The sequence below is a fragment of the Paraburkholderia sacchari genome, from assembly GCF_000785435.2.
GTDB classification, from domain to species: domain Bacteria; phylum Pseudomonadota; class Gammaproteobacteria; order Burkholderiales; family Burkholderiaceae; genus Paraburkholderia; species Paraburkholderia sacchari.
Genome location: NZ_JTDB02000004.1, coordinates 513,941 through 571,611, shown reverse-complemented (window position 1 = coordinate 571,611; position 57,671 = coordinate 513,941). Strand labels below are relative to the sequence as shown.

Genomic DNA, 57,671 nt, shown 5'->3' with positions numbered 1-57,671 from the left:
GATCACGGCCAGCGCGCAGAACAAGACCTACGACGCCACCACCACGGCGACGCTCAACGGCCTGAGCGCATCCGGCTTCGTGGCGGGCGAGAGCGGCACCTTCACGGCCGCAGGCGCGAACTTCGTCACGCCGAACGCGGGCAACGGCATCGAGGTCGACGTAACGGGCATCACAGGCACCGGCCGCACGCTCTCGAACTACACGTTCGGCAATACCGCGACCACCACGGCGGACATCTATCCGTACGTGCTGAGCCTGCAAGGTCAGCGCGTCTACGACGGGACCGTTGGCGCCGCGGCAGGCCTGTTCGGCGCCAACGGGACGCTCACGGGCGTGAACGGCGAGACGGTGGCGCTCACGGGTTCCGCCAATCTGCAGGACAAGAACGTGGGCCTGCGCAAGCCGTTCGCGGACCTTGGCACGCTCGCGCTCGGCAACGGCACGGGCCTCGCCAGCAATTACACGCTGGCTGGCGGCAACGACTGGGTGACTGTCACACCGAAGGCGCTCACGATCTCTGCCACGGGTCAGAATAAGGTCTATGACGGCACCACGGCCGCGACGCTCGGCAGCTTCACCGTGCAAGGCCTCACGGGCAACGACAACGCGAATGTCGGCCATGGTCCGGCCAACTTCGCCACGCCGCACGTGGGCCAGAACATTCCAGTTACGGCGAGCCTGTTCGGCATCGGTTCCGATATCGGCAACTACACGTTCGCCAACACCGTGACGACTGCCGCCGACATCACGAAAGCACTCCTGACGATTACGGCCAGCGCGCAGAACAAGGTCTACGACACCACGACCAACGCGACGCTCAATGGCTTGACCGTGACCGGGCTGATTGGCGGCGATACCGCTTCCTTCTCGGCCGGCAGCGCGAACTTCGTTACGCCCAACGCAGGCACCGGCATCACGGTGAACGTGGCGGGCATCACGGGCACGGGCAGCGGCCTCGACAACTACTCGTTCAACACGACCGCGACCACGACCGCCGACATCACGCCGTACATCCTCAATCTCACGGGCTCGCGCGTCTACGACGGCACGAATATCGCCGACGCCCATTTGTTCGGCAGGAACGGTGTGCTAGACGGCCTGAACGGCGAAACGCTGAAGCTGGTCGGCAATGGCACGCTCGCGAGCCGCAACGTGGGCGAGAAGCTTTTGCTCACGGCGGGCGACCTGCACCACGCGCTGATCGGCAACGGCTCGACGCTCGCCAGCAATTACACGCTGGTCGGCGGCATCGACTGGGTCACCATCACGCCGCTCAACGTCACCGTGAATGCAACCGGCGTGAACAAGGTCTACGACGGCACCACGGCCGCTTCGGTCGGCCTCGCGAGCAACGGCATCCTGAGCGGCGACAACGTGAGCTTCGGCGCGCAGTCGTCGAATTTCGCCATGCCAAATGTGGGCAACGGCATCGCGGTGGCCGTGAACGGCATCACGGCGAGCGGCGCGGACGCGGGCAACTACTCGTTCAACACGTCCGCGACCACGGCCGCGAACATCACGCCGTACGTCCTCAGCCTCACCGGCAGCCGCGTGTACGACGCGACCACCGGCGCAGCGGCGAGCCTGTTCGGCAGCAACGGCGTGCTCCAGGGCGTGAACGGCGAAACGCTCACGCTCTCGGGCACCGGCGCGCTCGCGGACAAGAACGTGGGCAACCAGAAGTCCTTCGCGGCGGCCGGGCTCTCGGGCTACACGCTGACCGGCAACGGCGCGGCGCTCGGCAGCAACTACACGCTCGCGGGCGGCGTGGACTGGGTCACGGTCACGCCCGCGCCGCTCACGGTAGTGGGCACGCAGACGACCAACCGCTTCTACGACGGCACCGTGCTCGACCCGCTGTCCGGCGCAACGCTTTCGGGCGTGCTGGGCCAGGACAACGTCGCGCTCGGCAACGACACCGTGGGCTACTTCAACAATCCGGCGATCGGCTTCGGCAAGCCGGTGAGCACGGCGATGACGATCAGCGGCGCGGATGCGGGCAACTACGTGCTCCAGCAGCCGAGTGGCCTCACCGCCAATATCATCGCGCCCGAGTCGCCGATCCCGCTGGGCTCGATCGCGTACGCGCAGTCGACGGCCGGGCCACAGGGCGTCTCCACGCCGTACGGCACGGCCTCGGACAGCGATCAGGGCAACTACACGGGCAACCAGAAGCAGGAAGCGCATCCGAATGAGCGCAATGTGGCGCGCTCGGACTTCCATCCTGGGCTGGCGCTCACGGTCCTGAACGGAGGCGTGCGGATGCCCGCGAACTAAGAGGCCCTCCGGGTGGAGGAGAAGAACGACGCGCGCGCGGCAGCGCGACTCGAAGCAACATAAAGCGATACAAAGCGACCCAAGGCATTAGATACCATGATCGAGACTCGCTCGAACCGCTTGAGAACAACACGAACCTGCCTCGCCATCACGCTCGCCACGACGGCGCTGGCCGCGCACGCACAGGTGCGCGGCAGCGCGCCGCCGAACAGCGGCAGCGGCCAACTGCTCCAGCAAGTGCAGCCGCCCTCGATGCAGCCGCCTCCCTCGAACCTCGGTCTCACTATCGAGCAGCCGAAGGAGGCGCAGGCGGACAACACGAAGACGTTCCCGGTCCAGAAGATCGAGATCACCGGCAACACCGAAATCCCCACCGAGACGCTGCGCGCGGTGGTTGCGCCGAGCGAGGGCAAGAACCTCACGGTGGCGGATCTCAACGCGCTGGCCGACCGCATCAGCGACGTGTATCACCAGCACGGCTTCCCGCTTGCGACCGCCTACGTGCCCGCGCAGAAGGTCGACAACGGCGTGGTGCGCATCGACGTGGCCGAGGCGCGCTACGGCGCCATCACGGTGGATAACCAGAGCAACGTGGCGCCGCGCCCCATCAACAGCACGCTCGCGGCGTTGCAGCCGGGGCAGCCGGTCAGCGAATTCCAGCTCGAACGCACGCTGCTGCTGATGCAGGACATTCCCGGCGCGGAAGTGGCCTCGACGATGCGGCCCGGCCAGCAGGTGGGCACCTCGGACCTGCTCGTGAACGTGACGCCGCAGCAGCGTGTGACTGGCGACGCGGGCGTGGACAACTTCGGCGACCCGTACAGCGGACGCGAGCGCGGCAGCGGCAACCTGAACATCAACGGCGTGTTCAACCAGGGCGACCTGCTGGACTTCAGCGCGTTGACGACGGGCGAGGGCATGACCTATGGGCGCATGGACTACCGCTACCTGCTCAACGGTCAGGGCACGACGCTCGGGGCCACGGTCTCGGCGCTCAACTATCGCCTCGGCAACGACCTCGAAGCCCTCGACTCGCACGGCTCCGCCTTCACTGCGGGTGCGGTGCTTTCGCATCCGTTCATCCGCAATACGCGCGGCAATCTCTACGGGCAGCTCGAGTACGACTTCCGCAGGCTTAACGACAACATCGACATCATCGGACTGCAAAACGATCGCCACACCCATAGCGTGACCCCCACACTCGCGGGCGACGAGCTCGATGCGTACGGCGTGTCGAACGCGCGCCTCTCGATGACGTATGGCGTGCTTTCGGCGAACAACTGGCAAACCGACATCATCGACCAGCTGGGTTCGGACACGGCGGGCCACTACGTGAAGCTGTCACTGTCGATGTCGCGACTGCAGCAGCTCTCGCGCAACGACGCGCTGTACTTCGGCTTCTCGGGCCAGACTTCGAGCAAGAACCTCGATACGTCCGAGCAGTTTTATCTGGGCGGTCCCAGCAGCGTGCGCGGCTACGACGTGGGCGTGCTGTCGGGCTCGCGGGGCTATCTGGCGACGATCGAATACCGCCACGATGCGACGTTCCAGAATATTCCGGGCCTCTGGCAGTTTTCGGCGTTCGTGGATACGGGCTGGGTTCAGCAATACAAGAACACCTTCGTGCCCGGGCCCAACACGGGCCAGTTGAGCAGCGCGGGCTTCGGCGTGCAATGGAACGGGCCGTACAAGCTGCTGGTGAGCGCCAGCGTGGCGTTCCCGTTCGGGCGCGCGCCGGAAATCCTCAGCTCGCGGGCCAATACCTCCGCGCACTGCTGGCTGCAATTGCGCAAGGCGTATTAAAGGCGGCGCTCAGTGGTCGAGCTGCGAGCCAATTTTTTATATTTCCGCACCGGGCGATATGCGAATGTCGGCCGGTGCAATTTTTGTTTGACGCTTTATTTCGTCAAAACCGCTAAAAGGAGCATTCGACGTGCGCAGCATTACCTCTGAATTGTTCGGTCTCGGCATCCTCGTGTTGAGCGTTCCCCTCGCTGCCGTTGCACAACAGGCGGACAATTACTCGTTCACTGCCGAATCCAAGGGCGCGACCAGCTTCACGCGCGACGCGAACAAAGCGGTCTACAACGAACTGGATTTCAACAACAAGACCGCCTTCGAGGATTCCCGCAAGGGCTTGATCGCACCGCTGACCAATAACGGCAACATCGATGGCGGCGTGTTCGACGCCACCGGCATGAACTTCATGCAGGACAAGAAGGCCCCGGACTCCGTCAACCCGAGCCTGTGGCGCCATGCGCAACTGGCCAACTACGGCGGCCTGTTCAAGGTCACGGACCACATCTACCAGGTGCGTGGCCAGGATCTCTCGAACCTCACCATCATCGAAACGAATACCGGCATCGTGCTTTACGACGTCGAGTATTCGCCCAAGGCGCTGGCCAGGTCGATCGCGCTGTACGAACAGCATCGCGGCAAGAAGCCGTTGCGCGGCGTGATCATTTCGCATAGCCATGCCGACCACTTCGGCGGCGTCAACGGCATCTTCGATGCAGGTCTTGCCAAGCCCGAAGACTTCAAGAGCGGCAAGATTCCGCTGATCGCGCCCGAAGGCTTCCTCGAAGAAGCGGTTGCCGAGAACGTGAGCGCTGGCAACATCATGGCGCGCCGCGCCGGCTATCAGTATGGCAACGTGCTGCAGCCGGGCGAGCGCGGCATCATCACCGGCGCGCTGGGACCGGCGCTCGCCAACGACAAGTCGGGGCTGCCGATTCCCAACAAATCGATCACGAAGGACGGCGAGAAGGTCACCATCGACGGCGTGGATTTCGTGTTCTACCTCGCGCCGGCATCCGAAGCGCCTTCGGAAATGGTCATGTACATCCCGCAGTGGAAAGCGCTTTCCATGGCCGAGGATGTCAACCACCTTCAGCACAACATCTACACGCTGCGCGGCGCGCAAACGCGCGATGCGAAGGTTTGGGCCAAGTACATCGGCGACGCTGTGGCGCGCTGGGGCGGCGACGTGCAAGTCCAGTTCGGGCCGCACACCTGGCCGGTGTGGGGCAACCAGAACGTGGTCGAGTACCTGAAGAACCAGCGCGACGTGTATCAGTCGCTCTACGACACCACGCTGCGCTATGCAAACTACGGCTATCGTCCGGACGACATTGCCGAGCACGCGCAATTGCCCAAGGCGGTCTTCAACCAGTGGGACAACCGCCCCTACTACGGCAACACGCGCAACAACCTGAAGTCGACCTACGTGCGCAATCTGGGCTGGTACGACGGCAACGCCGCCGAACTCGCGCGCTACCCGGATGCGGAGCGCGGCAAGCGCTACGTCGAAGCGATGGGTGGCGAGCAGAAGGTGATCGACGCCGCACTGGCGAGCTTCAAGAAGGGCGATTACCGCTTCACCGTCGACCTGCTCAACAACATCGTTGCCTATAACGGCAGCAACAAGGACGCGAACTACCTGATGGCCGATGCGATGGAGCAGTTGGGCTACCAGGAAGAGAACGCCCTGTACCGCAACTGGTATCTGGGCGCGGCAGTTGAGTTGCGCAAGGGCGGCAATGTTCCTAACCAGCTGAGCACCGCTTCGCCGGAAGTGATCGCGGCCCTGCCGCCCGAGCTGTTCATCAACTACCTGGGCATGCTGGTCGACCAGATCAAGGCCGAAAAGGCCGGCAACGCGACGATCAACCTGAAGCTCACGAGCGGCGCGAAGTTCGCACTGGATCTGCATAACGGCGTGTTCAACCGCGTGCCCGATTTCCAGGCGCCGAAGGCCGACGCCACGCTGGAAATTTCGCAGGCGGATCTGCTGGCTTTCGCTTCGGGCAAGTCGTCGCTCGATGAACTGGAAAGCGCCGGCAAGGCGAAGATCACTGGCGACAAGGCGGCGGTAGGCAAGCTCAACGGCATCTTCGCGCTGGATCTGAAGAACAACATGAATCTCGTGTTGCCGCTGCAGCCGGAAAACCGCGTGAAGTAAGAAATTAAACTTTCGCAAGCTGGCATCGCGCCAGCGCTTGCCCGGGCCCGCGCAAAGCGGGCTAATGGTTTGAGGAGACTCGAGGAGTGCGAAACCACCCTCACAAAGCATCATAGATTCCGCGCTGAGCGGCGCATAGCTATCAATATGGACAAGGGGGAATGATCGAGTCCATGTGTGCAGATGCGGGCGGCCGGCGCCCCGGGAATCAGTGGATCGGGCCAAGGAACATCTTCTTGAGCCGCCCTTTGCCGAGCGCCCGCGCGAGTTCCGCGATCACGCAATAGTTGAAGATCAGCGTCAGCAGCAGGATCTGCACGGCCCAGAAGCGCGGCCAGTTCATTTCGGTGAACAGCAGGTGATTGGCGGCGGCAAAGCTGTGCGCTTCTTTCCAGTAGTCGTAGAGCCGTTCCAGATAATGGATCACCAGCGCCACAAGCGTATAGATAACCGTCTTCCACGAGACGTTCCAGACCAGCGGCTTGTCGGGGAAACGATTGATGAACGACAGCATGTCCGCGATCAGCACGGCCTTGCCGAGAATCAGCGAGGCCAGCAGGATCGAAGCCGAGGTGGGTAGTTCGATGCCGGTCCCCTTGACCATCAGCGAGCGGATCAGCGAGACAATATGAAGGATGACGAAGAAAAAGATCGTCGGCGGCAGCACCTTCAGGAATTCTTCTTTTAGCTTTTCGGTCACATGGCTCATAGCGTGCTCCGGTCTGCGTCGATATTCGCAAACGCGCCGTTACGCGAGCCACCACGGCCCGCGCAACGGCGTTCATCCGCGCTCACCTGCGTCCAGCGCGCACGTCTACAGCAAAGTGCGGTCAGTACGGTGCGTTGACCACGATGTACTGCGATCCCTGCGGCTGGTACCAGGTGCTGCCGCATTGCTGGTAGATCATCCCGCCATAGTTCACTGGCACGCAGTTCGATGGCACCGAATGAACGATGGAGCCAACCACGGCCGAGGTGACGGCGACCGTTGCCGTGACGGCGGCAGCGGTGGCAACCGGGTGATAGTCGTTGTCCCAGCCGCCGTGATAGCCGCCATTCGCGTTCACGTTGACGTTGCGATTCACGTTCACGTTGTTCACGCTGGTGTTGCGGACGTTGTTCGTGCGTACGTCGGCGCGGCGCGAGCTGTTGTTGACCTGAGCGCGGCCGCCGCCGTGACCGCCGCCACCACCGCCGCGCGCGACATGTGCGCCGCCGCCGGGCCGCGCGTTGGCCAGCGTCGGAACGGCCAGTGTCATGCAGGCGGCGAGCGCCGTGACGAGGAGACGGGAGGGAATTTGCCTGATAGCGTTCTTCATGGGCTTACCCCTTATTCTTGACGGGAACGAGTTCGATCTTCTTCGCTCCTGCCGGCGGATGGAACGTGAATTCGGCATCCTTGAAGCTCGAATTCGTCGACCAGTCGAGAACGGAAACGGATTGCGGTCGCGCGTCGTCATCACGGCGCGTGATCACGATCTTGTACGGCAACGGCTTCGCGCCCGCGCCGATCCAGACTTGCCAGTCGACGTTCTTCTGGCGGAACGCATAGTGGTCGCACAGTGTGTCGCCGATATAGTCCTGGCCCGCGAACATCGCCGATTCGAACTGGTCGGTCGGCGCATTGGGTGTGCCCCATACGAACAGATCGGAGAGCGGGATCTCCACGCCGTAGTTTTCGCCGAGCTTGTCGATCAGATCGTTGATCGTGCCCTCGAAGGCGACCGTCGAGTAGTACTTCTGCTCGGGCGTATAGAGCGTGACGTCCTTGCCGTTGAAGACGATCTCGCGCTCGTTGCGCGCGCTCGACAGATCGGCGTGAATCTTGTTCGGACGATCGACGTCGATTTCGGCCTTGGCTGTGTGCTGCAGCTTCTGGCCGTCTTCCAGCACGCGCTCGCCGGTGAGGTGGGTCGTGACGCTAAAGCGCTTGAGCGACTGGAGGTACGCGCCCATCTTCTGCAGCGCGGCGACCGAGGCGGGGTCGACCGGACTGGTGGCGGCACTCGCCGCGACCGGCGCGGATGCCTGCGCGAAAACATGTGGCGAGACAAGCGTCGCGGCCAGCATGAGCATGCATGAAACTCTTATCTTCATCGTTTTCTCCCGGCGTCTGAACGAGAAGCTTCACAAGAAAATGTGAAAGCGCCGTTGCAGCACGCACGTAGCGGTATTGAGCATCGCACTTGCAGTGCGTAATGTAATGGCCGTATTTGGGAAAGGGAAGGTGTCTTCCCGATATTGCCCAAAGGGGAAATTCATTTGCCCCGAATCCCTATGGAGTGAAACGCGTATTTGCGTCACTCTGGGCAAGGCGGCTGGGTCTCGCGTTAAATAAAACAATTCAGACGAGGCTGGATCGCAATTAAAAGGGGTGAGTGAATGGGCATGCCCGTATGTTTCCCATTGCCCCTGGGTGACGATAACTTTCCCGGACTCCCTATGGCGCTGCGCATGCATCGGTTTGACACTCGCCAACCAGGCTATGCGGGATCTACGTGGGCAGCGCATGGACGAGCAGCAGCAATTGATCGTGATTGTGGAGGACGATTCCGGCCTGCGTCGCGCTGTCGAACGCCTGCTCCGGTTGTCGGGCTTTCGCACACGCTCCTTCCACAGTGCGGAGGACAGCAATGTATTCGAATTTGCCAGCGAAGCGCGCTGCCTTGTCATCGATGTGCAATTGCCCGGTATTTCCGGGCCCGCGTTTTACGGCACTTTGCATTTGCCGCGTCCGCCTGCCGTTTTCATGACGGCATACGACGGAGTGCGCACGCGCCGCGCCATTGAAGGCGCCGGCGCGCATACGGTGCTCACAAAGCCGTTTCTCGGCGACGCCCTGATCAGGGAGGTTTTGAAAGCAACCGGGGCATCCCACTGAGAATCGGTGCAATGCACGATGCATGTCCCGCGCCGTGAGGGAGTCCGAAATTTTATTCATTCCGCTTCCATGACGTTCGAATTGAAGCGGATAGCAGCCCAAGTTTAATTCGAGCGATACCGAGGGGAAACGTATGAAATCTGATTCACGGCTGTGGCGCTTCGCCACCAAGCGGGCGCCGTTTGCGCTGGCGGCGGCCGGTCTGCTGGCTTTGGCGATAAACGGCAACGCGCAGAAGGAAACGCCGCAAAAGAACGCGTCGCAGAACGCCCCCCGTCCGAACATCGTGCTGATCGTGGCCGACGACGTGGGTTGGGGCGATTTGGGAGTATATGGCGGCGGCGAAGGGCGCGGCGCGGCAACGCCCAATCTCGACCGCCTGGCCGACGAAGGCATGACCTTCTTCGACTTCTACGGTCAGCCGAGCTGCACGCCGGGTCGCGCAGCGATTCAGACGGGCCGCAATCCGAACCGCAGCGGCATGACCACGGTGGCGTTCCAGGGGCAGGGCGGAGGCTTGCCGCATGCCGAATGGACGCTGGCGTCGGTCCTGAAGCAGGCGAATTACAACACGTACTTCACGGGCAAGTGGCACCTCGGCGAATCGGACTACGCGCTGCCCAATGCGCAGGGCTATGACGACATGAAATACGTCGGCCTCTATCACTTGAACGCCTACACGTACACGGATCCAAAGTGGTTCCCGGACATGGACGACAAGACCCGCGCGATGTTCGCCAAGGTCACGCGCGGCATGCTCTCGGGCAAGGCTGGTCAGAAGCCGCATGAAGACTTCAAGGTCAATGGCGAATATGTGAATACGCCCGATAAAGGCGTGGTTGGCATTCCATTCGTAGACCGATACATCGAAAAGGCGGGTCTCGAAGACATCGATGATGCGGCGAAGAAGGGACAGCCTTTCTTCATCAACATCAACTTCATGAAGGTCCACCAGCCCAACATGCCCGATCCGGATTACATCGGCAAGTCGGAGGCGAAGACCAAGTTTGCCGATTCGATGGTCGAACTCGACGCGCGCGTCGGGCGCATCATGGACAAGCTACGCGAGAAAGGGCTCGACAAGAATACGCTCGTGATCTTCACAACCGATAACGGCGCATGGCAGGACGTCTATCCGGACGCGGGCTACACGCCGTTCCGCGGCACCAAGGGCACCGACCGCGAAGGCGGCGCACGCGTGCCGTGCATTGCCTGGTGGCCGGGCAAGATCAAACCGAACCGGCGCAACTACGACATTCTCGGCGGCCTCGATTTCATGGCCACGTTCGCGAAGCTCGGCGGCGTTGCGTTGCCGAAGAACGACCGTGAAGGCAAGCCCATCATCTTCGACAGCTACGACATGACGCCGGTGCTGTTCGGCACGGGCAAGGCCGGCCGCAATTCGTGGTTCTACTTCACGGAGAACGAACTCACGCCGGGCGCGGTGCGCATTGGCCGCTTCAAGGCGGTGTTCAACCTGCGCGGCGACGGCGGCGTGAAGACGGGCGGCCTCGCGGTGGACTCCAACCTCGGCTGGAAGGGGCCGGATAGCTACGTGGCGACGGTGCCGCAGATGTTCGATCTGTATCAGGATCCGCAGGAGCGCTACGACATCTTCATGAACAACTTCACCGAGCACACCTGGACGCTGCCGGCGTTCGGCGACGCAGTCAAGAACCTCATGAAAACCTACGTCCAGTATCCGCCGCGCAAGGCCCAAAGCGAAGGGTACGCCGGTCCGATCACGCTCACGCAGTACGAGCGCTTCCAGTATGTTCGCGATCAGCTTGGCAAGAACGGCTTCAACATTCCGATGCCCACGGGCAACTGATGCACTGAGCCATAGCGAATTGCGCTAAGGTTGCGGACAAGCGGCAGTGCCGCCCAGGCGGCGCGCACCGCTTGTCCGCATTTCCTTTTGGGTAACGCAAAACAATCGGATTCACGATGCACACCAGCCAGCCCTATAAACGTTCGCGCGGCGCGATGCTGCGCCTTGCAGGCATCGCGCTAAGCGCATGTTTCGCGCTCGGCGCTTGCGCCAGTCACGAGCCGCAGGCGTCCTCGCAGCCGGTTGCGGCTATCGCGCCCACGGCTGCGGCCTTGCCTTCGTGGCAGGACAGCGCGGCGCGCGCCGCCGTGCTCAAGTTCGTGGCCGATGTAGCGAAACCGGGCTCGCCCTCCTATGTGCCGCCCGAGGCGCGCATCGCCGTGTTCGACAACGACGGCACGCTGTGGAGCGAGCAGCCCATGCCGTTCCAGGCGCTGTTCATGATCGACCAGCTCAAGGCGGTGGCGCCCCAACATCCGGAGTGGAAGAAAAACCCTGCATTCAAGGCGCTGATGGCGCACGACAATGCCGCGCTCGCCAGGAATCAAAAAGCGCTGCTGCAACTGCTCGAAACGGCAAACAGCGGCATGACCACCGACGAATACGACGAGTCCATCCGCAAATGGCTCGCGAGCGCGAAGCATCCCAAGTTCGGCAGGCACTATACGGATCTCGTCTATCAGCCGCAGCTCGAATTGCTCGATCTGCTGAAAGCAAACGGCTTCACGGTCTGGATCGTGTCGGGCGGCACGGCGGAATTCATGCGCGTCTGGGCGAGCGAAGCCTATGGCATCGCGCCCGAGCACATGGTGGGCACCGAGGAAAAGCTCAAGTACGAAGTGCGCGACGGCAAGCCGGTGCTGGTTCGCCAGCCGGGCTTCGACTTCATCGACGACAAGGCCGGCAAGCCCGTGGGCATTTTCCGCGCGATCGGCCGCCGGCCGATTCTCGCGTTTGGCAATTCCGATGGCGATCGCGAGATGCTCGAATACACGACCGGAGGCACCGACCCTTCGCTCGGCCTGCTGCTCCATCATGATGATGCAGCGCGCGAATTCGCGTACGACCGCAAGGCGGGATCGGCGACGCTCGACAAGGCCTGGGACGAAGCGCAGGCGCGCGGCTGGGTTGTCGTCAGCATGAAGCAGGACTGGAAGACCGTTTATCCCGCGCCGAAATCGAACGGGCAGTAATCGTGAATTGTGCGCTGGGTGTTATGCAATGGCGTTGAATAGCAGGGGACTTGAGATGCGCGAAAATAGTGAAGCGGCGGTTGAGGTCCCTGTGACCTTCTTCGCGGAACGTCCAGCCGGACTCGAACCGGTGGCGCCCGCGCAAAAGGGGCGTTTTCACGCGATGGCCAAGCCGATTGGCTCGACGTGCAATATCGACTGTACGTATTGCTATTATCTCCACAAGGAGCATTTGCTCGAACAGCACCGCGGGCGCCGCATGGGGCCTTCGACACTCGAGCGCTATATCCGGCAATACATCGAAGCGCAAAACGGCGTCGAGGTCATTTTCTCGTGGCAGGGCGGCGAGCCGACCATGCTCGGCCTCGACTTCTTCCGCGACATCGTCGAGATTCAGAAGCGCTATACGCCGCCGGGCCGGCGCATCTCGAACGACCTGCAAACCAACGGCACGCTGCTGGACGATGCATGGTGCGCCTTCCTGAAGGAAAACGACTTTCTGGTGGGTCTGAGCATCGACGGTCCGCGCGAACTGCACGATCCCATGCGCGTGGATCGCAAGGGCCGCCCGACGTTCGATCACGTGATGCGTGGCGCGGCCCTGATGCGCAAGCACGGCGTTCAATTCAACACGTTGACGGTCGTGAACCGGATCAACGCCAAACGGCCTGTCGACGTTTATCGTTTCCTTCGCAACGAACTCGGCTCCACGTATATGCAGTTCATTCCTTGCGTCGAGCCCAAGGATTTTCGCAGCGTGGCGCCGCAGCATTGGCCGGAGAATGGCCAGCCCGTGCTGGGAAGCAGTGCGGCGAAGCCCGGCAACGACGACTCGGTGGTGACCGAGTGGTCGGTCGACCCCGACGACTGGGGCTACTTTCTCTCGCGAACCTTCGACGAGTGGTGCAAAAAGGACGTGGGGCGAGTGCTGGTCAATTTGTTCGAGACCGCTGTGGTGCAGACCATGGGCATGCCGGCGCAAACCTGCATTACCGCCGAATTTTGCGGCAAGGCGCTCGCCATCGAGCACGACGGCGAAGTGTACTCGTGCGATCACTACGTTTACCCCGACTACGCGCTGGGCAACATTCGCGACACGCACCTTGGCGAAATGGCGTTTTCAACCCGTCAGCAGAAGTTTGGTTACGCCAAGCGCGATGCATTGCCGGCGTATTGCCGCCAATGCAAGCATCTGAAACTGTGCTGGGGCGAGTGCCCGAAGAACCGCTTTATTCGGAGTCCGGAAGGCGAGCCCGGACTCAATTATCTGTGCTCTGGCATCCGCCGCTTTCACGATCACGCGGGACCGACGCTCCGTCAACTAGCCGCGCGCCCGGCCTGAGGGGCCACGGGCATAATCCATGCGAGACGCGCAGGGTCTCGCATGGAACGGCCTGCAAGGGCCATAGTGCTTCGCTTCAGACGCGGAAGTCCGCGGCCATGTCTTCGTCGCTGCGGGCTTCGAGCTTGCGCGAGCGGCATGCCTTGATGAAGGTCTCGTAATCCTTCTCGTTTTGCTCGGCGTAGGCGAACGCGTATTCGGTCAGCGCTTCTGCAAAGCGGTCGCCGTTGCCCATATAAGCCGAAATTTCCACCGCCTTGCCGCTCGCCTTCGCGTGGGCGCGGGCGAGCGCCCAGCCGCACAGGCGTGCGTAGCCCTTGAGCAGATTGTTGTCCATGCGCTCGACTTCGGCCGATATCTTCATGTCGCGCAACTGGCGAATATAGAAGTAGCGATTAGCGGGTCCGGTGGTCCAGCCGAGGAATGCGTCGCTGGCCGCCTGGAGCAGCCGCTGCCCGGTCACGACGCGCTGGCCCTGGTGCGCGAGCCCGTCGGCGGTGAAGTGCTGTGCGATCACCGACTCGCGCGCCTGCTTCACCTGCAGGAAGAGCGGTTTGCCGTGACTGTCGATGAGCAGCATCACGAGACAGAAGGTCCCCACGCTGCCGACCCCCACGACCTTGAACGCCACGTCCTGCAGCGCGAATTGCCCGACGAGCGCGCGGCGCTCGGGCGACAGCGTATCGAGGTATGCATCGAACGCGGCAGCGAGCTTGTTTTCCCAGGCCTGCGTGTTCGACCACGCTTCATGCTTGCCGAGCAGCGTATTGGGACCGACGGGGTGAAACAGCGCGGGCGGGGCGTCTTGCAGAACCCACTGACCGTCCATCTGGGCCGCCATTTTCGTCAGCATGCTTTCGCTGGTGCGACCTTCCGCTTTTTCTTTGGCCTTGATGATCGCACGCCGCCCATCCTCGCTTTCGGCGCTTTCGATCATGCGCTCGAACGTGACGATCTCGTGCCAGAGATCGAGCGTGCTGTACTCCGAATATTCGCGCATGCGGTCGCAGTACTCGCGCACGGCGGTGGCTATGAATTCGCTGATCGGCCCGCGCCCGATGCCCATGTGCTGGCCCGCGATGGCGAGACTCGCCGAGAGCCGCTTCACGTCCCATTCCCACGGGCCGACCGCGACTTCGTCGAAGTCGTTGAGGTCGAACACGAGTTGCCGTTCGGGCGTGGCGAACCCGCCGAAATTCATGAGGTGCGCGTCGCCGCAGATCGGAAACACAATGCCAGAATTGACGGTGCCGGACAGATCGTGGGCCTGGAGAATCGCGCTGCCGCGAAAGAAAGTAAAGGGCGAAACCGACATGCGCCCATAGCGCAGCGGAATGAGTGCGTCCACGCGTCCCGCGCTGTTTTGCTGGAGCAATGCAATCGGGTCGCGGTCGACATTGCCGACCTTGGCGTGCATGGATCGCTTGGCATTTTTCCGCGCCGCGCGGCCGGCGGTCTGCCGCGTTTCCAAGTTTGGTATTTCTGCCATGAGGACACCTTTATCTTGTTGATTGCGACGAAGCGCGAGCGGTGTGGTTGTGCCTGGCGGCACACCGTCGGACCCGTGACAGGCTGAGGCCGACGGCAAGAAGTCTAGCATCGAACCCTTTGATCGTATTGCGAGCGTGCGGGCGCTTCATGGGAAACCCCTGTTGACCGATTACGGCACGGCAACTCATGGCGGAGTATCGCAGTGAGCGGTTTTACCAGGTGTTCGGCATGACCGAGACCGGGCCGGGCCAATTGGCCCGGTACTCGTTTTTTTATTCGGCCCTTTTGGCTTTTTTGTGCCTTTTACGCAAAAGCTCCGGGTCTTCGCAATCGGAGTGTACACTTGCGCCCGTGCTTCCCGCCCAGGGTAAGAACGAATACATTATTGGCAGACCCGGTGTGCAGATTTTGAATTGCTGATATAAACGTGCGTGCGGCGGCGAATACCGGGTTGATATGACGTTAGCTTACGACCCGCGTGCTTATCGTCTAAGATTGTGGCGGTACCCGAATGAAATCGGTGCGCCGCACGACATTGGAGAGAGCCGTGATCGAGCATAAAAATACGGTGATTCACGTTGTGGACGACGACGCGTCAATGCGAGTTGCATTAAGGCGCCTTCTCCACGGCGCCGGTTATGACGTGCGCGATTATGCGTCCGCGGGCGAATATCTGGTCAGCGAGCCGGATGCGCGCCAGGGCTGCATCCTGCTCGATCTCGAGTTGGGCGGGCCGAGCGGGCTGGAGCTTCAGCAGGCGCTGTTGCGCCATCCGCGCGCGTTGCCCGTGGTTTTCATGAGCGCCTATAGCGACGTTCCCAGAACGGTCAAGGCCATGAAGGCGGGCGCTATCGACTTCCTGCTCAAGCCGTTCGACCGGCGCGCGTTGTTCGACGCGCTCGATGCGGCGCTACAGGCTCCGCTGCACGACGCGCCTGCGGCAGGCGGAAAGCCCTGCGTCGACCTTGGCGAGCGCGAGAAGGCCGTGCTGCGCGGCATCGTCGGCGGGCTGCGCAACAAGCAGATTGCCGCGCAGCTCGGGCTTTCCGAGCGCACGATCAAAAGCTGCCGGGCCGGGTTGATGCAAAAGTTCGAGGCCACCTCGCTGGCCGAATTGCTGCGCCGCGCCGAATCGATGATAAGCATGCCGCTCATGCAGTAGCGTTTATTTACGTGTGGCAGCGCACGAATCCGCTTGATTTTCCGGAGCGCGAATATTCGCGCCCGATGCGCCGAATGTCTCTCACCGGCGTGCCGCTAATTCCCATGTGGAATAAGCTATTCCGCAATCGCGCAATTGCAGCCGCGCTTCGGTTATTGAAAACAAGGACTGGCGCTACTTATTTCGGGTATTTTTTGTCGCCAGCCGTTGCCGCGCATACAGTCAATTAGACTGTTTCGTCCGTGGATTGAACTGGACAACGGCCAATATCCAATTAACATTACGCAATCGGCGTGATCGATCCCGATCGCCTCATTTCCGCGCTGCCCCGGCATGGGGCATCACGCAGTTCAGTGCAATGGTTGCCAGCAGTAATCGCCATTACCGTTCGAATGGAACAAGCCTCCGGATACCCCGTTAAAGCGTGGCGCTCGCGCATGCCTGGCGTGTGGCGGGCTCTTCATGCATTGGCGCGCGGCGCGGTCGCGCTGCTGGCCAGTGCGGTCCGAATCGGGCTGTTGCTTTGCTGTTTGGGCGCGGCCACTGCCACCGCCTCGATGGCGGCCGAACCCGCTCGCGTGCTGCTATTGACCGGCGCTGACCCCAGCCAGCCGGCCGCGTTCGTGCAGATCCGCGCCATTCGCAACGTGCTCGACGCCGAAATGCCCGGTGGCGCCGAAGTCTATCTCGACTCAATCGATGGATTTCGTTTCGGTGGCGAGGATCTCACGCAGGAATTCCTCGCGCTGATGCAAAAGAAGTACAAGGGACAGCGCGTCGACCTCGTCATTGCGATCGGCACGCATGGTGGCGAATTTGTATTGCAGCATCGCGCGCAACTCTGGCCCGGCACGCCTATTTTGTTTTCGAGCATGGCGGACAACTGGATCGCGCAGCACCCGTTGCCGCCAGGCATCGCGTTGCTGCCGTTCAGCACCGATGTCGGCAAGACGCTCGCGCTCGCGCAGACGCTTCAGCCTCGGGCGCATCGCCTTATCGTCGTGGGCGGCGTGACCGACGTGGATACGGAAATGATCGATCGCGTGATCCGCACGGCGAACCGGGAACCGGGGCGCTGGACGACGGTGGAGCGCTGGGAAGGGCTCGGGCTGGGCGAGCTGGAGAAGCGGCTCGCGGGGCTAGGAAAAGACGACGCGGTGATCTACACGACGGTCTACCGGGACAAGCAAGGCCATCGCTACTTTCCGTATCAGCTTCTGCCGTCCATGGTGCAGGCGAGCCAGGCGCCTATCTATGGCTGGTATTCCACCTATATCGAGGGCGGCATTACCGCCGGTGTCGTCTACGATCTCGCCGACAACGGCACCAACACGGGGAAGGCCGCAGTTGCGATCCTGCGTAACGGCGGGAAATTCATCAACGTCGCGCTGCCGCCCATGCCGGCGCGCTGCGTGGCAAACGTTGCCGAGCTCGAACGTTTTGGCTTGTCGGTCTCGAACCTGCCGCCCGACTGCAAACTCATCAATTTCCCGCCGTCGATCTTTCGCGAGTATCGCGGCACGATGCTGACGCTGCTGGCGGTGTTGATCGCGCAGGCGATCACGATCGTCGCCTTGCTGGCGCAGCGCCGCAAGCGGCGCGATGCCGAAGCCGAGGCGGCCGCGCGCGGCAGCGAGCTTGCGCGCGCGGCACGCTTTGCGGCTGCGGGCGAATTGAGCGCTTCGATCGCGCATGAGGTCGGCCAGCCGCTGGGGGCAATCCTGAGCAACACGGACGCCGCCGAAATGCTTGTGACTTCGCAGCACGCCGACGTGGGCGAACTCCAGGAGATTCTCTCCGACGTCAAGCGCGACGCCTTGCGGGCCAACGACGTCGTGCAGCGCCTGCGCGCGTTGCTGCAAAAGCAGAGCATCGAGTTCGCGCCGATCCCGGCCGACGCCACGCTCGAGGACTCGCTGCCGCTCATCGAGCCCGAAGCACGGCGGCGCGCGATGCGCATCGATGCGCAATTCGCGGCCGGAGATCTCGAAGTCATGGGCGACCATGTTCAGCTTCAGCAGATCCTGCTCAATCTGGCGGTGAACGCGATGGATGCCATGCACGATTCGGCGCCCGCCGACCGCGTGCTGACTCTCGCGACGAGGCAGGTGGGCAAAGGCGTTGAAATCGTGGTTGCGGATCGCGGCAGCGGCTTTCGCGTCTCTCGCCCCGAGCAGTTGTTCGAGCCGTTCTATACGACCAAACCGCACGGCATGGGACTGGGGCTGTCGATCGTGCGCTCCATCGTCGAAGCGCACGGCGGGCACGTGAGCGCCGCGCTGCGCAGCGGTGGCGGCGCCGAAATCGTGGTCTGGCTGCCGCTTGTGGACAGTAACCGGCACACGCCGCCCGAGAGCGATGTGTCAGGCGCCGAGGCCCCGGTGGACGGCGGCGCACGCTAAGGCGGCGCGCAGGCGATCCACGCGGTCAGCGCAATCCATGTAACCAGTCAGGCCTTCGAGCCCGCGCCCGGCGCGCTTTTTCTCGCACTATCAGCTGCGCTATTCGCGACGTACAGCGTCAGCATTTCGGCGAGCGCGTCGGTCATGGCGGTGTCGGCGAGGTGCAGCGGCCCAGGGTCGTTGAGCGCCGCATTGACCATGGTGGCGATCATCGTCTGGAACGCGATGGGCAAGCGTTCGCCTGCGCGCTTGTTGCGCGGCAGTTCGGGCAAGCGCGCCAGATGCGCGCTCACTTCTTTCACGAAGCCGCGCCCGAATTCCTTGATGGGCTGCCAGCCGTCCGACGTGTGATCACGCCGCTGCAGCGACGCGCGTATCACCCCGCAGTGGCGCAAGTGCTACAAACGCACCGCCTCGACCACCGTAAGCGCGCATTCGGCGAACACCACTGGTGCGCCGGCAGCTTCTTCTTCCTGTTCGCGGTGACCGGCATGGCCGGCGGGTTTCTCTCGAACCGCCTGTCCACGCGCTGGCTGCTGCTGGTCATGGCTTTGCTGTGGGCCGTGGTGCAATTGCCGATCGCGTTCGGCTCGTCGCTCGGCATGCTGATTGCGTGCCGGGTGCTGCTGGGCGCGGGCGAGGGCCCGGCTCAACCCATCGCGATTCATGCCTGCTACAAGTGGTTTCCGGACGAGCGCCGTAATCTGCCGGTTTCCGTGTTCCAGCAGGGCGCCGTGCTCGGCATGGTGGTGGCGGGCATCGCCGTGCCGTGGATCGACGCCAAACGGGGCTGGCGCACCAACTTCATTGTGCTTGCCGTGCTCGGGCTCGCGTGGGCGATCCTGTGGCTCGTGGCAGGGCGCGAAGGGCCGCTAGGTGCGCGCGCAACCAAATTGGCAGATGAGAGCGGCGTTGCCGCCAGTGGCCCGCGCATCAGCTATCGTGCGCTGTTGGGGACATGCTTAAAAGAGCAGCACTAGGAAACAAATGCCGCGCGGCAGGGCGCGTCACGGCCGCCGTGGCGCTCAGCGGAGCGGCTGCTGCGGCCCATGCACAATCGTCGGTCACGCTGTATGGCTTGATCGACACGGCGGTGCGTTACACGACGCACGCGAACGCGGCCGGTGACAGCAAGGTCCAGCTTTCCAACGGCGGCCTGAGCGAAAGCAACTGGGGCATGCTGGGCTCCGAAGATCTCGGCGGCGGCAATCGCGCGGTATTGCAGCTCGAAAACCGCTTCTTTCCGAACTCGGGCATGACCGACCCCGGCTATCCGTTCTTCAATACCGCATACGTGGGGCTGGTGTCGTCCACCTTCGGGCGCTTCACGATGGGCCGCCAGACCAACCCGCTCGCCGACGCCGTGCTGAAGACCTTCGTGACGTCGCCGTGGCTGCCGACGGTGTATCAGTTCCGCCCCGAGGTCGCGATGGCCGAAGGCGTGTGGACCAGCAACATGGCCAAGTACGCGGCGCGCTGGAAGGATGTAACGGTCGAACTCTCGTATGCGTTCGGCGGCCAGGCGGGCGCGTTCGGCGCGGGCAGCCAGATCGGTGCGTCGCTCACGTATATTCCGGCATGGCCGCTGAAGCTCGGCGCCGGCTATCTGGATTCGCGCGACGCGGTCAACGGTTCGGCGCACTTCAAGGCCTGGACGGCTGGCGGCGCCTGGTCGTTTGGCGACACGTCGGTCAACTTCGGCTGGGCGATGAACCGCCAGGACCGCGGCTTCGTGGGCAACTTCCCGAATGGCCCGTTCTCGGCGCCGCAGTTGACTGCGCTGAAGTTCAACACGTTCTCGGAGCGCGAGATGTTCTTCGGCGGCATCTCGCATCAGTTCGGCAATAACACGCACGTTGCGGCCAACATGTGGCGCACGCTGCAGGACGGCAAGAACCAGAGCGGCGACGGCAATGCCGCGCAGTTCCAGTTGCTGGCCGACTACAACCTGTCACGCGCCACCGACGTGTATATCGAAGGCGATTACGCCATGTATCGCGGCGGGCTGGTGGGAGCGCAGTTGCAGGGGTTCGTGGGCTTGAGCGCAGCGGCCAAGACCACGCAGCTCGGCTTGATGGCGGGCGTGCGGCACATGTTCTGAGTGCCGGGGTTCTGAGTACAGGGCCCGATGCCGGTTGGCGTGGCCCCGGGCCGCAGTCGTTGTTCCTTGCAGTGGACGCCGCGCAACGCGGCGCGTGATCTCACTGCGCGCCTTGAAGCTCCCACTCCGCACTCGCGCTTCGGCAGTATTGCGGGCGCAGCTTGACCGCATTGTTTCCCGCATGCACGGTCACGGTGACGAACCGGCAAGTTTCGCGGTTCTTGATCGAGGTGCCCTCGGGCGTGATGTCCGCGCTGACTTCGGCGCGATCGGCGGTGGCGGGCCGGACCCATGGCGTGGTCTCGCCGTCGTTTTTCGTGTTCAGCACGACGCGCACCGTGCTGTTGATCGCGGCGATGTCGTTCTTGTCGAGCTGGATCATCGGCGTGCTTTCGAGAATGTCGCCGGGCGCGGACCAGGCGGGCGCCGATGCAAGCGCGAGCAGCAATGCGCCGAGTGCGGCGGCCAGGTGAGTTTCCCGTCCGGCCTGGCCGGTCGAGTCGTGGTTCGACATGATGGATTCCAGTCTTTCAAATCGCGCGGAGGCGACTCCGGCTTGATTGTTTTCCGATTGCCACAGCGTTTCCATTCGGGGTTGGGGAAGGGCAATTGCCCTTTCGGGCAATGGGCTTGCCCCGCACCCCTATGGCATCGCGTGGCGGCGCATACGAAACTCCCGGATAAAGGGTCTGGGCGCAGCGCCTGCGCGTTTGCGTGCGTTTGCGCGGGTTTTGCCTTTCGCTGGCGGATCAGCTGCCCCCAATGACCCGTATGCTGCCAGATTCGCCGCCTTAGCGGCAATTCGGCGATTTGACCCGGACCATCTGGTATTGGAGAAAAAATGCGCGGACGCCTCTTCATGCTGAAGACTTCCATTGCCCTCGGAGTGCTCGGTACCGTGCTTGCCGGCTGCACGACCATGAGCAACCAGCCGTCGACGCAAGCGTCCACGGAAGCGCGCCGCCAGTCCATCGACGCGAGCGTCGACGGCACGCTTTCGCGTCTTTATCAAACGGCGCCCGGCTCACGCGAACTCGTAGGCAAGGCGCGCGGCGTGCTGGTGTTCCCGCAAGTAATCCAGGCGGGCATCGGCATCGGCGGCGAGCATGGCGACGGCGCACTGCGCGCGGGCGGCGGCACGGCCGGCTATTACAGCCTATCGGCCGCTTCGGTGGGCGCGACGCTCGGCGTGCAGTCGAAGGCCGTGGTCTATCTGTTCATGACGCAGGACGCATTCGACAAATTCCGCGCCTCCAAGGGCTGGTCGGCGGGGGGCGACGCATCGGTTGCCGTCGTGAAGATGGGCGCCAATGGCCAGCTCGACACCACGACCACTACCAAGCCGGTCGAAGTCTTCGTGCTGACGAACAGCGGCTTGATGGGCGACCTCTCGGTCTCCGGCACCAAGATCACCCGTCTGGACCTGTAAGGCCGCGATGCGGCGCGGGAGCGGCACCGGCAAAGGACATGGCGCCCGCATTGCGGGCGCCTGCCTGCTATTGAGCGCGCTATGCTTCGCTTGCGCGGCGGCCATGGCGCAAGCGGCGCCGTCGCTGCCGACCTTTACTGGCCCCGACGTGCAAAAGCGCGCCAACGCTGTGCTCGCGCTGCTGAGCTACACGGTCACGCCCGATTTGACCGCGAGCTCGCTGGGCATCAACAACGGCAACACGGGCAACCCGGCGCTGAACATGACCCAGCTCGGCGGCGGCTTCACGCTGAGCCAGAACTTTCCGCTCTATCTGGAGGGCGCGATTGGCGGGTCGCGCTACGATCCGACCTTCCTCGTCTCGGACGGCAAGGAGCAGCGGCAACTGCCGACGCGCTGGACCAACGTGGCCGCGACGGGCGGCATCGGCTGGGATTTTCCGCTCAACGAGAGCAAGAATCTGGTGATTCGGCCGATCTTCAATTTTTCGCTCGGCGAAGTCGTGAGCGATGCATCGGCGGCCCAGTTCCTGATCAACCGCCACATCGACAAGAACATCCAGTTCATCAAGGACGGCTCGCTGAGCGCCTATGGCCTGGGCGGCTCGCTCATGCTCGGCTGGTATCCGCGCAAGGAGCCTTACGAGTTCGATCTCGAACTGCGCTACACGGACATCTATCTGCAGAGCTTCGGCTCGTCGTCTGCCGTGCGCGGCGAGGCCAATGCGCAATCGACCAACCTCTATGCACGCTGGCGCGCGCCGACGGGGCTATTGGTGCTGCATCGGCCCTTACGCTATGTTCTGGAGCTGTCGCATTCGACCTATCTCGGCAGCCAGGCCGATATTCTCGGCTTCAATCATTTGACTTCGCTCGGCGCCGGTCTCGAGATCGATACGGGCGCGGTGACCAAGCTGTTTTCGCGGCTGCGCATCGTGGGGCGCTACGCATTCGGCCAGAATGTGTCGGGCGCTTCGCTTGGGATCGCGCTCAGTTTTTGAGCTCCGCGCTCCAGCGTTGAACGCGATTGCGTCCAGCGTGTTTCGCCGCGTATAGCGCCGCATCGGCGCGTTTGAGCGTGGCTTCAAGGCTGTCTTCCGCTTCGTCGTAGTGCGCAATGCCGATGCTGCAGGTCTGTTTGAGCGTGTCGCCATCGTCGAGTTCGATGGGCGTGTCGTGCAGCGCATGGCGGATGCGTTCGGCCACCATGTGGGCGCGCTCTTCGGGCGTGTCCAGCAAGATCGCGGCGAACTCCTCGCCGCCGATGCGCGCGGCAAGATCGTCTTCGCGCAGCGCGTTCTCGAACACTTGCGAGGCTACCTTGAGCACGCGGTCGCCCATTGCATGGCCCCACGTGTCGTTCACGCGCTTGAAATAATCGAGGTCGAGCGCCAGCACCGATAGCGGGCGATGATGCCGCCGCGCATGCGCCACCGCCTGCCCGGCGGCCTTTTCGAAGTAGCGGCGATTGGCGAGCCCCGTGAGCGGGTCCAAGTCCGCATCGGTCTGCAATTGCTTGAGCAGCAGATGCTGATGGGTGATGTCGGTCAGCACCACGAGCAGGGGATCGCCATCGCCGGGCCCCGCGAGCGCGGGAAGTCTCGTGCAGTGAACCAGCATGTGGCGAATGCCCGAACGCGTCTGAAATGGTTCGGGATCCTTGGTATCTGCGACCCGCATGCGCGCCCAGTTTGTATCGTCGACCAACAGGCGCGCAAACGGCTGGCCTTTGTCGGCCAGGGTGCCGAACATCGCGAGCAACGCGTCGTTGCCGAGCAGAATGCGCTGCGTTCCAGCGTCGACCACGGCGACCGGCGTCGGCATGTTCTCGACGATGGTGGCAACCGTGTCCGCGTAGCGTTGCACACGGGCGACGAGATCTTTTTGCCGGCCCAGCAGAACGAAGCCGCCGGCCAGCATGACGAGCAATAGCGCGGTGCCGCCGAGATCGATGTAGACGCTCGACCAGAGGCCGTTGCGGTACGTGCTGACGGCATAGCCCAGATCGAGCGTCCAGTACGCGGCGTCTGCTCCCAGCCTGATGCGCTGCTCCGCTACGAGGCGCTCGGTGTTATCGCGCCGCCACAGCGAATAGAACGTGCCCTCAATGGGGCCCGCGCGTGAATCGATATCGTCGGCGAGCCGCTGCCCGATGGTGAGCCCTTCCACCGCGGGAACCCGCGCGACGATGCGCTGCTCGTTGTCGCGCAGAAGCAGCGCGGTGCCGGGAATCAGCTTTGTCCCCTCGAACAGATGCTGTTCGAGCGGTATGAGATGGATCGTGACTGCATCCAGTTGACCTGCCGCGTCGAGGTGCTTTTCGGCGACCACCAGTGCGCCCCGGTTGCCCCACACGACAGGCAGCCACAGTCGCGCAGACGGCGCGGCCCGCACCTGCGCGAAGATCGCGTCGAAGCCAGGAATCTCGTTGCGCGCGTTGGGGCGGGAGGCGGCCATCAGGCGGGCGTTTGCATCGAATACCGCAATCAAGGTGTCGCCGAGCGACATCTTCAGCGTTAGTGTGAGGCTGCGCAGTTCGCTGTTGGTGGCCTTGCCCTCTGCGACGAGCGCTTCGGTGGCCGACATCATGCCGTCGAGATCACGCAGGCGGTCCTCGATGAGCCGCGCGACCAGCGAGGTTTGCGCGGTGAGCTGTTGCGCGGCTTGCAGGTTCACAGCGCGAAAGTCGTACCACGACTGCCACCCGGTGATGACGACAATGGCCGCGACCAGCACAGAGAGCAGGGCGAGAAACTCGCGCATCCACGATTTGCGCGTGACCGGCTGCAGCGTCCAGCGATGATTCTTGGGGAGCGGCGAGTGCATGGGTCGTATAAGCGCGCTTCGGTTTTCCGGATGATTAATGGCATGCCGCGAACGCCGGGAGCGCGGCAGTGAAAGTCCTTATAGGGGAATTCGGATTGCCCAAAATCCGGATAGTTGCGCTCTAAATATTGTACGAGACTTCGCTACCGGTGGAGCGTAAGCAGGCTCGCATGATCGTGACGCTCCTGTTCCCCGAAGGCAAGCCGCAGCCCTGAACCTCAAGCGCGGATCGTCAGCGCCATGCGCTGCCGACCTGGATATAGAACGCGTTCTGGCCGGGACCGTGCGCGACGTCGATACCCATCGTGAGGCCGAGCTTGCGCGCAATCAGGTAGCGAAAGCCGGTGCCGATGCCGAAGGCCGTCGGCGCATCGGAAAACGAATGCAGGTTGCCATACGCGCGCCCGACGCCGCCGAAGCCGAGCACCGACCAGCGCGGCGTGAGGTAGTAGCGCAATTCCAGTTCCGCGGTCAACTGATTGCTGTCCTGGAACCTGGCCTGCGAAACGCCGCGCAAATTCACGTATGGTTGCGCGAAGAACGGAATGTCGCCTTGCGAAAAGCCCGTATCGGCGCGCAGCCCTAGCACCCATTTCGACGAAAACGGAATCCAGTGATAGCCCTTCAGGGTTTCCATTTCGAATGAGCGGTCGCTGCCGAGCGCGCCGCGCGCGAGTTCGGCTTCGAGTTCCGCATAGGTGCCGCTGCGCGGATAGAAAATATTGTCGCGCGTGTCGTAGTCGACGACGATTCCGCCCTTGCCGACATTCAGGGTGCGCTCGAAATTGCGGATGCTGTCGGGAACGGCCCCGTCGAAGCGTGCTGTCGCGTTGAAAAAGGTGTAGCGCGGCCCGACGTACCACGGGCTGTCGCCGAGCCGGAACAGCAGTTGCTGGATCGTGCCGATGCCGCTCAGCTGGTAAGCGTTCGCGTTCTCGCGCGGCCCATAGTAGTGCAGGTGCAAATCGATCTTGCCCAGCACGCCTAGATAGCGGATATGGTCGTCATCCCACGTGTGAAAGTGCAGGAGACCCGCGGCCCAGCTTTGCGTGTTCGTGACCATGCCGCCCACGCCGGTGATGTTGGGCGGTTTCATCTTGCCGGGCTGCGAGGCGTCCGCGCTGTCCGCGTTGCTGGTGTCAGCGGCGCTATCCGCGTTGCTGGTCTTCCGGGCCTCCGCTTTGGCTGCCGCCGAAGTGAAATAGAGCAGCCCGAGCCCGAAACCATAGCCGATTGCGGGCTCCGTGATGATGGTCGGAACCGGCAGCACGCCCTTGTGGTGCAGCAGCATTTCGCTGAGGTCGAACTGGCCGTCTTCGGGGTCGAAGAACCTGGAGCGCGGCGTGTCGTCCGCGCCGTGCGCGAGCGTGGCGATGGCGAGCAGCAGCGGCGTTAGCCGTCGCAGCTTGCGGGAAAAGCGCGGATTCCCGGCGGTCGATTTCTGTGTGTTCTTGTCCGGATGCATATTTCGCGCGCCATCGCCATGGACGCAAATAGTCAGGAAGTTTAGAACAGGTGTGCGCCGCAACGCCATTGATATTTGGGGCAATGCATTTACCCGATAGGGCAATGCCTGCTTGTATCGTCCATGCGGCGAGCGTTCACGTGTCGCCGAGCCAGGACATCTTCGATGGCTTTGCGGGCGTGCGCGGGCAAGTCTCGCTGACGAGCGACGGCCGCTGGATCGTGCCGTACTACCTCGACATCGGCGCCGGCACTTCGCGGTTCACGTGGCAGGCATCGGGCGGGGTTGGCTACGCCTGGAAGTGGGGCGACGCGAGCCTGACCTACCGGTATCTGGCCTTCTATGGCTCGGGCGATCAATTAGTGCAGACGCTGCGCTTTAACGGGCCAAGCGCCAACGTAACGTTCAGGTTCTGAGCGCCGTGTCATGCGGCACGCAGACCGATCGCGATGTCGTCACGGATTGAGCAGAAAAAAGCCCGCTCGAAGCGGGCAGAAGTACGAGGAGACCGTATAAGGGCGTCGGGGTAGGCCCTTGAGACATACTGTAGCGCACGACGCGCGAGCGAAACACCTATCTGAATGAACAGGGGCGCGAGGCACGTTTCCCGTGACCTGTTACCCAGCGCGCATCGCGCGATTGCACAATCGGCTCAACTGGCCGGCTGACCCTTGATCGTCAGCCGGCAAACAGTCGCGAGCGCAAGCAGATTCGGGTCGCGCTCGCGCCGCCTCAGGAAACTCAAGCCGATGGTCTGCCGCATGTCGTACCGGGCGGAAAGCGGGATCAGCATGATCTTGTGCGCGAAGAGGTCGCGCACGCGGCCCGGCAGCAGTGTATAGCCCACGCCGCCGCTGACGAGGTTGATCAGCGAAAAGATGTCGCTCACTTTCATCACGACGTTCGGCGTGAAGTCCGCAATGCGGAACGCTTCCAGAAAATCCTCGGACGTCGCGAATCCCTCGCTTAACGAAACGAATGGCTCGTCGCGGCACTGGCGCAAGTCGATCGCATCGCATTGGCCGTACGCGGAGCCAATGGGCGCGGCGAAGAAAATTTCGTCCTCGAACAGCTCGATCGATTCGATCTCCGAATCATGAGAAGGAACCGCCATGAGCGAGGCGTCGATTGTGCCGCGCTTGAGCTTGTCGAGCAGGTCGGCGTTCGAGCCGAGAATCAGTTCCGCCTGCAGATCGGGGCGCCGGCTCTTGATGACGGTGACGATTTCAGGCACGGCGCGGATCGTCAGCGAGTACAGCGAGCCGATTTTCAGGTGTTCCGAGCCGTAGCCTGCGGCTTCGCGCGTCGCGCGGATCCCGTCGATCATTGTCTTGATGACTTCGGCGGCCACTTCGGCGAGCACCTGGGCCGCGTCGGTCGGGGTCAGGCTGCGCCCTTCGTGACGGAACAGCGTGCAGCGCAGGCCTTTCTCGAGCGAATGCAGCGCGCGATGGACGCTGACCGTGCTGATGTCGAGCGTCTCGGCCGCCTTCGCCAGATTGCCGCATTGCATGAACGCGAGCAGCACTTCGAGCTTGCGGAAAGTGATCTCTTCGTCGACGCGGGGGAGCATGGTGGGGCGGCTGATCGGGAGGCGGCAGCAAATTTTGCACCAGAACCGGAGCCGTCGCAATTCGGGGCGGACCGGCTTGCAAGCGTATGCGCGACCATCGGCGGTCCTCCGCGATCATTAGCCGGAGAGTAACGTTCCGGACGCCAGCGTGATTGATGGAGGCTTTCCGCGTATCTAATATCGTTCGCAATCGAGCCTTTTCGTACGAGCAAGGTCGCTCTCCACCGGCAACTGCCGGAAAGCGCAGATCGTGCCGCCCCGTGAGACAGAAGGAAAGAGGAGCACCATGCAGATCGATTCACGCGGCACGTCCCGCACCCGACAGGTCGCCGCCGCCGTTGTCGGCAATGCGCTCGAATGGTATGACTTTATCGTTTATGGTTTCTTTGCCGGCATCATCGCGCGGCTCTTCTTTCCTGCAGACAGCGCTTATGCATCGTTGCTGATGTCGCTCGCGACGTTCGGCGTGGGCTTCTTCATGCGGCCGGTCGGCGGCGTGCTTATCGGTCTTTACGCGGACCGTAAGGGTCGTAAGGCGGCGCTGCAGTTGATCATCATGCTGATGACACTGTCCATCGCGCTGATCACCTGCGCACCGACCTACCAGACGATCGGCCCGGCCGCGCCGCTGCTGATCCTGGGCGCGCGTCTGCTGCAGGGCTTCGCGACCGGCGGCGAATACGCGAGCTCGACCGCGTTCCTTGTCGAAACCGCGCCGCTGCGCAAGCGCGGGCTGTATGGTTCGTGGCAGATGATCGGCCAGTGTCTCGCCGTGTTCGGCGGCGCCGGGATGGGCGCGCTGGTCACGCAGAGCCTGCCGGCAGCCGCCGTCGATAGCTGGGGCTGGCGCGTGCCGTTTGCGATCGGCTTGCTGATCGGCCCGGTCGGATTGTGGATTCGCCGCCATATGGAGGAAACCGAAGCATTCCGCGATGCGGCCCAGCAGACCGGGCAAGCTCCGGTCAGCCTCGTGCAGGCGTTGCGCGACAATGGCCGCGCCGTGCTCGTGACGATTGGCATGACCATCATCGGCACCGCGTCGTTCTACGTGATGCTCGTGAATATGCCGACCTTCGCGCACAAGGAGTTCGGGCTGCCGCTCGATAAAGTCTTTACCGTGCAGATGCTCGCGGTGGGGTTGATGACGCTGATGGTGCCGGTCTCGGCGGCGCTGTCCGATCGCATCGGCCGCAAGCCGGTGCTGATCGGCAGCATGATGGTGCTGCTTCTGACGATCTACCCGACCTTCTCGTGGTTCGCGGCCGCGCCGAGCGTGTCGCGTCTGCTCGCCATGCAACTGGGCATCTGTGCGATCATCGGCGCTATCTATGGTCCGTTGCCCACCGCCGCCGCCGAGCAGTTCGTGACGCGCACGCGTTCGACCGGCCTTGCGCTCGCGTACAACCTCGCGGTGATGCTGTTCGGCGGCTTCGCGCCGTTTATCGTGACGTGGCTGATCCGCGCGACCGGTTCACCGGTGGCGCCGGCCGCTTATGTCGTATTCGCTTCGGTGATCGGATTATTCGCCGTGGTGGTGATGCACGAGGGCGCGCCCGCCGTGGTCGAGCGCCGGCGTGGTGCGCAAGTGCTGGGCGCGTAACGGCGCGAGCAACCACGAAGCGCATCGATCTCCATCCACAACCATTCATTCAAGAAAGTCACGCATGAATCAGGCATCGCCTTCTTCCGCCCAGCCCTCGCATGGTGAAATCGTCGCCGCGGGCGCGCTCGAACTCTCACAATGGATCCGCCTGCGCAAGATCTCCTGCCGCGAAGTGATGAGCGCTTTTCTCGACCACATCGAGCGCGTGAACACGCCGGCCAACGCCATCGTCTCGCTGCGCGAGCGCGCCACGCTGCTGGCCGAGGCCGACGAGCGCGACGCGCAACTCGCGCGCGGCGAATACCTCGGCTGGCTGCACGGCATTCCGCAGGCGCCCAAGGACCTCACCGCGACGGCGGGCATTCCCTCCACGCAGTGCTCGCCGATCTTCCGCCACGAAGTGCCGAAGGCCGACGCGCTGGTGGCCGCACGCATGCGCGCGCAAGGCGCGATCTTCATCGGCAAGACCAATTCGCCGGAGTTCGGTCTGGGCTCGCACACCTACAACCAGGTATTCGGCACCACGCTCAACGCTTACGATCCCACGCGCAGCGCGGGCGGCAGCAGCGGCGGCACGGCGGTTGCGCTCGCGCTGCGCATGCTGCCGGTGGCGGACGGCAGCGACATGATGGGCTCGCTGCGCAACCCGGCGGGCTGGAACAACATCTTCGGCTTCCGGCCTTCGCAGGGGCGCGTTCCGTCGGTGCCTGCCGTCGACGCGTTTTACAACCAGCTTGGCTGCGCGGGGCCGATGGGCCGCAGCGTGCCCGATGTGGCCATGCTGCTCGCCACGCAGGCCGGTTACGACGCGCGCGCGCCGCTCTCGATTGCAGAAGATCCGGCGCAATTCACCGGGCCGCTCGCGCGTGAGTTCGGTGGCGCGAAAATCGGCTGGCTCGGCAATTACGGCGGTTATCTGCCGATGGAAGACGGCGTGCTCGCGCTCTGCGAAACCGCTCTCAAGGACTTCGAAGCAATCGGCTGCAAGGTCGAGGCCACGCGCCCCGATTATGCGATGGACAAGCTCTGGGACTGCTGGCTCACGCTGCGCCACTTTTCCGTGGCGGGCACGCTGGGCGCGCTGTATCGCGATCCCGCGAAGCGCGCGCTGCTCAAGCCCGAGGCGCAATGGGAAGTGGAGGGCGGCTTGAAGCTCTCGGGCGAGGACGTGTGGAATGCCACGGTCGCGCGCACGCAGTGGTATAACGCGCTGCTCGCGCTGTTCGAGCGCTACGACTACCTCGTGCTGCCGAGCGCGCAGATCTTCCCGTTCGACGCGAAGGAGCATTGGCCGAAGTCCATCGCGGGCCGCACGATGGATACCTATCATCGCTGGATGGAAGTGGTGATTGGCGGCACGCTCGCGGGCTTGCCGGTGATGTGCGTGCCGGCCGGCTTCAACGCGCAGGGGCTGCCGATGGGCTTGCAGGTGATCGGAAAGCCTCATGCGGACCTCTCCGTGCTGCAATTGGCGCATGCCTACGATCAGGCCACGCAGTGGGTGACGCGGCGTTTGCCTGAGGTGCTCGCTGCCTGAGCGCATGCCCGTGCCGAGGGGGCATGGGCGGCTTGCATCAACGCAAACCCATCTGCCTGTCCGCAAGACTCACCAGCTGCACCAGTTCCGGGCCTAGCGTGTCGTGCAGGTCCTTCTCGCTCATGCGCAGGCCAGGAACCGCGCAATTGAACAATAGCCTTCTCGGCCCGTAATGGATTCGGGACGCCACGCCCACCGCGAGCACGCCAAGGCCAGAGTCGCCCATGTTGATCGCATATCCGCGCTGGGCGTAGCCCGCCACGGCGTCCATCGCACGCTTGTGTGTTCGGGCATAGCTTTCGGGGCGAAGCTGGCGGGCGCGCTTGAGGAACTCCTGCCGTTCGGACGCGGGCAGTTGCGCTAGCCACGAGCGCCCCATGGCCGTCTCCAGCACGTCGTTCACCGCGCCCACGCCGGGGCGCTTGAGCGTGCCTTCCTCGTAGGAGCAGGTTTCCAGATACACCACATCCAGATCCATCGTTACGCCAACCGAAACGGCGCCCTCCACGCGATCGGCGAGCGCCTGCATGGCCGGGCGCACGAGCGCCAGCATCGGCGTCTTGATCAGATACGGATACGCGAGCGTAACGGCGGCGGGCCCGATGAAGTAGCGATCCAGCCGTTCGTCGTGGTCGAGAAAGCCCAGCGCATGCAGGGTTCGGCATAACCGCGAAACCGTCGGGCGCGACAGCCCCAGCCGGGCCGCAAGCTCGCTGTTGGCATGGGCGCGCGGCTCGCTCACGAAGCACTTCATGATAAGCAGGCCCTTGGCCAGGGTGCCGGAAAAATAAGGATCGTCTTCCTTTACGCGGCGCAGATCGGTTTCGTCCTGCATCGAATAAGCGTTTAACGATTTGCGCATACGAATCTCTCGAAATGGCCGCCAATGGCCTTGTTGCAACCGGATTTCAATATTTGAAATTCTAGTTCATTCCTCGTGCTGCTCACGCGTAGAGTCGCGGCAATGGTCGGGCGCGTCACAGCTGACGCATTCCCATCACCTGCCAAGACTGGTGAAACCCGTCCCCATGAAGGAGACATCGTTGAACATCGCCAAACTCGTCGCCGCAACGGACGATACCCACACGCCCGCCGACGTCGACGCCACCTATCGAAAGATCCTGTTCCGGCTCTTGCCGCTCCTGATTGTCTGCTACGTCTGCGCGTACCTCGATCGCGTGAACATCAGCTTCGCCAAGCTGCAGTTCATGAGCGACCTCGGTTTCAGCGAGGCGGCGTATGGATTGGGCGCCGGATTGTTTTTCCTCGGTTACGTACTGTTCGAAGTCCCAAGCAATTTACTGATGCAGCGCATTGGCGCACGCCGCACCCTGCTGCGCATCATGGTGACGTGGGGCGTGATCTCCAGCGCGACGATGTTCGTGAAGACGCCCATGCAGTTCTATGTCCTGCGCGTGCTGCTCGGCGTGGCCGAAGCGGGCTTCTTCCCCGGCGTGCTGTTCTATCTGACGATCTGGTTTCCCTCCGCGCGGCGCGGGCGCGTGACCGGCTATCTGATGGCCTCCACGGCGCTCGCCGGCATTATCGGCGGCCCGGTGTCCGCGTGGATCATGGTGCACATGGCGGGCCTGCTCGGCCTGAAGGGCTGGCAATGGCTGCTGCTGGCCGAGGGGCTGCCGTCGCTGTTGCTGGGGGCGCTGGCCTTCCTGATCCTCAGCGACCGTCCGGCCGACGCGCGCTGGCTCAGCGACAAGGAAAAGGCCATCGTCCTCGGCCAGTTGCGCGCCGACGAGGGCAGCAGCGCGCGCGGGCACGCAGCGGGGCATGCGATCCTCAAGGTGCTTGGACAACCGAGGATCTATGTCGCGATAGTCGCCTATTTTTGCGTGATCATGCCGTTCAATGCGATCGGCTTCTGGACGCCGACCATCCTCAAGGACATGGGCATCAAGAACCTGATCCATGTGGGCTGGCTGTCGAGCCTGGTGTTCATTGCCGCTGCAATGGGAACCTGGATCCTGGGCGCGAGTTCGGACCACTTCAAGGAGCGGCGCTGGCACCTGCTGATCAGCAGCGCCGTCATGGCGGTCTGCTTTGGCATGCTGCCGCTGGCGCTGCATAGCCAGGGCATCGCCATCGCCATGCTCGGCGTGGCCGCGGCGGCGTCGTACGGAGCGTTCGTGGTGTTCTGGACGATTCCGCCGTCGTTCCTCGATGGCGACGCCAAGGCCGGCGGGATTGCCCTGATCACCAGCATCGGCGGCACGGGCGCCTTCGTGAGCCCGACGCTCGTGGGCTGGATCAAAACCAGCACGGGCAGTCTTTATCCGGCGCTGACCGCGCTGGGGGTGATCGCAGTTGCCGGCGCCATTCTCATGATGATGACGGTACGTCCCGCATCGCCGGGCGCGCGAACCTGATTTCGCTTTGACGTCTCAATCCATATCCACGCTTTTCTGGAGTTCGATTCGTGATCCGAAATGATGCAAACCTTGAAGCCCTGATTGCCGACGTGCGCGCCTTTGTGCGCGAGCAGTGGCACCCCATCGAAGAACAGGTCGCCCGCGACGACTTGGTGCCGCCGGAGGTGGTCCAAACGCTGCGCCGCAAGGGCTATTTCGGCTGGAGCATTCCGGAGGCCTATGGCGGTCTGGGTTTGACCACGGAAGAACTGGTGCTGTGCGCGATAGAGTTGTCGCAAGCCTCCGTGGCCCTGCGCGCGCGCGTGGGCACCAATACCGGAATCGGCGCAGAGGCGCTGGTGGCCGATGGAACCGATGAGCAGAAACAACGCTGGCTGCCGCGCATGGCGACGGGCGAACTCACGGGCTGCCTCGCCTTGACCGAGCCGGAAGCCGGCTCCGAAGCAAGCAACGTGCAGACCACGGCGCGAAAGGACGGCGAACATTACGTGCTGAACGGCACCAAATGTTTCATCACGAATGCCCCCGTGGCGGATGTGTTTACGGTAATCGCCCGCACCGAAGAAGGCACGCTGGGCAGCACGGGTCTCTCGGCGTTTCTGGTCGAACGCAGCGAGGGCCTCACCACGGGCGAGCCGTATCGCAAGATGGGCCAGGCCGGCTCGCCGGTGTCCGACGTGTATTTCAGTAATTGCCGCGTGCATGCCAATCAGTTGATTGGCGGGCGCGAAGGCATGGGTTTCCAGACCGTGATGAAGGTGCTGAACAAGCAGCGCCTGCATCTCGCGGCATTGTGCACGGGTCCCGCGATGCGCATGCTCGACCTCGCCATCGAATACGTCACGCACCGAACGCAATTCGGCCAGCCCGTGGCGAACTTCCAGCTGATTCAGGCGATGATCGCGGACAGCCGCACCGAAATCTTCGCCGCGCGCTCGATGATCGTTGAAGCCGCGCGCGCCCGTGACCGGGGCGAGGACGTCGCGCTCCAGGCATCGATGTGCAAATACTTCGCGTCCGAAATGTGCGGGCGGGTTGCCGACCGCGCGGTCCAGATGTTCGGCGGCTCCGGCTATGTGGCCGATTTCAGCCCGATCGAGCGCTACTACCGCGACGTGCGCCTGTTCCGCCTCTACGAAGGCACCAGCCAGATTCACCAGTTGAATATCGCCAAGCTCGTGTTGCGCGGCGAGGGAAAGTAGGCAGATGGAGACCGCACATTACCCACTGCACGGCGTGCGCATCCTGGATATGGCAACGGTATTCGCCGGTCCGTTTTCGGCGACGCTTTGCGGCGACCTGGGCGCGGAAGTCGTCAAGCTCGAATTGCCGGGGGGCGGCGATTCGCTGCGCACGCTGGCGCCGGTGCACGACGGCATTCCGCTTTTCTGGAAGACCGCGAATCGTGGCAAGAAAGGCATTTCGCTCGACGTGCGCAAGCTCGAGGGACGCGCGCTTTTTTTACGCCTGATCCGCGATTTCGACGTGCTGGTGGAAAATTTTCGCACCGGCACGATGGACAAGTGGGGGCTCGATCTCGCGACCTTGCATGAGCACAACCCGCGCTTGATTGTGCTGCGCATTACGGGCTTCGGCCAAACCGGACCGTATGCGCGCCGCCCTGGCTTCGCACGTATTTTCGAATCGATGAGCGGCTTTGCGAACCTGACGGGAGAACCCGATGGTCCCCCGCAGCACATGAACTATCCGTTAGGCGATGCGGTTGCGGGGCTGTTTGGCGCGTTCGCCATCTCTGCCGCGCTGGCCGAGCGCAACGCGTTGCCGGCCGGGCAGCAGAAGGGCGTGGAGATCGACCTGTCCGCCACCGAGGCGATGCTGCGTCTGCTCGATCCGCTGGCCGCCGAATACCGTTACACCGGAGAGGCGCGGATGCGCACCGGGTCGCGCGCGACCTATACCGCGCCGTCGAACGTCTACAAGACGGCAGATGGTCAATGGGTCACGCTGGTGGGAACCGGCGACGCCATTTTCGCGCGCGTGTGCCGGGCTATGGGCCAGCCTGAATTGATACAGGATCCGCGCTTCCTGACCAACGCGAATCGGGTTGCGAATCTGGTCGAACTGGATCGCTGCCTGGAAACGTGGTTCAGGTCCTTGCCATATACGGAGATCGCGAAGCGGCTCGAAGAATGCGAAGTGCCGTTCAGCAAGATCTATACGATGGCCGATGTGGAGGCAGATCCGCATTTTCAGGCGCGTGGCGTACTGGTCGAATTGCAGGACGCGGAATTGGGTACGGTGCCCGCGCCAGCGCCCGTGCCGCGTTACGTGGGAAGAACCCCGGCCGCGATGACGACGGGACCGCACACCGGGCAGCATAACCGGGAGATCTATGCGCGCCTCGGAATGGACGAGGCTCAGCTCGAAGCGCTTCGCGCGGCTGAAATTATTTAAGCCGTGTGACGAGTATGGCGCGTTACTCGAATTCGATTAAAAAAAAGCCCGCGCAAGCGGGCAAATTCGCCACTCAGGGATACCGGACCGTGCCAATTGCCCGGCACGAATATCGTAACCTGCTCAGACGCATTGCAGCGCTGCCCCAAACCCTGAGATGCGGCAACCGGCGGCGCTGCACAGCGTGGCCAGATATGTCACTAGAGCGGCAGATTTGGCCAGGCTGGCCATTCGCCCGCGATGCTAGGATCGCCGCGTAATAGTACGCAATAGCAAAGCGCGACCGTGCGCGCAGGAGAAACTTGCGATGAAAATCGAAACACTGGGCGTCATCGGCGCTGGAACAATGGGCGCCGGCATTGCCCAGGTTGCCGCTGTCGCGGGCCTCAAGGTCATCATGATCGACGTGGCCGACGCTGCACTGACCAAAGGCATCGCCGCGCTCAGCAACAGCCTCGGACGTCTCGTGGCGAAGGGCAAGCTGGAAGCGGCCGCGCAAGACGCCGCGCTCGGCCGTATCGAAACGTCCACCGACTACCAGCGTCTCGCGGGCGCGGACCTCGTGATCGAAGCGGCCACCGAAAACCTCGATCTGAAGATTCGCATTCTCAAGCAGATCGAATCGGTCGTGGCGCCCACGGCCATTATTGCGTCCAATACCTCGTCCATTTCGATCACGACGCTGGGCGCGGCGCTCTCCGACCCGGCGCGTTTCGTGGGGATGCACTTTTTCAACCCGGTTCCGCTCATGCCGCTGGTCGAAATCATTCGTGGCTTGCAGACCAGCGCTGCCACGGCGGAAGCGATTCGCGAATTGACCACGCGGCTTGGCAAGTCGCCCATCAGCGTCAAGAATTCGCCGGGTTTCGTCGTCAACCGCATTCTCGTGCCGATGATCAACGAAGCCTTTTTCCTGCTGGCCGAAGGAGCCGCGACCGCCGAGGAAATCGACGCCGGCATGTGCCTGGGTGCGAATCATCCCATCGGGCCGCTCGCGCTGGCGGATCTCGTGGGTCTCGACGTTTGCCTTTCGGTGATGGACGTTTATCTCAAGGACTTTGGCGATCCTAAGTATCGTGCGTGCCCGCTCCTGCGCGAGCTGGTGTCCGCGGGCCGGCTGGGACGCAAGACCGGCCAGGGTGTTTACAGCTACGCGTGATAGCGTTGCCAGGACACTTCACGCTGCTGATTTCATGCGTGGAGTGCCTGCATTTGCTCGCGAGCGCTCGCGAATCCCGCTTCGACGCCATGGGGCTTGATGTCGAGCCCCTCGGCATAAACGAACTTCACGTCGGTAATGCCCATCAGGCCAAGCACGGCCCGCAGGTACGGCGTAACGGCATCGGTGTCCTGGCCCACATGCACGCCGCCGCGCGAGCTGAACACGATGGCCTTCACGCCCTCGACGAGTCCTCTGGGGTAGGTGGCCGTATATTCGAAGGTCACGCGTGCACGCGCGACCAGGTCGAACCAGTTCTTCAACTGGGTCGGCACATTGAGGTTGTACATGGGCGCGCCAATCAGCAGCAGGTCGCTGCCCTTGAGCTCCGCTACGAGCGCGTCGGACAACGCCACCACCTTGCCTGCCCGCTCGCCCGGGTTTTCAGCTCCCCGCAAAGCATGAAACAGCTCGCTGTCGAGAACCGGCAGATCGAGACTCGCGAGATCGCGCACGACGATTTCGTCGCGATGGCCCAGCGCCTGGCGCTGCGCGAGGAAGTCGTCGATTAGCGCGCCGGTTTGCGACTTGCCGCTCATGATGCTGGATTTGAGTACGAGAATTCGGGTCATTTCGAGCCTTGGTGCATTGCCATATCGATGAAGTGATTCGATCGTAGCACCCGCCATTTTTCGCGGACAGCGATAAAATCGACCGGTAATGTGGAATTTAATTCCCGAATGAGCGGACTCGGGCGGGAGCAATCGACTATGCGAAATCCCCTGAAGGGCATTGACGTCTTTGTGGCCGCGGTGGAAGCGGGCAACTTCACTCAGGCTGCGGAGCGGCTCCATATCACGCGCTCAGCCGTGGGCAAAAGCATTGCTCGCCTGGAAGAGCGGCTGGGCGTGATGCTGTTCCAGCGCACGACGCGCAGCCAAAGCCTGACTGAAGAGGGCGCGCTCTTTTATGAGCACTGCTTGCGCGCTGTCGAGGAGATTCAAACGGGCGAGACGCTGCTCGAAAGCGGAAAATGGCAGATGAGAGGGCGCTTGAAGGTGTCGATGCCGGCGCTCTTCGGCCATTTGTGCGTGGCGCCGATCCTGGTCGATCTGGCCGAAGCGAACCCCGACTTGAATCTTGAGCTGTCGTTCAGCGACCGGACGGTTGACCTCGTGGAAGAGGGCTTCGACCTCGCGATTCGCATTGGCCTTTTGCCGAACAGCAGTGCGCTCGTGGCCCGGCCGCTGGGTGAGCACAAGATGGCCTTCTGCGCCTCGCCGGCCTATCTGAAACGCTTCGGTATCCCGACGACAATCGATGAAATGGATCGGCACAAGGCACTGGCCTACACGCGTTTTGGCCAGGTTCACCATTGGCAATTCCTCGTCGACGGCCAGCGCGAAGCGCGGCTGCCCGAAGTGCGGCTAGTCTCCGACGACTTGCGCGCGCTGATGGACGCCGCCGTTGCGGGGCTGGGCGTGGCCTGGTTGCCGTACTGGCTGGTTCGCGATCTGCTGCGCCGGGGCAAGCTGAAAGCGTTGCTGGCCGATCGACCCGGGGTGAGCTATGCGATTAACGCCGTGTGGCCATACAACCAGCATCTGCCGTTGAAGGTCCGGGTAGCCGTGGATGCGCTGGTGGAAAAGCTTCCCGCGCGATTGGCCGCGGTCGAGGCGCGCGCTTGACGCGGGGGCAGGCAACCGCGAGCGGTTAAAGCATAAAGATGGAAAGGGGAAAGGTTGCTTCTCCTTGCATCCAGAAATCAGCCGCGCCTTCGAGTTTCATTTGAACCAGTGCCGCATGGAGGAAATTGGTGTCCCGGAATTTCGAGTCGAGGCATGGCGGCTTGAACTGAGGGTGGGGAGGATGCCACTCATAGCAATCGCGAAACCAGATCTTGACCGTGTTAGCCACGAAGTCGGCCTGAACATCCAGATAATCTATCGTGCCGAATGCGAACCGATAATCCTGATTTCCGAACATTTCCTGATCGAACTCCATCGTGAATCTGATCATGGCGCCGGCTGTCTTTCTTCGCCTCCTTTCGGTGATCTCGTCCGCAATGTAGCGGCGCGCCACACTATCGCCGGTTAGCCAGGCTTTCAGGTGATGATCCTCGTTGAATTCCTGCCCGTGGCGGTTCAGATACCAATAGAGGTGGACGAGGGCAATGGGCTTATCGGAAAACGCCTGCTTGATGGCTTCATCCACGACGGTTTTGGGGCGCGCATGGGCTTTCGCCAGGACCCACAAGTATCCTGATGCAAGGTTGAATGGTCTATTGCAGTCGTCGTTGCAAATCGCATCCCAGCAGTTATGGCACGGCTGGTGATTGTGGGCGTGAGTGAGGGTGTAAACGGTTGCCCGTGAGTCTTTGATTGTGACTCGGAGACTTTCCGTATCGAGCAGACCCGTAGATCCTTTTCGATGAACGACGACCATAGTGGAGCCCCAATTTCGGCCCCGTACTGCGAACACCTGCGGGTCGCGATCCACCTCGAATTGACCGTCGTGGGCATTAGGTTGATCGGGCCGAAATATGGTGGCGATGTAATGATCGGTGGTGTCGACAACACAACCGATTCCACCTTCAACCTCAATGGTCCCAATCTGGTTGGTGGCAAGCTCAATGCCTTCGATGGGTTTGATTCGAGGCGAGCGAGCGCCGGCAAATGCCGTGAACTGCATTTTGCCCTTTACGTCTTGAGCCACAATCTGGGCAAAGGGCACAATTGGAGCGCTGCGCGGCCCCGGTGAAATCGGCCGAAGGGCAAGGGGCTTCCGGATGGTTTTTTCGTAGGCCGCAAACTCATCGTCGAGCCGGGTGACAGTCATTTTGCCGACGATATTGTCGGGCTTCGTTTGATACGAACGGTTGATGATGACGCGTGAGCTTTTGAATGCCAGAACCGCGAAGGCCGTTGATGGCCCGTAACTCGCCGAGGACATTTCGTCTGCGTCGATTTGCGCGCTGTCCACGGCGATCAGTGCGATTTGTATCTTCTTGACATGCTGACCCGAGGCGCCTGGCATGATGTGGGCGTTGTCGGACACCGCGGCGGCTTCAAGCGCCGCATCGCCACCAAAGAGTTTTGACTGTAGCGCCATTGCTCCGCCTCCGAACAGTATCGTTGAGTAAAGACGAAGCGCAGGTGCGTGTCAAGATAACGTAAGGAATGGTTTGGGACTGAGGCAGCACGCCATGCGGCGTGCCCGCCAAAACCCAATACTCAAAACCCAATACTCAATTGCACCAAATGGCGTCAGGCGGCGCGGTTTAAGTTAGCCAACATCCGCAAGCGCGTGCCGCAGTTCCTGATAGCTGCGCAGGCCGGCCAGGCCGAGCTCGCGCCCGATGCCGCTGAGCCCCAACCCGCCCCAGCAAATCTGCGGAAAGATCAGTTGCGGCGTGTTGATCCACACCAGTCCCGCACGCAACTGCGTTTTGTAGCGGCGCGCCGCTTCCCGGTCGGCGGTCACGACGGTCGCGACAAGTCCATAGCGCGTGTCGTTGGCGAGCGCGATGGCTTCGTCGTCGCTGCGGAAGGACTTCACGCACGCCACCGGGCCGAATACCTCGTCGGTCCACAGCAGGTTGTCGGCCGGCGGTTCGGCAATCACCACGGGGGCCATGAAGAAGCCGTCCGCGCACGCTCGATCGAGGCTGCCCGAGAACGCGATGGACGCACCGGCCGCTACGCCTTGGTCCACGAGCGACTGCACGCGCGCGCGCTGCGCCGCGCACACGAGCGGTCCCATCGCGACGTTCGACGCCTGCGGCGGTCCGACCACGATGGCGCGCACCGCGGTTTCGAACGCGGCCATGAACTTGCGGTACACGTCGTCGTGCACGAGGATGCGCGCGGTGGCCGAGCACATCTGGCCCGCGTTCGTGAACGCGCCGCTCACGGCGAGCGTCACGGCGTGCTCCACGTCGGCATCGGCGCGCACGATGAGCGCGGACTTGCCGCCGAGCTCCAGCGTGACGCGCTTCATGTCCTGCGCGGCCGTCTGCATCACCTTTTTGCCCGAGGCCGTGCTGCCCGTGAACGAGATCTTGTCGACGAGCGGATGCGCGGTGAGCAGCGCGCCCACTTCGCCGCCGCCGTTCACGAGATTGACGACGCCGTCGGGCACGCCCGCCTCGTTGATGATGGCGGCGATCATGTGCTCGACCGGCGAGGTGATCTCGGACGGCTTGAGCACCACCGTGCAGCCGGCAGCCAGCGCGGGCGCGATCTTCCACGCGGTGGTGACCATCGGAAAATTCCACGGCACGATCAGTGCCGCCACGCCAACCGATTCATAGAAGCGTTCGCCGGTCACGCTGTCGTCGGGCAGCGCGAGCGATTCGGGCGCGAAGGTCTTTTCGTTGAGGCACAGATCGGCGTAATAGTTGAACGTGGCAGCGGCGTCGCACACGTCGATGTCGGCTTCGGCGGGCGGCTTGCCGCTCACCTGCATCTGCATCGCGCTCAGGCGCACGCGGTCCGATTCGATCAGTTCTGCGATCTTTTTAAGCAGCTTGCCGCGCGCGACGGGCGTGGTGGCGCGCCATGACGCGAGCGCGGCGTGGGCCGTGCGCACCGCCTTGTCGACGAGTGCAGCATCGGCCTGTTCCTGCCAGCCGATGGTGGCGCCCGTCGAGGCGTTGAAAACAGGCATCGCGTGATGCACGCCGTTTTGTGCGCCGTTGGTCACAGGCTCGCCGGCGATGGTCGCGGCCGGCCAGACGAAGGCGTCTTGCTGTTCTGCAGGCGTCGCAATCGAAGGTATCGTTGCCATCGTAAAGTTCCGTTGGATCAGCGGTACGCCACGCCCGGCATGACGCAGAGCATTTCGAACGCGAGGTTCGCTCCCACGAGCGCGGTCGTGCCGGCCTGGTCGTACGGCGGCGAGACTTCGACGAGGTCGGCGCCCACGACGTTGAGGCCCTTCATGCCGCGAATGATTTCGAGGCCCTGCTGCACCGTGAGGCCGCCGATTTCGGGCGTGCCCGTGCCAGGCGCGAACGAGGGATCGAGACCGTCGATGTCGAAGCTCAGGTAGACGGGGGTGTCGCCCACACGTGCGCGCACTTCTTCCATGAGCGGCGCGAGCGACTTGTTCCAGCAGGCTTCGGCCTGCACCACCGTGAAACCCTGCTTGCGGCACCAGTCGAAGTCGTCGGCGTGATAGCCGGTGCCGCGCAGGCCGATCTGCGTGACCTTATCGCACTGGAGCAGGCCGTCTTCCACCGCGCGGCGGAACGGCGTGCCGTGCGCGATCTTCTCGCCGAACATGGTGTCGTTCACGTCCGCGTGCGCGTCCACGTGAACCACGGCCACCTTGCCGTACTTCTTGTGCAGCGAGCGCAGGATCGGCCATGCGATCGTGTGGTCGCCGCCGAGCGTGATCGGGCGGCAGCCATTGGCGACGATCTCGTCGTAGGCCGCTTCGATCAGGCGGATCGAGTCCTTGAGGTCGTACGGATTGGTCGCGACGTCGCCGATATCGGCCACTTGCAGCGAGTCGAACGGCGCGGCGCGCGTCGCCATGTTGTAGGGGCGCAGCAGCACCGATTCCGAGCGGATCTGGCGCGGGCCGAAGCGCGCGCCCGAACGGTTCGAGGTGCCAATGTCGAGCGGCACGCCCACGAAGCAGGCGTCGAGGCCGGCGGTGGAGGTGGCTTGCGGCAGGCGCATCATGGTGGCGATGCCGCCAAAGCGCGGCATCTCGTTGCCGCCGAGCGGCTGGTTGAATTCGCTTTGCATGGACCGTGACTCCGTTTGGTTGATGCGGGTTGATGCGGTTGATTCGATTGCGCTGATAGCAGGTGACGCGCTGATAGTAGATGACGCGCTGCGTGTGCAAATAACGAAGTTGGGATGTTTACATCGATGAGAATCGATGTTGGCGGGGCGTTACGCCGGCGATGAGGAAGGGTATCAGGGTTTAACCCGAGGAAATAAGCCAGGGGAACGACCGGGCCGCGCAGCGGTAACGGAGACGCAGCCGATGTTACGTCGCTTGCAGCCGAGCCGGCGCATGCCCCCACGCAACCAGTTCGCGCTTGGTGCGCACGCCGAGCTTCGCGAATGCGCGCTTCACATAAGTTTCGGCCGTGGCCGCCCGCACGCCGACGATTTCCGCCGCCTCGGGCACCGTTTTGCCCTCGATGAGGTGCGCGCAGATTTCGTACTCGCGTTTCGAAAGGCGCACGTTATCGGCCGCGATGCGCGCGTCGAATTGCGCGAGCGGGTGCAGATACGAGGTGGGATGGGCCACGCGCCTGGCTGCGCTGGTCGACGCATGCAATTCGAGCAGCGGAAACAGGAAATCGCTCACGTTGCGAAACAGGTTCATTTCCGCGAGCGAAAACGGCGGTTCATGGAGCGCGCGCTCGATGGCGATGGAGTGCTGGGCGTGGCGCGTGCCGCGCGCGAGCACGCATTCATGGGCGATGAAGGCCTCGTCGAAAAGCCGCTGGCGGAATTCGCCGGGCGGGATCGCGCCGATGTCGCGCACCACGAGCAGGGTGCCGATCTTGCCGCGAATGCCCGCGAACAGCGGATCGATTTCGTGGAACCGGTCGTAGTAGAGCGTCATGACCTCGGAGATCGCACCGGTGTCCATGCCCACGCCGCTGCTGCCTATCCATTCGCACAGAAAGCCGTTGGGCATGGTGCTGTCAACGCGCGAGCGCTCGAGATGCACGACGTTCAGCGGAATGATTTCGTTGAGCAGCAACGTGAGGCGCCGCACGAAATCGGGCGTGCCGACGGCCTCGATAACGTTGCCGAGGGTCTTGAACGAGAGCGGAAAATTCGACGGATCGCTGGTTGGGGAGGGGACGGAAATCTGCATGGCGTGCCCCAATTGAAAGGCGAACTCATTATAGCCGAAGCCTTGAACGCCTCTGAAAGCCGATCAAAACGCATCTTGTCCCCCCTGAGGGAGGGCATACCGGGACGTCGTGAATCGGTAACTTTGCCGTCACTGATTTCATTAAACAAAACAGGACATATTCATGAGCAAGCTGATTCAGGACATCGAGCAACTGGGCGCGGGTCTGGGCGAATTCACCAAACTCGATTTCGGCATGGACGAAAGCGACTGGCGTGCGGCTGAGGGACAGAGCGGCAAATATGTGATCGGCTGGTGGGAAGGCAAGGTTGGCTCGGTGGAATTCCCCGAGACGGCCGCCGACGAAGCCGTTTGGCTCGTCGAAGGCAAGATCGCCCTCACCGACGTGAACGGCGGCCGTAAGGAATTCAAGGCAGGCGAAGGCTATCTGCTGCCGGCGGGCTTTGCAGGCCGCTGGGAAACGATTGAAGACGCCAAGAAGTTCTATGTCCTGCTCGAAAAGCAATAAGCCATAAACCTGGAATTAAGCCAGGAATTAAGCCAGGATTTAAATCCGGAACCGCGTCAAGCCGTGCCGTCCTCTCGAAGGCGGCATTGTTTCCTCACGCCACAAGCAGTGAAGTCCATCATGAGTAAAAGCGCGCAACTCTACGAAGCCGGCATGCCGGCCCCCGCCGCCGCGCGTCAGGCGGCCCGCAAGCCCAACGCATTGAGCGTCGAAGATGCGCTCTCGCGCACCAAGCTCTCGCCGTACTGGCTTGACAACCCTGACCAGCCGCCGGCCGAGCCCAAGCTCACGCGCGACACCAGGGCGGACCTCTTGATCGTGGGCGGCGGCTTCACGGGGCTGTGGGCCGCTGTGCAGGCCAAGGAGCAGATGCCCGAGCTCGACGTGGTGGTGATCGAAGCGGGCCGCGTCGCGCACGGCGCATCGGGCCGTGCGGGCGGCATCATCTCCACTTCGGTGATGCACGGCTTGCCCAACGCGGTGCGGGTGTTTCCGAACGATATCGCGCAGCTCGAGGAATTCGGCCATCGCAATCTGGACGGCTTCGAAGAAACGCTCAAGCGTTATGGCATCGACGCCGATATCGAATGGAACGGCGAAATGACGGTGGCGGTGGACCCCGACCACGTCGAGCATCTGCGCGCCGACTACGACCTGCACAAGCAGCATGGCCACGATGTGGTGCTGCTGGGCGAGCAGGCCACGCGCGAGCAACTGGATTCGCCGCTGTTCGCGGGCGCGCTGTGGTCGCGCAACCGCAGCGGCATCGTGCATCCGGCCAAGCTTGCGTGGGGCCTCAAGCGCGCGGCGCTCACGCTCGGTGTGCGGCTTTACGAGCACTCGCCGCTCACGAGCGTGAAGGACGAGGGCGAGACCGTCTTCGTCAAGACGCTCGATGGCAGCGTGCGCGCGCCGCGCGTGCTGTTCGGCAGCGGCACGGCGAAGGTGGGCATCCCCGATATCAACAGGCGCGTGCTCCAGGTGCGCGATCACGTGCTCGCCACCGAGCCGCTCACCGAAGAACAGCTTGCGCGCATTGGCTGGAAAAACCGCCAGGGCATTTACGACACGCGCACGCAACTCAATTATTTCCGCCTCACCAAGAACAACAACATCATCTTCGGCGGCCTCGTGAGCTATCACTTCGACGGCGATCCGAATCCGCCGCAGGACGGCCAGCGCGAAACGTACTACCGGCTCGCGGAGGCGTTCTACAAGACCTTCCCGCAACTCTGCGACGTGCGCTTCTCGCACGCATGGGGCGGCCCGATCGACTATTGCTCGCGCGGCTCGGTGTTCGCCAAGCGTTACTTGGGCGGCAAGGGCGTGTTCGTGGCGGGCTACACGGGTTTTGGCGTGGCCGCGAGCCGCTTCGGCGCGTTCATGGGCCTCAATATCCTGTTCGGCCGCAACAGCCCGGAACAGGAACTCGATATCGCCAGGCTGAGCCCGACCTATATTCCGCCCGAGCCGGTGCGCTGGCTGGCGGCGAAGGTCACGTTCCATGCGTTCGATGGCGCGGATGCCGAGGGCGGCTGGAAACGCGCGTGGATCAAGGGCATCAAGGCCATGGGTTTTCCGATGTGAGTCGCGGTGTGAGTCGGCATGTTTTCCAATACCTCTGATCTCGACCTGCGCCTCGTGCGGGTCTTTCTCGCGGTGGTGGACGCGCGCGGCATCACCGCCGCGGAAGCCACGCTCGGCGTGCGCCAGTCGACCATCAGCTCGCAGCTTTCCGCGCTCGAAGCGCGCGTGGGCTTCACGTTATGCGAGCGCGGGCGCGGCGGCTTTCGCCTGACGTCGAAGGGCGAGCGCTTCGTGGCTTCGGCGCGCGCGCTGCTGGCGGCGACTTCGCAATTCGTCGCGCAGGTGCGCGACATCGATCGCAAGCTCGTGGGCACGCTGTCGATCGGCTTGATCGGGCAGGCCTCGCAGGTGGAGAACGCCCGGCTTGCCGAGGCCATTGGCGCATTTCGCAAGCGCGACCAGGCCGTGCGCTTCGCGATGCGGGTCGCGCCGCCGCAGGAGCTTGAAGAAAGCCTCGTGAATCAGCAGCTCGATCTCGCGATTGGCTACTTCTGGCACCGCGTGGCCGGGCTCGACTATACCGAGCTATTCAGCGAGCGCCAGGTGATCTGCTGCGGGCGCGGGCATCCGCTCTTTCACGCGGAGCCGCACGTCACGCTAGACGACCTGCGCGCGCACGACTGGATCTGGCGCAGCTACCCCGTGCCCGAAGAACTCGCGAGCATTGGCGAGCGCCAGGTGACCGCCATCGCGGACAGCATCGACGCCGCCACCGTGCTGATTCTCTCGGGCAGCCATATCGGCTATCTGCCCGAGCATCACGCGCAGAGCTTCGAGCAGCGCGGGCTGATTCGCGTGCTCGGGCGCTCGGCGTTCGGTTTCGACGTGCCGCTGCACCTCGCGATCAAACGCGGCGCGGCGGACAAGCCGATCGTGCGCGCCTTCTGCGACGACCTGCTCAACGTGTACGGCGCGCGCGTGCCGGCGCAAGAGGAACCTGCGTGCGCCTGAAGCGTTCGGCGCGTTCGGCAATACATCGCGCACGCACGAAGTGAACATTCCAAATACGCAATATGGCGCGCACTCGACTGATTTAGAGTGACCGCCTGAGACTTGCACCGGCCAGCCTCGAGCGATCCTCGGGGCGGCACCGTGCCGGTGCTGCAAGGAGCGAGACATCATGGCTGAAAACACCAGCGCAAACACCAGTATTACGCAGATCGAAGCATTCGGCTTCGAACGCATTCCCGATGCTTCGCGCTATGCGCGCCCCATCGATCTCTTCCGGCTGCTATTCGGCGGCTGCAATACCTTCTCCACTTCGGTGCTCGGCAGTTTTCCCGTGCTGGTCGGCCTCTCGTTCAAGGCGAGCGTCTATGCGATCGTGCTGGGCGTGCTCGTGGGCACCTGCATTCTCGCGCCCATGAGTTTGTTCGGGCCGCGCAACGGCACCAGCGACCCGGTTTCCTCGGGCGCGCACTTCGGCATTCATGGGCGCATCGTCGGTTCGTTTCTCGCGCTGCTGACTTCGATTGCGTTCTTCTCGCTCGCGGTGTGGAGTTCGGGCGATGCGCTCGTGGGCGGCGCGCATAACCTCGCGGGCGTGCCGGTGAACCATTGGACGCTCGGCACCGCGTACATGATCTTCGCGGTGCTCGTGCTGGTCGTGTGCATCTACGGGTTTCGCTTCATGCTATGGGTGAACAAGATTGCCGTGTGGGCCGCGAGCCTCATGTTCATCGTCGGCGCTTTTGCCTTCGCGGGTACGTTCGACATCAACTACGCCGGCACGCTGCAAGAGGGCGGCGCGGGCTTCTGGGCCGCGTTCGTGGGCTCCGTGCTCGTGGCGCTGAGCAACCCGGTCTCGTTCGCTTCGACGCTCGGCGACTGGGCGCGCTACATTCCCGAAACCACGCCGCGCCATCGCGTGATGGGCGCCGTGTTGGCCGCGCAGATCGCCACCTTCGTGCCATTCTTCTTCGGACTCGCCACGGCCACCATCATCGCCACGCATGCGCCCAGCTATATCGCTTCGAACGATTACGTGGGCGGGCTGCTCGCGGTCTCGCCGCGCTGGTTCCTGCTGCCGATGTGCCTGATCGCGATCATCGGCGGGATGTCGACGGGCACCACCGCGCTGTACGGCACAGGCCTCGACATGTCGAGCATGTTCCCCAAGCTGCTCGACCGCGTGCGTGCGACGCTGCTGATCGGCACGCTTGCCATCGGCTTTATCTTCGCGGGCCGCTTCGCGTTCAATCTGGTGGAAAGCGTCTCGACGTTCTCGACGCTCATCGACACTTTCAGCTGCCCGTGGATGGCGATCATGGTGATCGGCTTTTTGCAGCGCCGCGGCTTCTATCTCGCCGACGACCTGCAGATCTTCAATCGCGGCGGACGCGGCGGTCATTACTGGTTCACGCGCGGCTGGAATCTGCGCGCGATGGGCGCATGGCTGCCGGCTGCGTTTACCGGGCTGTCGTTCGTGAATCTGCCGGGGCAGTTCGTCGGGCCGCTGGGCAACCTCGCGGGCGGCTGCGACCTGAGCGTGCCGGTTTCGCTGATTGTGGGCGGTGCGCTGTATCTGGCGCTGCTGGGGATGTTCCCGGAACCCGATGCGGTGTACGGACCCAAGGGACGCCGCTTCGTGCGCGGCATGCGGGGTCAGGCGTATGCGGTTACGCCGGTTGCGGTTAAAGCGGCGGACGAGCGCGACGCGCGTCGTGTGCCGGAATACGCGGGCAATCGCGAGTACGTTGAGGAATTTGCCGAGTAATCTGTTGTACTGAGCTGTTGTACTGAGCCGCAGTGCTGCGTGGCAGCACTGCGTGATGGAGAATTCCGCATTTGCGCACTCGATTCGCCACGATGGGGAATCGAGTGCGTTTTCACATCAATAGCGCGAAAGCTGGCTGCCGTTCACCTGGACGCGGTCGCCGGGGCGCAGGTCGCCCGGCGTGGGCACGTCGAACGAGCGCATCGAGCCGTCGCCCAGTTGAACGTCGACGCGATAACCCGCGGGCTGGCCCATGCTCTGGCCGACCTGGTTGCCCGCGTAGGCGCCGCCGAGCGCGCCGATCACCGTCGCGACGTCGCGGCCATGGCCGCCGCCGAACTGATTGCCCACTACGCCGCCCACCAGCGCGCCCACCACGGTGCCCGCGATGCCCGAAGCGCCCGTGGCGTTGCTGATTGGGCGAATGTTCGTGATGGTGCCGTACTGCGTGCCGTATTGATTGCCGTACTGGCCGCCGTTCTGATTGCCATACTGCGAACCGTACTGGCCGTTGTTTTGCGTGTCGTACGGTTGTTGATATTGCGGCTGCTGATAGGGCTGCTGCTGATAGGGCTGCTGCACGGTGCCCGGTTGCGCGTAGACCGGCTGGCCCTGATAGCCCTGCTGCGCGCCGTACGGCGTATAGCCCTGCGGATAGCCGGGCGCGACGCATGCCGAAAGCGAAAGGCTGGCGGCGGCAAGGGCGACGATCAGGGTGGACTGGGTAGAGAACATGGTCATGGTCTTGGTTTGCGTCGCATTGGGCGCGGCGAGCGTGATCGGAGAGGCGGATGCGCGGGAGTATAAGGAATGCCCGGCGGCCCGTCCGCTGCCTGCGTGTAACGACGTGTAAAGTCTGTTGCCGCGTGATTGACGATGCCGGCGCGCATGGCTCCTTATCCGAATGGTCCTCGCGAGAAAACTCAGAACCGGTTGCCGAGCTGGAAATAGACGTTATAGGTGCCGCCCGGCGCCACGGCCAAACCCAGATACACGGGGCCGATCACGGTCGTGGAGCCGGCAAACACGCTCGCGCTGGTAAGCCAGGGTCCGCGCGCAAAGTGCCGGGCCGAATTCCAGACGTTGCCGGCCTCCAGGCTTGCGCCCGCGAACACGCCGCGCAACGGCCCGGAATCGAACCTGGAGAGCTGTGCGAAGCCGGTGACGCGCCCATAGAGGATATAGCCGCCGCTGAACTGGTCGGGTGCGTATGCGGAGAGCCGCTGGAAGCCGCCCAGATTGAACAGGTAGGCCGGGGCATCGCGATTGCCGCCGAACTGCCCGCCTGCTTCGAGCGCCGCGTTCACGCTGTAGATGCCGTGGCTCGCCGCCCACAGGCCGCGCGCCTGCGCGAGGTTGTAGCTGTCGTCGTTCTGGCTCAGGCTGAGCTGCGCGTTACTGTCGAGGTAGAAGCCGTGGCGCGGAAAGAGCGAGTCGTCGAGTTGATCGATCGTCAGGCCGAGCGCGGCCACGGTCTGGCTCGTCGACCCCACGGCCAGTGCGTTGGCCTGAAACGACCAGTCGCCGTTGCCATTGTCGGTCGCCAAAATGATGGACGAGCGCGGATGATACGCAGTCCATACTTGTGCGACGCCCGCGCGCGCGGCGCCCCAGTTTCCGAGCGGCACGCCGAGGTTGAGCCCGGCGCGAAGTTCCTGCTGCATGTAGGAGGCGAGCGGGCGGCTGTTTTCCTTGGCGTCGGTGTTGTCGTCGGGGTAGAAGTTGATGACGTTGCGCCGGATCGATGCGTAAGGGGCGACATACACGTCGCTGTGAAAGAGCGGCTGACGCAGTTCCGTGCTCCAGCCCAGATCGCGGCTGCCGAGCACGATGTCGTTGCGCCACGAGAGCCCGCTCTCCGTGATCCAGGGCAGGCGATGCCCGATTTGCAGCGTGAAAGCGCCGTCGCCGTTGAAGTTGGTCGACACGCCAAGCCCGAACAGCAGCAGATTCGGCCCCCAGCTTTTCGTGGTGGCGTCCACGTGCAGCACGCGATCGCCCGGCGGCCCGCTCAACGACTGCGAGACGCTTTCGAGGTCGGCGGTGTTGACCAGCGTGCCTAGATGTTTATCGATGGCGGCGGCGTCGTACACGTCCCCCGGCCTGGTCTGCAGCGCCGCTTGCACGTAGCTCGCCGGCACGTTGCCTTGCGTGGCGACTTCGATGCGGTCGATGCGCGTGCCGGGCGGCAGGAACGCATCACGGGGGAGGCTGTCGCGATACGACGCGTACCGGGCGTCGCCGATCGACAGCGCGGCCAGCCGCGTGGTGTGCGCCAGCGCGGACGCGGTGCCGGCGGCCACGCCTTGCTGCATCGCGCCGAAGTCGCTGAACGAGAGTTCGCCCAGATCCGGTTCGAGCAGTATGTCGGACGGGTGCAGCGTGGCCTTTTGCTCGAGCACGTTGCGCGTCATCAGCAGGCGGATCATTTGCGACGTGACGCCCGCCATCGACATGATCTGGTCGGCCCGTTTCAGCGGCGTGCCGATGTCGACGGCAATCACGATATCGGCGCCCATCTGCCGCGCGATGTCGATCGGCAGATTCGACGCCAACCCGCCGTCGACCAGCGTGCGGCCGTGGATCTTCACGGGCGCGAACAGGCCTGGCACCGCCATGCTCGCGCGAATGGCCTGCGGGAGCGAGCCGTTGCGCAACACGATCCGCTCGCCGGTTTCGAGATCGGTCGCCACGGCGCGGTACGGAATCGGCAGACGGTCGAAGTCCACGTCGGCGGGTATTTGCGCGGTGTTGTCGCGCAGCAGCGCCGTGAGCTTGTTGCCCTGCACGAGACCGTTGGGCATCTTCAACTGGCCGTTGCCGAAACCCACCGGCATGCCTACCGGGTAGGCCAGGTTGTCTTCGCGCATGGACTGCGGCCAATCCGCGCGGGCGTCGCGATCGAACGCCACGTCGGTCAGGTTCAGCCCGGTGAGCGCGTGTTCGATCTGGTCGGCGGACAGGCCGCTCGCGTAGAGCCCGCCTATCACGGCACCCATGCTGGTGCCGGCGATGCAGTCCACCGGCACATGCAGCCTTTCGAGTTCGCGCAGCACGCCGATATGCGCATAACCCCGGGCGCCGCCTCCCGACAGCGCGAGACAGATGCGCGGCCGGTGCGGCGCGGTCGCGGCGGGCGCGAGCGGTGCGTCAGGAGCGGTGGGTCCCGCTGACGCGATGGGCGCGATGAACGCAAGCAGGACGCCCGACAATACGGCACAGGCGATGCGAAGGGAGATCGAGGTGGCGGTCACGGATTCGTAAGCTGGCTGGCCGCACGGCGGGAATGCCAGTGCGGGGCCAAAAGCTTACGAATCGGACGCTGGATGGACTATCAGCGCGGGCTGAAATCGCGGCGTCTTTAATTTGTGTCAAATTTCATCGCAGAAAGCAATTTGTATGTAAAGGCCAGTAACATAGCCGCCGGTGGAGGGATTCATCATATTTTTTTGATATTCCGGTGTCGGCCATCGCCACGTGCCCCGCCTTCCCGCCCTCGTTACAACGCGTCAACAACGCAGCGCCCGCCGCCGTTGCTTGCGCCATCGACCTGCGTCGGCCTGTCTGAATGCCGGCGCATTGAAGCAAACATGAAAGTCCGCAATGCCCGCAACTGGGCACCCCGAGGCCCGCGCCGCTGGTGGCTGGCCGCTGCCGCGCTCGCTGTTGCGAGCGCCATCCGCATCGCCCTGCACCCCATGCTTGGGCCGATGATGCCGGCAACGCTGTTCTGCATTGCCGCCGCGCTGGTCGAATACTATCTGGGCCTGGCGCCGGCCACGGTCGTCATGGTGCTCGGGCTCGCCATCGCCGACTATCTGTTCGTCCCCCCTTACGGGAACCTCAGCTACCTCGATCGTCATGATGTGGTTCTGCTGCTGTCCTATCCGCTGCTCACGATAATCGTGATGACCTTGATCGAGCGTTTGCGGCGCGAACAGTTTCGCGCGCAACTGCTTGCCCAGGTGGCCCAGTCGCGCTACGAGATGCTGCTGCGGCACGATAACGAGCGCGCGCTGGCGCGCCGCGCCGTCGACGAGACGCATCGCCTGCTGCGTCATCTCGCGCAGCACCACGACGGCTTCATCCTCATCAAGGCGCTCGAGCGCGATGCCGCGCAGCGCGCGAGCGTGGGTCAGAGCATCGCTGGGTTGCCCGCCGCGAGCGAAGTCGCGCCGGGCCCGCTATTCGACGCCGTGCATCCCGAGGACATCCAGCGCGTGAGCAAAGCGCTGTGGCCGGGGCAGCATCGCGTGCGGCTGCGGCGCGCGTCGAACGGGCGCGAGTTCCGCATGACAAATTGCAGTTGCGAACGCTTCACCACGCACGCGGGCGATTTTCTCGTGCTGCGCACGGAGAGCTGAGATGGCGACGGTCGAAACGGAGCGTAACGTGCGAGAAGCGCCCGCCGAGCAGCCCGAGGGCATCTTCAGCGAAGGCGACGGCCACGCGGTCTTGCTGCTGCATGGGCTGTCGAGCTCGCCGATCGAGCTTCGCTACCTCGCACGCTATCTGCAGAACGAAGGATTCACGGTTCGTGCGCCGCTCATCGAAGGGTTTAGCGCGGGCTCGCGCGAGCAGGCCATGGAGCGCTGGGTCGAGGGCGCGGTCCGCGAATTCGATGCGCTCGCCGCGCGCTACGAGCGCGTGTCCGTATGCGGCCTTTCGATTGGCGGCGCGCTCGCGCTGCGGCTCGTGCGCGAGCGGCCCGCCGCGCAGTCGCTGGTGCTGCTTTCGCTCACGCTCGCCTACGACGGATGGGCGATACCGTGGTACCGCTTTCTGCTCGACTGGGCGTATTACACGCCGCTGCGCCACCGTTACCGGTATCGCGAAGCGGAGCCATTCGGCGTGCGCAACGAGGCGTTGCGCAAGAAGATCGCCCGCGCCATGCAGCGAAATTCGTTCAGCGAGGTGGGGCCGTCGACGATCACTTTGCCCGCGCTGCACCAGGCGTTGCGCCTCTCGCGCGCCGCGCGCAAGGACGTCGCGAGCATCGAGACCGACACGCTCGTGATTCACGCCATCGACGACGAGACCTCGAGCCCGCGCAACCCGCGCTATGTGATCGACCATATCGGCGCGAATTTTCTGCGCACGCTGTGGCTCGACGACTCATATCACATGATCACCTCGGACAACGAGCGCGAGATCGTGGCGCGCGAAACCGCGCTGTTTCTGCGCGAGAGCGAAGTGGCGCGCGGCTCGAACGACGCGTCCAATCAACCGGTTGTTTCGAAGGCGCTCGCGCGGCGTTTGCGCCAGTTGGCCGCTGTGGGAAGGAAGAAAGCGTGAAGCCGTTCATATCGACGACAACCTCGGCGTGCGCCGCCGTGATGACGCTCGCGTTCGCGCTGGCGCGGCCGGCATGGGCCGACGAAGCGGCGTCGCCCGCGCAGAGCGCTTCCACCGCGCAGGCCGGGTCACAACGCGACTCACCCTGGAAGATTGCGATCGGTCCAGGCGCGTACTTCGCGCCGCAGTATCCAGGTGCGAAGCACATGAAGGTGTATCCGTTCCCGGCGCTCGACATCTCGTACCGCGACCGCATTTTTTCGCAGGGGCCGGACGTGCTCGGCATCAACGTGCTGACTGCGGAGAACTATCACTTGGGCGCGTCGCTGAGCTTCGATTTCCAGTCGCGCAACGTGGCGGATGATCCGCACCTGCACGGCCTCGGCAATGTCGACGAAGGCCCGAAGCTGCGCCTGTTCGCCGATTACACCGTATGGGCCTTCACCGGCGCAGTGGCCATGTATCAGGACATCAGCGGCAACGGCCAGGGCACGACGGCCAGCGCCGATTTGTACGCGTCGTTGCCGCTGCAGGGCTGGCTCTTTTCGGTTGGCCCCGGGCTCACATGGGCCAACGCCGTTTATACGCGCACGCTGTTCGGCGTGTCGGCGGCGCAGAGCGCGGCGTCGGGCTTGCCGCAGTACGCAACGGGTTCAGGCGTGCGCGATCTGCACATGACGTTCTACGCGTCGCACGATTTTTCGAAGCACTGGGTAGGCTCCGTGAATGCGACGCTCGGGCGTTTGCAGCACTACGCCGCCGGCAGCCCGATCACCGAAAGCCGCCGCGAATTGACCACGTTCGCGGCGCTCGACTACCGGTTTTGACGGACGGGACTTCCACGCCCGCTCCCCGGCCCGATCCGGCCCGAAAAAGCTTTTACAGACGATTACATGTCTGACGCGTGCAGGCGATATCGGCGCTCATACAATTCGTCATCGAAGCGTTTTTTTGGGGAGAAGATGATGGCAAAAGTACGAGCAATCGTTGCGATGTCCGCCTTTCTGATGGCTTGCGCCAGCGCGTCGGCGTTCGCGGGTGCCGGCGGCGGCGGTGGCGGCAATGGCGGGGGTAGTGGCGGCGGCAACGGTGGAGGCAATGGCGGCGTGGGCGGCGGAATGGGTGGCGGAATGAGCGGCGGCCACGCAGCGGGCGGCATGTCGGGCGGTCATATGAGCGGCAAGGGCGAGGCCAACACGAACGGCCATTTGTCCGCCGATCGCGATACGGGCCATCAGCGCGCCGCCGATCGCGCGAGCATGCATGCGGTCTCGCATCCGGGCAAGCACGATGGCAAGCATGTCAGCAAGCCGGGCAAGCGCGGGGAGAACGGCGAGCATCTCGCCGTTGGCCAGAAGATCTGACGTAGTGCAAGAACGAGGCCGCGCGCCATCGAGGGCGCGCGGCCTCGCGCCTGTACCCGTGCGCATTCTCCTGCTCAAAGAAAGGGCGTGGCCGCTTTCTGTTCTATCGCACGATAATCCGTATTCCTGATGGAATGCGCCGTGCCGCTCACTGCACGACCTTCACGTCGTGAACCTTGACCTTCGGCGAGCCGAACAATTCTTTGTCGTACTTGCCTGTGAGTTCGACCGTGGTGGTGTCGCTCACCGGCTGACCCGACGGCCAGCGTTTGGCGTCGATCTTGACCGGAATCTCGCCGGTGCTGTCCTTGAACGTGTATTTCTCGTCGCCGAGCGATTTCACTACGTGACCGCGCAGCATCACGCGCTGATCGTCCTTGCCCGTGCTGGTCAGCTGCTGGACCGTCGTGGCCGCGGGCTGCTCGCCCGGACCCGTGTACTGGGCATGCGCAGCGGCAGCGAAGGTTGCGATCAGGCCGGCGATAATGAGCTTTTTCATCGGTTTTCCTCGTTCAAAGGTGCGACCCCCGAGGCCGCGACAGGAAGCAGTCTACGAAAGCGAGGCTGAAGCCCGCATGAAGCGGGGGCAGCGGCGCGGTCCGTCGCGTTAATGCTCTCTTAATCTGCGCAAAGGTAAGCTCGTGGGCCTTTCCCGGAGAACCGGCCAGAACCGGAGATGACGACAGCATGCGAATACTGCTTGTTGAGGACGATCCGCTGATCGGCAATGGGCTGCGCATCGGCCTGCGCCGCGAAGGCTTTGCCGTGGATTGGGTGCAGGACGGCGACGCCGGCGCGCTGGCGCTGCGCACCACGGTCTATGGGCTCGTGCTGCTCGATCTGGGCCTGCCGAACCAGGACGGCATGACGCTGCTTACCGCATTGCGCAAGCGCGACGATTCGACTCCCGTGATCGTCATTACTGCGCGCGACAGCATACCGGACCGCGTCGCGGGGCTCGATGGCGGCGCCGACGATTATCTCGTCAAGCCGTTCGCGCTGGAGGAACTGCTCGCGCGTATCCGCGTCGCGAACCGCCGCCAGGCCGGGCGCGCCCAGGCCATGCTGGTGGCGGGCGCGTTGCGGCTGGATCCGGCGCGGCGCCGCTGCTGGCTGCACGATCAGGAGATCTCCATCACGGCGCGTGAATTTGCTCTGCTCGAAGAGCTGATGCGCGATCCGGGCGCCATCGTCACGCGCGAGCAGCTCGAAGAGCGCCTGTACGGCTGGAACGAGGAAATCGAGAGCAACGCCATCCAGGTGCACGTCTACAACCTGCGCCGCAAGCTGGGCTCGGACGCCATCCGCAATGTGCGCGGCGTGGGCTACGGCATCGGGAAGATCGAATGACTACGCTGCGTGCGCGGTCCGCGCGCTGGTTCATGTCGTCGCTGCGCCGGCGTCTGCTGTTGTGGCTGTTGCCGTCCATGCTGCTGGCCGGCGTGCTGGCGAGCGCGGCCACCTGGTGGGGCTCGCTTGGCGAGATCGACGAAATCCTCAACGACCAGATGAAGGCGATCGCGCGCCACGTGGTGGTGGACGCCGATGGCCGGCTCTCGCTCACCGGCGCGGACCGCAAGGGCCGGCTCTCCGGCAAGCAGTCGCACGGCGTGCTGCTGCAAGTGTGGGAAGACCGCAAGCTCGTGTTCAGCAGCGACCCCGACGCCAGGCTGCCCGCGCCACAAGGCCCGGGCTACGCCGACATTACCGTCGACGGCCAGGTCTGGCACACCTGGGCGAGCCCGAGCGGAACCATGCTCGTGCGCGTGGCGCAGGCGCGTCTCGCGCGCTGGGAAGCGCTGGCCGAGGTCTCGATGCATCTGTTCTGGCCGGTGCTCTCGCTGGTGCCGGTGGTCGCGCTGCTGCTGTGGTTCGGGATCGGCTACGGCTTGCGGCCCCTGCGCGAGGTGGCTTCGGGGCTCAAGCGCCGCGACGCCAACAACATGCAGACGATAGAAACCTCGCAGATGCCCAACGAAGTGAAGCCGCTCGTGGACGCGCTCAACGACCTGCTCGTGCGGCTCGATCACGCCTTTACCTTGCAGAAGCATTTCATCGCGGACGCCGCGCACGAATTGCGCACGCCGATTATGGGGCTTGGTTTGCAGGCCGAACTATTGCCAAAGGCGGAGAGCGCGCAGGAGCGCGACGAAATTGTCATGCAGATCCGCTCGGGCACGGAGCGGCTCGCGCACCTGGTCGCGCAGTTGCTCACGCTCGCGCGGCTCGATCCCGATACGGGTCGCGAAGCGCGCCAGGAAGTGGATCTGACCGCGCTCGCGCGCTCCGTGGTGGCCGAGCGCGTGCGGCTTGCCGAGGC

49 protein-coding genes (2 of these 49 running past the window's edge) are annotated in these 57,671 nt (G+C 63.5%); 31 read left to right on the top strand and 18 right to left on the bottom strand.

Features of this window, described 5'->3' with window-relative positions:
• The 3 genes from NH14_RS18165 to NH14_RS18155 form a co-directional block, all read left to right on the top strand.
• Window positions 1-2,278: the 3' portion of a YDG domain-containing protein gene (locus tag NH14_RS18165; protein WP_152617226.1), read on the top strand. 8,048 nt of this gene lie to the left of the window's left edge; only the last 2,278 of its 10,326 coding nucleotides appear in the window; its start codon lies off the left edge, out of view; the stop codon is at window positions 2,276-2,278.
• A gap of 96 nt (window positions 2,279-2,374) precedes the next feature.
• Window positions 2,375-4,081: a ShlB/FhaC/HecB family hemolysin secretion/activation protein gene (locus NH14_RS18160; RefSeq protein WP_035530505.1), complete on the top strand. Its 1,707-nt coding sequence runs from the start codon at window positions 2,375-2,377 to the stop codon at window positions 4,079-4,081.
• A gap of 130 nt (window positions 4,082-4,211) precedes the next feature.
• Window positions 4,212-6,239 (top strand): alkyl/aryl-sulfatase, encoded by a 2,028-nt coding sequence (locus NH14_RS18155; RefSeq protein ID WP_052148314.1) that lies wholly within the window; start codon window positions 4,212-4,214, stop codon window positions 6,237-6,239.
• A gap of 208 nt (window positions 6,240-6,447) precedes the next feature.
• Here NH14_RS18155 and NH14_RS18150 read toward each other — a convergent pair whose 3' ends face one another.
• From NH14_RS18150 to NH14_RS18140, 3 genes are all read right to left on the bottom strand, one after another.
• Window positions 6,448-6,948: a hypothetical protein gene (locus tag NH14_RS18150; RefSeq protein WP_035530503.1), complete on the bottom strand. Its 501-nt coding sequence runs from the start codon at window positions 6,946-6,948 to the stop codon at window positions 6,448-6,450.
• A 121-nt stretch (window positions 6,949-7,069) separates the two neighbouring features.
• Complete coding sequence (locus tag NH14_RS18145; protein ID WP_035530501.1) at window positions 7,070-7,558, bottom strand: hypothetical protein; 489 nt, start codon at window positions 7,556-7,558, stop codon at window positions 7,070-7,072.
• Window positions 7,559-7,562: 4 nt separating this feature from the next.
• On the bottom strand, window positions 7,563-8,336 hold the full coding sequence (locus NH14_RS18140) for a DUF2092 domain-containing protein (protein WP_035530499.1): 774 nt from the start codon (window positions 8,334-8,336) through the stop codon (window positions 7,563-7,565).
• Between the two features lie 412 nt (window positions 8,337-8,748).
• Between NH14_RS18140 and NH14_RS18135 the strand changes: the two genes are divergently transcribed.
• From NH14_RS18135 to NH14_RS18120, 4 genes are all read left to right on the top strand, one after another.
• Window positions 8,749-9,120, top strand: coding sequence for a response regulator (locus NH14_RS18135; protein ID WP_052148313.1), 372 nt, complete (start codon window positions 8,749-8,751; stop codon window positions 9,118-9,120).
• Window positions 9,121-9,253: 133 nt separating this feature from the next.
• Entirely contained in the window at window positions 9,254-10,951 is a 1,698-nt protein-coding gene (locus NH14_RS18130; RefSeq protein ID WP_035530497.1) for an arylsulfatase, read from the top strand.
• 116 nt (window positions 10,952-11,067) lie between these two features.
• Window positions 11,068-12,144: an HAD family hydrolase gene (locus NH14_RS18125; protein WP_035530495.1), complete on the top strand. Its 1,077-nt coding sequence runs from the start codon at window positions 11,068-11,070 to the stop codon at window positions 12,142-12,144.
• Window positions 12,145-12,199: 55 nt separating this feature from the next.
• Window positions 12,200-13,486, top strand: coding sequence for an anaerobic sulfatase maturase (locus NH14_RS18120; protein ID WP_035530493.1), 1,287 nt, complete (start codon window positions 12,200-12,202; stop codon window positions 13,484-13,486).
• A gap of 76 nt (window positions 13,487-13,562) precedes the next feature.
• Here NH14_RS18120 and NH14_RS18115 read toward each other — a convergent pair whose 3' ends face one another.
• A complete protein-coding gene (locus NH14_RS18115; RefSeq protein WP_035530490.1) occupies window positions 13,563-14,975 on the bottom strand; it encodes a DUF2252 domain-containing protein in 1,413 nt (470 codons plus the stop codon).
• A 549-nt stretch (window positions 14,976-15,524) separates the two neighbouring features.
• On the opposite strand from NH14_RS18115, the gene NH14_RS18110 reads away from it, so the two are divergent.
• Together NH14_RS18110 and NH14_RS18105 are read left to right on the top strand one after the other, a co-directional pair.
• Window positions 15,525-16,139 (top strand): response regulator transcription factor, encoded by a 615-nt coding sequence (locus NH14_RS18110; protein WP_244143486.1) that lies wholly within the window; start codon window positions 15,525-15,527, stop codon window positions 16,137-16,139.
• Between the two features lie 557 nt (window positions 16,140-16,696).
• Window positions 16,697-18,541: a sensor histidine kinase gene (locus NH14_RS18105; RefSeq protein ID WP_161790869.1), complete on the top strand. Its 1,845-nt coding sequence runs from the start codon at window positions 16,697-16,699 to the stop codon at window positions 18,539-18,541.
• Between the two features lie 47 nt (window positions 18,542-18,588).
• Here the strand turns inward: NH14_RS18105 and NH14_RS18100 are convergent, their stop codons facing one another.
• Window positions 18,589-18,921: a hypothetical protein gene (locus NH14_RS18100; RefSeq protein WP_052148311.1), complete on the bottom strand. Its 333-nt coding sequence runs from the start codon at window positions 18,919-18,921 to the stop codon at window positions 18,589-18,591.
• Between the two features lie 15 nt (window positions 18,922-18,936).
• Here NH14_RS18100 and NH14_RS18095 point away from each other — a divergent pair, with 15 nt between their 5' ends.
• Together NH14_RS18095 and NH14_RS18090 are read left to right on the top strand one after the other, a co-directional pair.
• Window positions 18,937-19,521 carry an MFS transporter gene (locus NH14_RS18095; protein WP_244143485.1) on the top strand — a complete coding sequence of 195 codons (585 nt, stop codon included), beginning with the start codon at window positions 18,937-18,939 and terminating at the stop codon, window positions 19,519-19,521.
• Window positions 19,500-20,642, top strand: a complete 1,143-nt coding sequence (locus NH14_RS18090; RefSeq protein ID WP_084225769.1) for a porin — start codon at window positions 19,500-19,502, stop codon at window positions 20,640-20,642. The genes NH14_RS18095 and NH14_RS18090 overlap by 22 nt, the downstream gene beginning before the upstream one ends.
• Before the next feature lie 100 nt (window positions 20,643-20,742).
• Here NH14_RS18090 and NH14_RS18085 read toward each other — a convergent pair whose 3' ends face one another.
• Entirely contained in the window at window positions 20,743-21,156 is a 414-nt protein-coding gene (locus tag NH14_RS18085; RefSeq protein ID WP_152617223.1) for an RT0821/Lpp0805 family surface protein, read from the bottom strand.
• 327 nt (window positions 21,157-21,483) lie between these two features.
• On the opposite strand from NH14_RS18085, the gene NH14_RS18080 reads away from it, so the two are divergent.
• Together NH14_RS18080 and NH14_RS18075 are read left to right on the top strand one after the other, a co-directional pair.
• Window positions 21,484-22,071, top strand: coding sequence for a BPSL1445 family SYLF domain-containing lipoprotein (locus NH14_RS18080; RefSeq protein WP_035530482.1), 588 nt, complete (start codon window positions 21,484-21,486; stop codon window positions 22,069-22,071).
• 103 nt (window positions 22,072-22,174) lie between these two features.
• Window positions 22,175-23,071, top strand: coding sequence for a hypothetical protein (locus NH14_RS18075; RefSeq protein ID WP_237179666.1), 897 nt, complete (start codon window positions 22,175-22,177; stop codon window positions 23,069-23,071).
• On the opposite strand, the gene NH14_RS18070 is transcribed toward NH14_RS18075, so the two are convergent.
• Both NH14_RS18070 and NH14_RS18065 read right to left on the bottom strand, forming a co-directional pair.
• Window positions 23,061-24,896 carry a sensor domain-containing diguanylate cyclase gene (locus tag NH14_RS18070; protein WP_035530481.1) on the bottom strand — a complete coding sequence of 612 codons (1,836 nt, stop codon included), beginning with the start codon at window positions 24,894-24,896 and terminating at the stop codon, window positions 23,061-23,063. The genes NH14_RS18075 and NH14_RS18070 overlap by 11 nt on opposite strands.
• Window positions 24,897-25,128: 232 nt before the next feature.
• Window positions 25,129-26,361, bottom strand: a complete 1,233-nt coding sequence (locus NH14_RS18065; protein ID WP_052148308.1) for a BamA/TamA family outer membrane protein — start codon at window positions 26,359-26,361, stop codon at window positions 25,129-25,131.
• Between the two features lie 104 nt (window positions 26,362-26,465).
• On the opposite strand from NH14_RS18065, the gene NH14_RS18060 reads away from it, so the two are divergent.
• Window positions 26,466-26,777: a hypothetical protein gene (locus tag NH14_RS18060; protein WP_052148307.1), complete on the top strand. Its 312-nt coding sequence runs from the start codon at window positions 26,466-26,468 to the stop codon at window positions 26,775-26,777.
• A gap of 236 nt (window positions 26,778-27,013) precedes the next feature.
• Here NH14_RS18060 and NH14_RS18055 read toward each other — a convergent pair whose 3' ends face one another.
• On the bottom strand, window positions 27,014-27,934 hold the full coding sequence (locus NH14_RS18055) for a LysR family transcriptional regulator (RefSeq protein WP_035530478.1): 921 nt from the start codon (window positions 27,932-27,934) through the stop codon (window positions 27,014-27,016).
• A 286-nt stretch (window positions 27,935-28,220) separates the two neighbouring features.
• On the opposite strand from NH14_RS18055, the gene NH14_RS18050 reads away from it, so the two are divergent.
• Both NH14_RS18050 and NH14_RS18045 read left to right on the top strand, forming a co-directional pair.
• Window positions 28,221-29,534: an MFS transporter gene (locus NH14_RS18050; protein WP_035530475.1), complete on the top strand. Its 1,314-nt coding sequence runs from the start codon at window positions 28,221-28,223 to the stop codon at window positions 29,532-29,534.
• 64 nt (window positions 29,535-29,598) lie between these two features.
• On the top strand, window positions 29,599-31,074 hold the full coding sequence (locus NH14_RS18045; RefSeq protein ID WP_052148306.1) for an amidase: 1,476 nt from the start codon (window positions 29,599-29,601) through the stop codon (window positions 31,072-31,074).
• Between the two features lie 37 nt (window positions 31,075-31,111).
• Here NH14_RS18045 and NH14_RS18040 read toward each other — a convergent pair whose 3' ends face one another.
• On the bottom strand, window positions 31,112-31,936 hold the full coding sequence (locus NH14_RS18040) for an IclR family transcriptional regulator (protein ID WP_052148305.1): 825 nt from the start codon (window positions 31,934-31,936) through the stop codon (window positions 31,112-31,114).
• A gap of 181 nt (window positions 31,937-32,117) precedes the next feature.
• On the opposite strand from NH14_RS18040, the gene NH14_RS18035 reads away from it, so the two are divergent.
• The 4 genes from NH14_RS18035 to NH14_RS18020 all read left to right on the top strand — a co-directional run bounded on the left by NH14_RS18035 (window position 32,118) and on the right by NH14_RS18020 (window position 37,032).
• The gene (locus NH14_RS18035; protein WP_052148304.1) at window positions 32,118-33,455 is read left to right on the top strand and encodes an MFS transporter; all 1,338 of its coding nucleotides are present in this window, start codon (window positions 32,118-32,120) and stop codon (window positions 33,453-33,455) included.
• A gap of 50 nt (window positions 33,456-33,505) precedes the next feature.
• Complete coding sequence (locus tag NH14_RS18030; RefSeq protein WP_035530474.1) at window positions 33,506-34,660, top strand: acyl-CoA dehydrogenase family protein; 1,155 nt, start codon at window positions 33,506-33,508, stop codon at window positions 34,658-34,660.
• A gap of 4 nt (window positions 34,661-34,664) precedes the next feature.
• On the top strand, window positions 34,665-35,873 hold the full coding sequence (locus NH14_RS18025) for a CaiB/BaiF CoA transferase family protein (protein WP_035530472.1): 1,209 nt from the start codon (window positions 34,665-34,667) through the stop codon (window positions 35,871-35,873).
• A 307-nt stretch (window positions 35,874-36,180) separates the two neighbouring features.
• On the top strand, window positions 36,181-37,032 hold the full coding sequence (locus NH14_RS18020) for a 3-hydroxybutyryl-CoA dehydrogenase (RefSeq protein WP_035530470.1): 852 nt from the start codon (window positions 36,181-36,183) through the stop codon (window positions 37,030-37,032).
• A gap of 32 nt (window positions 37,033-37,064) precedes the next feature.
• Here NH14_RS18020 and NH14_RS18015 read toward each other — a convergent pair whose 3' ends face one another.
• On the bottom strand, window positions 37,065-37,664 hold the full coding sequence (locus NH14_RS18015) for an FMN-dependent NADH-azoreductase (RefSeq protein WP_035530468.1): 600 nt from the start codon (window positions 37,662-37,664) through the stop codon (window positions 37,065-37,067).
• 108 nt (window positions 37,665-37,772) lie between these two features.
• On the opposite strand from NH14_RS18015, the gene NH14_RS18010 reads away from it, so the two are divergent.
• Entirely contained in the window at window positions 37,773-38,720 is a 948-nt protein-coding gene (locus NH14_RS18010) for a LysR family transcriptional regulator (RefSeq protein ID WP_237179665.1), read from the top strand.
• Window positions 38,721-38,745: 25 nt separating this feature from the next.
• On the opposite strand, the gene NH14_RS18005 is transcribed toward NH14_RS18010, so the two are convergent.
• The 4 genes from NH14_RS18005 to NH14_RS17990 form a co-directional block, all read right to left on the bottom strand.
• Entirely contained in the window at window positions 38,746-40,143 is a 1,398-nt protein-coding gene (locus NH14_RS18005; RefSeq protein WP_035530465.1) for a hypothetical protein, read from the bottom strand.
• A gap of 174 nt (window positions 40,144-40,317) precedes the next feature.
• A complete protein-coding gene (locus NH14_RS18000; RefSeq protein ID WP_035530462.1) occupies window positions 40,318-41,820 on the bottom strand; it encodes an aldehyde dehydrogenase family protein in 1,503 nt (500 codons plus the stop codon).
• Between the two features lie 17 nt (window positions 41,821-41,837).
• A complete protein-coding gene (gene speB, locus NH14_RS17995; protein ID WP_035530461.1) occupies window positions 41,838-42,788 on the bottom strand; it encodes an agmatinase in 951 nt (316 codons plus the stop codon).
• Between the two features lie 247 nt (window positions 42,789-43,035).
• On the bottom strand, window positions 43,036-43,881 hold the full coding sequence (locus NH14_RS17990; RefSeq protein WP_035530459.1) for a helix-turn-helix transcriptional regulator: 846 nt from the start codon (window positions 43,879-43,881) through the stop codon (window positions 43,036-43,038).
• A gap of 163 nt (window positions 43,882-44,044) precedes the next feature.
• Between NH14_RS17990 and NH14_RS17985 the strand changes: the two genes are divergently transcribed.
• From NH14_RS17985 to NH14_RS17970, 4 genes are all read left to right on the top strand, one after another.
• Window positions 44,045-44,389 (top strand): cupin domain-containing protein, encoded by a 345-nt coding sequence (locus NH14_RS17985; RefSeq protein WP_035530457.1) that lies wholly within the window; start codon window positions 44,045-44,047, stop codon window positions 44,387-44,389.
• Window positions 44,390-44,542: 153 nt separating this feature from the next.
• Window positions 44,543-45,976 carry an NAD(P)/FAD-dependent oxidoreductase gene (locus NH14_RS17980; protein ID WP_052148322.1) on the top strand — a complete coding sequence of 478 codons (1,434 nt, stop codon included), beginning with the start codon at window positions 44,543-44,545 and terminating at the stop codon, window positions 45,974-45,976.
• Between the two features lie 18 nt (window positions 45,977-45,994).
• On the top strand, window positions 45,995-46,927 hold the full coding sequence (locus NH14_RS17975; protein ID WP_035530455.1) for a LysR family transcriptional regulator: 933 nt from the start codon (window positions 45,995-45,997) through the stop codon (window positions 46,925-46,927).
• A 169-nt stretch (window positions 46,928-47,096) separates the two neighbouring features.
• Window positions 47,097-48,692, top strand: a complete 1,596-nt coding sequence (locus tag NH14_RS17970; protein WP_052148303.1) for a purine-cytosine permease family protein — start codon at window positions 47,097-47,099, stop codon at window positions 48,690-48,692.
• Between the two features lie 117 nt (window positions 48,693-48,809).
• Here NH14_RS17970 and NH14_RS17965 read toward each other — a convergent pair whose 3' ends face one another.
• Window positions 48,810-49,433 carry an outer membrane lipoprotein gene (locus NH14_RS17965; RefSeq protein ID WP_035530453.1) on the bottom strand — a complete coding sequence of 208 codons (624 nt, stop codon included), beginning with the start codon at window positions 49,431-49,433 and terminating at the stop codon, window positions 48,810-48,812.
• 182 nt (window positions 49,434-49,615) lie between these two features.
• Window positions 49,616-51,946: a patatin-like phospholipase family protein gene (locus tag NH14_RS17960; protein WP_035530451.1), complete on the bottom strand. Its 2,331-nt coding sequence runs from the start codon at window positions 51,944-51,946 to the stop codon at window positions 49,616-49,618.
• Window positions 51,947-52,282: 336 nt separating this feature from the next.
• On the opposite strand from NH14_RS17960, the gene NH14_RS17955 reads away from it, so the two are divergent.
• The 4 genes from NH14_RS17955 (at window position 52,283) to NH14_RS33205 (ending at window position 55,351) form a co-directional block, all read left to right on the top strand.
• Window positions 52,283-53,056 (top strand): DUF4118 domain-containing protein, encoded by a 774-nt coding sequence (locus tag NH14_RS17955; protein ID WP_035530450.1) that lies wholly within the window; start codon window positions 52,283-52,285, stop codon window positions 53,054-53,056.
• Window position 53,057: 1 nt separating this feature from the next.
• On the top strand, window positions 53,058-53,987 hold the full coding sequence (locus NH14_RS17950) for an alpha/beta hydrolase (RefSeq protein WP_035530448.1): 930 nt from the start codon (window positions 53,058-53,060) through the stop codon (window positions 53,985-53,987).
• A gap of 41 nt (window positions 53,988-54,028) precedes the next feature.
• Complete coding sequence (locus NH14_RS17945) at window positions 54,029-54,814, top strand: MipA/OmpV family protein (protein WP_035530623.1); 786 nt, start codon at window positions 54,029-54,031, stop codon at window positions 54,812-54,814.
• 138 nt (window positions 54,815-54,952) lie between these two features.
• Window positions 54,953-55,351, top strand: coding sequence for a hypothetical protein (locus tag NH14_RS33205; protein ID WP_035530621.1), 399 nt, complete (start codon window positions 54,953-54,955; stop codon window positions 55,349-55,351).
• A 148-nt stretch (window positions 55,352-55,499) separates the two neighbouring features.
• Here the strand turns inward: NH14_RS33205 and NH14_RS17930 are convergent, their stop codons facing one another.
• Window positions 55,500-55,850 carry a YgiW/YdeI family stress tolerance OB fold protein gene (locus NH14_RS17930; protein ID WP_035530447.1) on the bottom strand — a complete coding sequence of 117 codons (351 nt, stop codon included), beginning with the start codon at window positions 55,848-55,850 and terminating at the stop codon, window positions 55,500-55,502.
• A gap of 188 nt (window positions 55,851-56,038) precedes the next feature.
• On the opposite strand from NH14_RS17930, the gene NH14_RS17925 reads away from it, so the two are divergent.
• On the top strand, window positions 56,039-56,701 hold the full coding sequence (locus tag NH14_RS17925; protein ID WP_035530445.1) for a response regulator: 663 nt from the start codon (window positions 56,039-56,041) through the stop codon (window positions 56,699-56,701).
• A protein-coding gene (locus NH14_RS17920) for an ATP-binding protein (RefSeq protein ID WP_052148302.1) crosses the window boundary here: on the top strand, window positions 56,698-57,671 show its 5' portion. Its footprint extends 439 nt past the window's final position; only the first 974 of its 1,413 coding nucleotides appear in the window; its start codon is at window positions 56,698-56,700; the stop codon falls past the right edge of the window. The genes NH14_RS17925 and NH14_RS17920 overlap by 4 nt, the downstream gene beginning before the upstream one ends.

Excerpts from the sequence above, each read along its gene's own strand:
- NH14_RS17930 (WP_035530447.1), bottom strand. The coding sequence starts at position 55,850 with ATGAAAAAGCTCATTATCGCCGGCCTGATCGCAACCTTCGCTGCCGCT.
- NH14_RS18010 (WP_237179665.1), top strand. The coding sequence starts at position 37,773 with ATGAGCGGACTCGGGCGGGAGCAATCGACTATGCGAAATCCCCTGAAG.
- NH14_RS18055 (WP_035530478.1), bottom strand. The coding sequence starts at position 27,934 with ATGCTCCCCCGCGTCGACGAAGAGATCACTTTCCGCAAGCTCGAAGTG.
- NH14_RS18045 (WP_052148306.1), top strand. The coding sequence starts at position 29,599 with ATGAATCAGGCATCGCCTTCTTCCGCCCAGCCCTCGCATGGTGAAATC.
- NH14_RS18160 (WP_035530505.1), top strand. The coding sequence starts at position 2,375 with ATGATCGAGACTCGCTCGAACCGCTTGAGAACAACACGAACCTGCCTC.
- NH14_RS18085 (WP_152617223.1), bottom strand. The coding sequence starts at position 21,156 with ATGTCGAACCACGACTCGACCGGCCAGGCCGGACGGGAAACTCACCTG.
- NH14_RS18145 (WP_035530501.1), bottom strand. The coding sequence starts at position 7,558 with ATGAAGAACGCTATCAGGCAAATTCCCTCCCGTCTCCTCGTCACGGCG.
- NH14_RS18070 (WP_035530481.1), bottom strand. The coding sequence starts at position 24,896 with ATGCACTCGCCGCTCCCCAAGAATCATCGCTGGACGCTGCAGCCGGTC.
- NH14_RS17925 (WP_035530445.1), top strand. The coding sequence starts at position 56,039 with ATGCGAATACTGCTTGTTGAGGACGATCCGCTGATCGGCAATGGGCTG.
- NH14_RS18125 (WP_035530495.1), top strand. The coding sequence starts at position 11,068 with ATGCACACCAGCCAGCCCTATAAACGTTCGCGCGGCGCGATGCTGCGC.
- NH14_RS18120 (WP_035530493.1), top strand. The coding sequence starts at position 12,200 with ATGCGCGAAAATAGTGAAGCGGCGGTTGAGGTCCCTGTGACCTTCTTC.
- NH14_RS18060 (WP_052148307.1), top strand. The coding sequence starts at position 26,466 with ATGCCTGCTTGTATCGTCCATGCGGCGAGCGTTCACGTGTCGCCGAGC.
- NH14_RS18000 (WP_035530462.1), bottom strand. The coding sequence starts at position 41,820 with ATGGCAACGATACCTTCGATTGCGACGCCTGCAGAACAGCAAGACGCC.
- NH14_RS17985 (WP_035530457.1), top strand. The coding sequence starts at position 44,045 with ATGAGCAAGCTGATTCAGGACATCGAGCAACTGGGCGCGGGTCTGGGC.
- NH14_RS18080 (WP_035530482.1), top strand. The coding sequence starts at position 21,484 with ATGCGCGGACGCCTCTTCATGCTGAAGACTTCCATTGCCCTCGGAGTG.
- NH14_RS18050 (WP_035530475.1), top strand. The coding sequence starts at position 28,221 with ATGCAGATCGATTCACGCGGCACGTCCCGCACCCGACAGGTCGCCGCC.
- NH14_RS18135 (WP_052148313.1), top strand. The coding sequence starts at position 8,749 with ATGGACGAGCAGCAGCAATTGATCGTGATTGTGGAGGACGATTCCGGC.
- NH14_RS18090 (WP_084225769.1), top strand. The coding sequence starts at position 19,500 with ATGCTTAAAAGAGCAGCACTAGGAAACAAATGCCGCGCGGCAGGGCGC.
- NH14_RS18150 (WP_035530503.1), bottom strand. The coding sequence starts at position 6,948 with ATGAGCCATGTGACCGAAAAGCTAAAAGAAGAATTCCTGAAGGTGCTG.
- NH14_RS18105 (WP_161790869.1), top strand. The coding sequence starts at position 16,697 with ATGGCGGCCGAACCCGCTCGCGTGCTGCTATTGACCGGCGCTGACCCC.
- NH14_RS18115 (WP_035530490.1), bottom strand. The coding sequence starts at position 14,975 with ATGGCAGAAATACCAAACTTGGAAACGCGGCAGACCGCCGGCCGCGCG.
- NH14_RS33205 (WP_035530621.1), top strand. The coding sequence starts at position 54,953 with ATGGCAAAAGTACGAGCAATCGTTGCGATGTCCGCCTTTCTGATGGCT.
- NH14_RS18040 (WP_052148305.1), bottom strand. The coding sequence starts at position 31,936 with ATGCGCAAATCGTTAAACGCTTATTCGATGCAGGACGAAACCGATCTG.
- NH14_RS17950 (WP_035530448.1), top strand. The coding sequence starts at position 53,058 with ATGGCGACGGTCGAAACGGAGCGTAACGTGCGAGAAGCGCCCGCCGAG.
- NH14_RS18025 (WP_035530472.1), top strand. The coding sequence starts at position 34,665 with ATGGAGACCGCACATTACCCACTGCACGGCGTGCGCATCCTGGATATG.
- NH14_RS17945 (WP_035530623.1), top strand. The coding sequence starts at position 54,029 with ATGACGCTCGCGTTCGCGCTGGCGCGGCCGGCATGGGCCGACGAAGCG.
- NH14_RS17970 (WP_052148303.1), top strand. The coding sequence starts at position 47,097 with ATGGCTGAAAACACCAGCGCAAACACCAGTATTACGCAGATCGAAGCA.
- speB (WP_035530461.1), bottom strand. The coding sequence starts at position 42,788 with ATGCAAAGCGAATTCAACCAGCCGCTCGGCGGCAACGAGATGCCGCGC.
- NH14_RS18005 (WP_035530465.1), bottom strand. The coding sequence starts at position 40,143 with ATGGCGCTACAGTCAAAACTCTTTGGTGGCGATGCGGCGCTTGAAGCC.
- NH14_RS18140 (WP_035530499.1), bottom strand. The coding sequence starts at position 8,336 with ATGAAGATAAGAGTTTCATGCATGCTCATGCTGGCCGCGACGCTTGTC.
- NH14_RS17965 (WP_035530453.1), bottom strand. The coding sequence starts at position 49,433 with ATGACCATGTTCTCTACCCAGTCCACCCTGATCGTCGCCCTTGCCGCC.
- NH14_RS18015 (WP_035530468.1), bottom strand. The coding sequence starts at position 37,664 with ATGACCCGAATTCTCGTACTCAAATCCAGCATCATGAGCGGCAAGTCG.
- NH14_RS17975 (WP_035530455.1), top strand. The coding sequence starts at position 45,995 with ATGTTTTCCAATACCTCTGATCTCGACCTGCGCCTCGTGCGGGTCTTT.
- NH14_RS17980 (WP_052148322.1), top strand. The coding sequence starts at position 44,543 with ATGCCGGCCCCCGCCGCCGCGCGTCAGGCGGCCCGCAAGCCCAACGCA.
- NH14_RS17955 (WP_035530450.1), top strand. The coding sequence starts at position 52,283 with ATGAAAGTCCGCAATGCCCGCAACTGGGCACCCCGAGGCCCGCGCCGC.
- NH14_RS18020 (WP_035530470.1), top strand. The coding sequence starts at position 36,181 with ATGAAAATCGAAACACTGGGCGTCATCGGCGCTGGAACAATGGGCGCC.
- NH14_RS18075 (WP_237179666.1), top strand. The coding sequence starts at position 22,175 with ATGGCGCAAGCGGCGCCGTCGCTGCCGACCTTTACTGGCCCCGACGTG.
- NH14_RS18065 (WP_052148308.1), bottom strand. The coding sequence starts at position 26,361 with ATGCATCCGGACAAGAACACACAGAAATCGACCGCCGGGAATCCGCGC.
- NH14_RS18130 (WP_035530497.1), top strand. The coding sequence starts at position 9,254 with ATGAAATCTGATTCACGGCTGTGGCGCTTCGCCACCAAGCGGGCGCCG.
- NH14_RS17990 (WP_035530459.1), bottom strand. The coding sequence starts at position 43,881 with ATGCAGATTTCCGTCCCCTCCCCAACCAGCGATCCGTCGAATTTTCCG.